General features: G+C 70.7%; 51 protein-coding genes (2 of these 51 cut by a window edge). 26 read left to right on the top strand and 25 right to left on the bottom strand.

The genetic code is table 11. The annotated features are described in order from the left end of the window. On the top strand, positions 1-1185 hold the 3' portion of the coding sequence (locus tag LXT12_RS15420) for a potassium/proton antiporter (RefSeq protein ID WP_233393086.1). 96 nt of this gene lie to the left of the window's left edge; the window shows 1185 of its 1281 coding nt (coding positions 97-1281); the start codon falls outside the window, past its left edge; it ends in the stop codon at positions 1183-1185. Positions 1186-1253: 68 nt separating this feature from the next. On the opposite strand, the gene pgm is transcribed toward LXT12_RS15420, so the two are convergent. The 4 genes from pgm to LXT12_RS15400 all read right to left on the bottom strand — a co-directional run bounded on the left by pgm (position 1254) and on the right by LXT12_RS15400 (position 6302). Then, positions 1254-2909, bottom strand: a complete 1656-nt coding sequence (gene pgm / locus LXT12_RS15415) for a phosphoglucomutase (alpha-D-glucose-1,6-bisphosphate-dependent) (protein WP_233393085.1) — start codon at positions 2907-2909, stop codon at positions 1254-1256. Between the two features lie 106 nt (positions 2910-3015). Further along, a complete protein-coding gene (locus tag LXT12_RS15410; protein WP_233393084.1) occupies positions 3016-3984 on the bottom strand; it encodes a peptidoglycan-binding domain-containing protein in 969 nt (322 codons plus the stop codon). Between the two features lie 3 nt (positions 3985-3987). Next, positions 3988-4590, bottom strand: coding sequence for a hypothetical protein (locus tag LXT12_RS15405; protein ID WP_233393083.1), 603 nt, complete (start codon positions 4588-4590; stop codon positions 3988-3990). A gap of 83 nt (positions 4591-4673) precedes the next feature. Beyond that, positions 4674-6302, bottom strand: coding sequence for a hypothetical protein (locus LXT12_RS15400; RefSeq protein ID WP_233393082.1), 1629 nt, complete (start codon positions 6300-6302; stop codon positions 4674-4676). A gap of 194 nt (positions 6303-6496) precedes the next feature. Between LXT12_RS15400 and LXT12_RS15395 the strand changes: the two genes are divergently transcribed. Beyond that, a complete protein-coding gene (locus LXT12_RS15395; protein WP_233393081.1) occupies positions 6497-7429 on the top strand; it encodes a BON domain-containing protein in 933 nt (310 codons plus the stop codon). A gap of 66 nt (positions 7430-7495) precedes the next feature. On the opposite strand, the gene LXT12_RS15390 is transcribed toward LXT12_RS15395, so the two are convergent. After that, complete coding sequence (locus LXT12_RS15390; protein ID WP_233393080.1) at positions 7496-8041, bottom strand: hypothetical protein; 546 nt, start codon at positions 8039-8041, stop codon at positions 7496-7498. 229 nt (positions 8042-8270) lie between these two features. Here LXT12_RS15390 and LXT12_RS15385 point away from each other — a divergent pair, with 229 nt between their 5' ends. Next, on the top strand, positions 8271-9266 hold the full coding sequence (locus LXT12_RS15385; protein ID WP_233393079.1) for a sulfate ABC transporter substrate-binding protein: 996 nt from the start codon (positions 8271-8273) through the stop codon (positions 9264-9266). 19 nt (positions 9267-9285) lie between these two features. On the opposite strand, the gene epsC is transcribed toward LXT12_RS15385, so the two are convergent. Next, positions 9286-10206, bottom strand: a complete 921-nt coding sequence (gene epsC, locus LXT12_RS15380; RefSeq protein WP_233393078.1) for a serine O-acetyltransferase EpsC — start codon at positions 10204-10206, stop codon at positions 9286-9288. Positions 10207-10373: 167 nt separating this feature from the next. Between epsC and LXT12_RS15375 the strand changes: the two genes are divergently transcribed. Beyond that, positions 10374-11174, top strand: a complete 801-nt coding sequence (locus tag LXT12_RS15375; protein WP_233393077.1) for a class II glutamine amidotransferase — start codon at positions 10374-10376, stop codon at positions 11172-11174. Positions 11175-11181: 7 nt separating this feature from the next. Here the strand turns inward: LXT12_RS15375 and LXT12_RS15370 are convergent, their stop codons facing one another. From LXT12_RS15370 to LXT12_RS15355, 4 genes are all read right to left on the bottom strand, one after another. Beyond that, entirely contained in the window at positions 11182-12378 is a 1197-nt protein-coding gene (locus tag LXT12_RS15370; protein ID WP_233393076.1) for an acyltransferase family protein, read from the bottom strand. Between the two features lie 60 nt (positions 12379-12438). After that, positions 12439-13140, bottom strand: coding sequence for a LytR/AlgR family response regulator transcription factor (locus tag LXT12_RS15365; protein ID WP_233393075.1), 702 nt, complete (start codon positions 13138-13140; stop codon positions 12439-12441). Beyond that, a complete protein-coding gene (locus tag LXT12_RS15360; protein ID WP_233393074.1) occupies positions 13128-14204 on the bottom strand; it encodes a sensor histidine kinase in 1077 nt (358 codons plus the stop codon). The genes LXT12_RS15365 and LXT12_RS15360 overlap by 13 nt, the downstream gene beginning before the upstream one ends. 73 nt (positions 14205-14277) lie before the next feature. Then, a complete protein-coding gene (locus tag LXT12_RS15355; RefSeq protein WP_233393073.1) occupies positions 14278-14556 on the bottom strand; it encodes a hypothetical protein in 279 nt (92 codons plus the stop codon). A gap of 183 nt (positions 14557-14739) precedes the next feature. On the opposite strand from LXT12_RS15355, the gene LXT12_RS15350 reads away from it, so the two are divergent. From LXT12_RS15350 to LXT12_RS15335, 4 genes are read left to right on the top strand one after another with little or no spacing between them, the layout of a single operon-like run. Further along, positions 14740-15885: an MlaE family ABC transporter permease gene (locus LXT12_RS15350; RefSeq protein ID WP_233393072.1), complete on the top strand. Its 1146-nt coding sequence runs from the start codon at positions 14740-14742 to the stop codon at positions 15883-15885. After that, a complete protein-coding gene (locus LXT12_RS15345; RefSeq protein ID WP_233393071.1) occupies positions 15885-16670 on the top strand; it encodes an ABC transporter ATP-binding protein in 786 nt (261 codons plus the stop codon). Before LXT12_RS15350 ends, LXT12_RS15345 begins: the two co-directional genes overlap by 1 nt. After that, positions 16667-17707 carry an MlaD family protein gene (locus LXT12_RS15340; protein WP_233393070.1) on the top strand — a complete coding sequence of 347 codons (1041 nt, stop codon included), beginning with the start codon at positions 16667-16669 and terminating at the stop codon, positions 17705-17707. The genes LXT12_RS15345 and LXT12_RS15340 overlap by 4 nt, the downstream gene beginning before the upstream one ends. Then, complete coding sequence (locus tag LXT12_RS15335; protein WP_233393069.1) at positions 17704-18348, top strand: PqiC family protein; 645 nt, start codon at positions 17704-17706, stop codon at positions 18346-18348. Before LXT12_RS15340 ends, LXT12_RS15335 begins: the two co-directional genes overlap by 4 nt. Here the strand turns inward: LXT12_RS15335 and LXT12_RS15330 are convergent. The 10 genes from LXT12_RS15330 to LXT12_RS15285 all read right to left on the bottom strand — a co-directional run bounded on the left by LXT12_RS15330 (position 18311) and on the right by LXT12_RS15285 (position 30252). Further along, positions 18311-18754: a hypothetical protein gene (locus LXT12_RS15330; RefSeq protein WP_233393068.1), complete on the bottom strand. Its 444-nt coding sequence runs from the start codon at positions 18752-18754 to the stop codon at positions 18311-18313. The genes LXT12_RS15335 and LXT12_RS15330 overlap by 38 nt on opposite strands. Beyond that, a complete protein-coding gene (locus tag LXT12_RS15325) occupies positions 18738-19337 on the bottom strand; it encodes a transcriptional regulator (protein ID WP_233393067.1) in 600 nt (199 codons plus the stop codon). The genes LXT12_RS15330 and LXT12_RS15325 overlap by 17 nt, the downstream gene beginning before the upstream one ends. Before the next feature lie 62 nt (positions 19338-19399). Next, entirely contained in the window at positions 19400-20791 is a 1392-nt protein-coding gene (locus LXT12_RS15320) for an efflux transporter outer membrane subunit (protein WP_233393066.1), read from the bottom strand. A gap of 1 nt (position 20792) precedes the next feature. Next, a complete protein-coding gene (locus LXT12_RS15315; RefSeq protein ID WP_233393065.1) occupies positions 20793-24071 on the bottom strand; it encodes an efflux RND transporter permease subunit in 3279 nt (1092 codons plus the stop codon). A gap of 17 nt (positions 24072-24088) precedes the next feature. Beyond that, positions 24089-25303 (bottom strand): efflux RND transporter periplasmic adaptor subunit, encoded by a 1215-nt coding sequence (locus LXT12_RS15310; RefSeq protein ID WP_233393064.1) that lies wholly within the window; start codon positions 25301-25303, stop codon positions 24089-24091. Between the two features lie 170 nt (positions 25304-25473). Next, positions 25474-27048, bottom strand: a complete 1575-nt coding sequence (locus LXT12_RS15305) for a peptide MFS transporter (RefSeq protein WP_233393063.1) — start codon at positions 27046-27048, stop codon at positions 25474-25476. A gap of 142 nt (positions 27049-27190) precedes the next feature. Further along, on the bottom strand, positions 27191-27703 hold the full coding sequence (locus LXT12_RS15300) for a L,D-transpeptidase (protein ID WP_233393062.1): 513 nt from the start codon (positions 27701-27703) through the stop codon (positions 27191-27193). 208 nt (positions 27704-27911) lie between these two features. Then, a complete protein-coding gene (locus LXT12_RS15295; protein WP_233393061.1) occupies positions 27912-28751 on the bottom strand; it encodes a hypothetical protein in 840 nt (279 codons plus the stop codon). A gap of 33 nt (positions 28752-28784) precedes the next feature. Beyond that, on the bottom strand, positions 28785-29252 hold the full coding sequence (locus LXT12_RS15290; RefSeq protein WP_233393060.1) for a hypothetical protein: 468 nt from the start codon (positions 29250-29252) through the stop codon (positions 28785-28787). Between the two features lie 217 nt (positions 29253-29469). Then, positions 29470-30252 carry an exodeoxyribonuclease III gene (locus tag LXT12_RS15285; RefSeq protein ID WP_233393059.1) on the bottom strand — a complete coding sequence of 261 codons (783 nt, stop codon included), beginning with the start codon at positions 30250-30252 and terminating at the stop codon, positions 29470-29472. Between the two features lie 202 nt (positions 30253-30454). Between LXT12_RS15285 and LXT12_RS15280 the strand changes: the two genes are divergently transcribed. The 3 genes from LXT12_RS15280 (at position 30455) to LXT12_RS15270 (ending at position 34236) form a co-directional block, all read left to right on the top strand. Further along, positions 30455-32755, top strand: a complete 2301-nt coding sequence (locus tag LXT12_RS15280) for a TonB-dependent receptor (protein ID WP_233393058.1) — start codon at positions 30455-30457, stop codon at positions 32753-32755. A 106-nt stretch (positions 32756-32861) separates the two neighbouring features. Beyond that, on the top strand, positions 32862-33530 hold the full coding sequence (gene pyrE / locus LXT12_RS15275) for an orotate phosphoribosyltransferase (protein WP_233393057.1): 669 nt from the start codon (positions 32862-32864) through the stop codon (positions 33528-33530). 7 nt (positions 33531-33537) lie between these two features. Continuing rightward, complete coding sequence (locus LXT12_RS15270; RefSeq protein ID WP_233393056.1) at positions 33538-34236, top strand: hypothetical protein; 699 nt, start codon at positions 33538-33540, stop codon at positions 34234-34236. A gap of 31 nt (positions 34237-34267) precedes the next feature. Here the strand turns inward: LXT12_RS15270 and gatB are convergent, their stop codons facing one another. From gatB to gatC, 3 genes are read right to left on the bottom strand one after another with little or no spacing between them, the layout of a single operon-like run. Beyond that, the gene (gatB, locus tag LXT12_RS15265; protein ID WP_233393055.1) at positions 34268-35719 is read right to left on the bottom strand and encodes an Asp-tRNA(Asn)/Glu-tRNA(Gln) amidotransferase subunit GatB; all 1452 of its coding nucleotides are present in this window, start codon (positions 35717-35719) and stop codon (positions 34268-34270) included. 2 nt (positions 35720-35721) lie between these two features. After that, positions 35722-37212, bottom strand: coding sequence for an Asp-tRNA(Asn)/Glu-tRNA(Gln) amidotransferase subunit GatA (gene gatA / locus LXT12_RS15260; RefSeq protein ID WP_233393054.1), 1491 nt, complete (start codon positions 37210-37212; stop codon positions 35722-35724). After that, positions 37209-37508, bottom strand: a complete 300-nt coding sequence (gene gatC / locus LXT12_RS15255) for an Asp-tRNA(Asn)/Glu-tRNA(Gln) amidotransferase subunit GatC (protein WP_233393053.1) — start codon at positions 37506-37508, stop codon at positions 37209-37211. The genes gatA and gatC overlap by 4 nt, the downstream gene beginning before the upstream one ends. Before the next feature lie 472 nt (positions 37509-37980). On the opposite strand from gatC, the gene LXT12_RS15250 reads away from it, so the two are divergent. The 5 genes from LXT12_RS15250 (at position 37981) to rodA (ending at position 44131) form a co-directional block, all read left to right on the top strand. Further along, entirely contained in the window at positions 37981-39024 is a 1044-nt protein-coding gene (locus LXT12_RS15250; protein WP_056191483.1) for a rod shape-determining protein, read from the top strand. A gap of 148 nt (positions 39025-39172) precedes the next feature. Beyond that, complete coding sequence (mreC, locus tag LXT12_RS15245) at positions 39173-40165, top strand: rod shape-determining protein MreC (protein ID WP_233393052.1); 993 nt, start codon at positions 39173-39175, stop codon at positions 40163-40165. 100 nt (positions 40166-40265) lie between these two features. Next, positions 40266-40787 carry a rod shape-determining protein MreD gene (gene mreD / locus LXT12_RS15240; protein WP_233393051.1) on the top strand — a complete coding sequence of 174 codons (522 nt, stop codon included), beginning with the start codon at positions 40266-40268 and terminating at the stop codon, positions 40785-40787. Positions 40788-40979: 192 nt separating this feature from the next. Beyond that, positions 40980-42980 carry a penicillin-binding protein 2 gene (mrdA, locus tag LXT12_RS15235; protein ID WP_233393050.1) on the top strand — a complete coding sequence of 667 codons (2001 nt, stop codon included), beginning with the start codon at positions 40980-40982 and terminating at the stop codon, positions 42978-42980. Continuing rightward, complete coding sequence (gene rodA, locus LXT12_RS15230) at positions 42977-44131, top strand: rod shape-determining protein RodA (protein ID WP_233393049.1); 1155 nt, start codon at positions 42977-42979, stop codon at positions 44129-44131. Before mrdA ends, rodA begins: the two co-directional genes overlap by 4 nt. Here the strand turns inward: rodA and LXT12_RS15225 are convergent. Together LXT12_RS15225 and LXT12_RS15220 are read right to left on the bottom strand one after the other, a co-directional pair. Then, the gene (locus LXT12_RS15225) at positions 44121-45635 is read right to left on the bottom strand and encodes a sensor histidine kinase (RefSeq protein ID WP_233393048.1); all 1515 of its coding nucleotides are present in this window, start codon (positions 45633-45635) and stop codon (positions 44121-44123) included. The genes rodA and LXT12_RS15225 overlap by 11 nt on opposite strands. 3 nt (positions 45636-45638) lie before the next feature. Beyond that, on the bottom strand, positions 45639-46310 hold the full coding sequence (locus LXT12_RS15220; RefSeq protein WP_233393047.1) for a response regulator: 672 nt from the start codon (positions 46308-46310) through the stop codon (positions 45639-45641). A 196-nt stretch (positions 46311-46506) separates the two neighbouring features. On the opposite strand from LXT12_RS15220, the gene recA reads away from it, so the two are divergent. The 10 genes from recA to LXT12_RS15170 form a co-directional block, all read left to right on the top strand. Next, positions 46507-47556 (top strand): recombinase RecA, encoded by a 1050-nt coding sequence (gene recA, locus LXT12_RS15215; protein WP_233393046.1) that lies wholly within the window; start codon positions 46507-46509, stop codon positions 47554-47556. A 94-nt stretch (positions 47557-47650) separates the two neighbouring features. Further along, positions 47651-48184, top strand: a complete 534-nt coding sequence (locus tag LXT12_RS15210; protein WP_233393440.1) for a regulatory protein RecX — start codon at positions 47651-47653, stop codon at positions 48182-48184. Positions 48185-48379: 195 nt separating this feature from the next. Next, complete coding sequence (locus tag LXT12_RS15205; RefSeq protein WP_233393045.1) at positions 48380-48955, top strand: DUF2889 domain-containing protein; 576 nt, start codon at positions 48380-48382, stop codon at positions 48953-48955. A 25-nt stretch (positions 48956-48980) separates the two neighbouring features. Continuing rightward, positions 48981-50141 carry an ADP-forming succinate--CoA ligase subunit beta gene (sucC, locus tag LXT12_RS15200; protein WP_233393044.1) on the top strand — a complete coding sequence of 387 codons (1161 nt, stop codon included), beginning with the start codon at positions 48981-48983 and terminating at the stop codon, positions 50139-50141. Between the two features lie 18 nt (positions 50142-50159). Beyond that, positions 50160-51053: a succinate--CoA ligase subunit alpha gene (gene sucD / locus LXT12_RS15195; RefSeq protein WP_233393043.1), complete on the top strand. Its 894-nt coding sequence runs from the start codon at positions 50160-50162 to the stop codon at positions 51051-51053. Between the two features lie 104 nt (positions 51054-51157). Further along, positions 51158-51853: a TerC family protein gene (locus LXT12_RS15190; RefSeq protein ID WP_233393042.1), complete on the top strand. Its 696-nt coding sequence runs from the start codon at positions 51158-51160 to the stop codon at positions 51851-51853. 10 nt (positions 51854-51863) lie between these two features. Next, on the top strand, positions 51864-53000 hold the full coding sequence (locus LXT12_RS15185) for a serine/threonine-protein kinase (protein ID WP_233393041.1): 1137 nt from the start codon (positions 51864-51866) through the stop codon (positions 52998-53000). Beyond that, a complete protein-coding gene (locus LXT12_RS15180) occupies positions 52997-53794 on the top strand; it encodes a Stp1/IreP family PP2C-type Ser/Thr phosphatase (RefSeq protein WP_233393040.1) in 798 nt (265 codons plus the stop codon). Before LXT12_RS15185 ends, LXT12_RS15180 begins: the two co-directional genes overlap by 4 nt. Positions 53795-53846: 52 nt before the next feature. After that, positions 53847-54509, top strand: a complete 663-nt coding sequence (locus LXT12_RS15175; RefSeq protein WP_233393039.1) for an FHA domain-containing protein — start codon at positions 53847-53849, stop codon at positions 54507-54509. 177 nt (positions 54510-54686) lie between these two features. After that, positions 54687-55358, top strand: the 5' portion of a protein-coding gene (locus tag LXT12_RS15170) for an MBL fold metallo-hydrolase (RefSeq protein WP_233393038.1). 114 nt of this gene lie beyond the right edge of the window; the window shows 672 of its 786 coding nt (coding positions 1-672); it begins with the start codon at positions 54687-54689; the stop codon falls past the right edge of the window.

The raw sequence follows: 55358 nt of genomic DNA, 5'->3' as shown, positions 1-55358 counted from the left end.
CGCTTCGGGCTGTCGCACCTGCTGGTCTTCATGGCCGTGGGCATGCTGACCGGCGTGGATGGGCCGCTCGGCCTGCCCTTCGACAACCACAAGCTGGCCGTCACGGTGGGCAACCTCGCGGTCGCCCTCATCCTCTTCGATGGCGGGCTGCGCACGCGCTGGCCCGAGGTGCGCCGCGGCCTGCTGCCGGCCGCCCTGCTGGCCACCCTGGGCGTAGCGGCCACGGCCTGCATCGTCGCGGGCATCGCGCATCTCGCCCTCGACGTGAGCTGGTCCGAAGGCCTGCTGCTCGGCGCCGCGGTGTCGTCCACCGACGCCTCGGCCGTGTTCGCCCAGTTCACGGCCAGTCAGCTGAAGCTGCAGCCCCGCATCGCCGCCACCATCGAGGTCGAATCGGCGATGAACGACCCGATGGCCGTGGTGCTGACCCTGGGCCTGATCGCCTGGCTCTCACCCTTCGGGCAGGCCAACGAACCGGCCGCCGACGGCATGGCCACCCTGCTCAGGCTGCTGGCCGAGCAGCTCGGCTACGGCCTGCTCACCGGCGTCGGCGGCGGGCTGCTGGCGGCCTTCTGGGTGCGCCGTCTGCCGGTCACCGACGACCACGACGGCCTGGCCGCGCTGCTGATGGCCGCCCTCGGGCTGCTGATGTTCGCCGGCACGACGCTGCTCGGCGGCTCCGGCTTCCTCGCGGTCTATGCGGCCGGGCTGCTGGTGCGCCACCACGCCGGCCGCGTCGCCCAGCTCGCGCTGCCGGGCCTGAACGGCTACACCTGGCTGGCCGAGGCGGTGCTGTTCCTGCTGCTCGGCCTGCTCGTCACGCCGCACGAGGCCTGGCGCCTGGCGGGCCCGGCCTTGGCCGTCGCCCTCGGCCTGATGCTGGTCGCCCGCCCGGCGGCGGTGCTGCTGTGCCTGGCGCCGCTGGGCTTCGGCTGGCGCCAGCAGGCCTTCGTGGCCTGGTCGGGCCTGCGCGGCGCCGTGCCCATCGTGCTGGCCACCTATCCCGTGCTCGCCGGCATGCCCGACGGCTGGCGCTTCTTCGACGTGGCCTTCGTCGTGGTGCTGCTGTCGCTGCTCATCCAGGGGCCGACGCTGGCGCCGCTGGCGCGGCGGCTGGGGGTGGAACACGCCGATGACAAAGACCAGGAACAAAGCCACAGAGGCACAGAGACACAGAGGGAATAGCCTCCCGCCCTCTCTGTGCCTCCGTGCCTCTGTGGCCTTGTCTGGAAATTGCCCTTCGCGACGGCCGCTCAGCTCGCAGCCAGCGCCCCGTCCACCAGCCCCTGCGCCTCCTGCAGCAGGGCCCGCAGGTGGCCCTCGTCGCGGAAGCTCTCGGCGTAGATCTTGTAGATGTCCTCGGTGCCCGAGGGCCGGGCCGCGAACCAGCCGCTGGCCGTGCAGACCTTGATGCCGCCGATGGGCTCGCCGTTGCCGGGGGCGCGGCTCTGCACCGCCTCCACCGGCTCGCCGGCCAGCGAGGTCGCCTTGACGCTGTCCGGCGTGAGCGCGGCCAGGCGTTGCTTCTGCTCGCGGGTGGCATGGGCCTCGACGCGGTCGGCGAGCGGCGTGCCGAGGGCGGCGGTGAGCGCGCGGTAGCAGGCGCCCGGGTCCACCCCCGCGCGGGCCGTGATCTCGGCGGCCAGCAGCGCGGCGGCGATGCCGTCCTTGTCGGTCGTCCAGGTGCGGCCGTCGCGGCGCAGCAGCGAGGCGCCGGCGCTCTCCTCGCAGCCCATGCCGAGCGAGCCGTCGAGCAGGCCCTGCGCGAACCACTTGAAGCCCACCGGCGTCTCGAACACGCGCGTGCCCAGCCGCTGCGCGACGCGGTGGATGAGGGCCGTGGTCACCACCGTCTTGCCGATGGCGGTGTCGGCCCGCCAGCCGGGTCGGTGGCGCAGCAGGTAGTCCACGCAGACGCTGAGGTAGTGGTTGGGCGGCATGAGGCCGCTGCTGGGCGTGACGATGCCGTGGCGGTCATGGTCGGTGTCGCAGGCGAAGGCGACGTCGAAGCGGTCCTGCAGCGCGGTGAGGCGGCGCATGGCATACGGGGAGGACGGGTCCATGCGGATCTTGCCGTCCCAGTCCAGCGTCATGAAGGCGAAGCGCGGGTCGACCGCGTCGCTGACGACGGTCAGCGGCAGCCGGTAGCGCTCGGCGATGGCCGGCCAGTAGTCGACGCCCGCGCCGCCCAGCGGGTCCACGCCCATGCGCACGCCGGCCGCACGGATGAGATCGAAATCCACCACCTCGGCCAGGGCGGCGACGTACTGCGCGAGGTAGTCGTGCTCGTGGCAGCTGCCGCGGGCGAAGGCGCGCTCGGCGTCCAGGCGCTGCACGCCGGCCAGGTCGTGGCGCAGATAGGCATTGGCATCGGCCTGGATGCCCGCCGTGGTGGCGCCGTCGGCCGGGCCGCCGTGCGGCGGGTTGTACTTGAAGCCGCCGTCGCGCGGCGGGTTGTGCGAGGGCGTCATGACGATGCCGTCGCCGCGGGCGCTGCCCTCCTTGCCGCGGTTGTATTCGAGGATGGCGAGGGAGACGGCCGGTGTCGGCGTGAACTGCCCCGGCGGCGCCAGCATCACCTCCACGCCGTTGGCCGCCAGCACCTCCAGGGCGCTGGCCGTGGCGGGCTCGGACAGGGCATGGGTGTCGGCCCCCAGGAAGAGCGGACCGGCGATGCCCTGGCGGCGGCGGTGGTCGCAGATGGCCTGGGCGATGGCCAGCACATGCCACTCGTTGAAGGAGCCGTCCAGGGCCGAGCCGCGGTGGCCGGAGGTGCCGAAGACGACCTGCTGCTCGGGGCTCGCCGGGTCGGGGCGCCGCCAGAAGTAGGCCTCCCGCAGCGCTTCGACGTCGACGAGGGCGTCGGGCGGCGCCGGCTGGCCCGCCAGGGGATGGACTTGCGAACTCATGGACCTCTGCTGCGTGGCGCTAACGCACTGTCGCGGCGGCCCCGCCGGCACGTCATCGGCGCAGCGGCCGTGCCGGCGTAGGACGGCACGCCGCCGCCCGGGCGGTTCAGTGGGGCGGCGTGAACGGTGCCGCCTTGAGCCAGCCGTACATGAACATCACATGCTCGCGGTATTGCTCGGCCTTGGGGCCACTGCCGTTGTAGCGGCGCACGGCGTCGGGCAGGTCGCCGTGGGCGTCGGCGAGCTTGGTGCGCATCTCGCGCATGAAGCGGTCGATGCAGGCGCCGAAATCGCCCCACTGGCGGTTGCGGAAGAAGTCGGGGTCGGTCTTGAAGTGCTGCAGGTCGTACTGGAAGAGGCCGTAGCCCTTGTAGAGCCAGCGCTGCGGTCCGAAGCCGCGCAGCTTGCGGGTCTCGTTGGCCTCGTCGATCAGGGCGTCGGTCAGCGCGTCGCCGACGGCCGCGCGGAAGTCCGCCGCGTTGCGCGGGAAGGCGCTGCGCGAGGTGCCCGGCACGTCGCCACTGCCGTCGAAGACGCAGCGCGCCAGCACCTCGGCGGGGCTGAGCCGGTCGATCCAGTGCAGCCAGACGTTGGCCGTCTCCTTGCAGGCGATGGCGGCGACGAGGTCGGCATCCAGCGGCGTGCCTTGCACGGCCTGCTCGATCTGCGCGGCGAAGTTGCGCAGCAGCCAGTCGCGCGTGCGCAGGGCCTGGGGCCGCGAGACCGGCAGGTCGGCCGGCGCGGGGCCGGCATCGGCGGGCGCGGCGGCCGGCGCCGTCCCGGCCAGCGCCGCCTTCACGAGGGCGGAGGCCGACTTCTCGGGCACGTCCTTCTGGCGCACCGCCGCCGCCGCGAACAGCGAGGCCCAGGTGGCGGCGTCGACGACGCCCGTGGCATCGAGGTGATTGCGCCGCTGGTACTCGGCCACGGCCTGCCGGGTGGCACCGCCGAAGATGCCGTCCACCGTGCCGCAGGGCGGTTCGTTCTGCAGGATGGTCAGGGCCTGCTGGATGGCGCGCACGTCCTCGCCGCGGCACAGCGGGAAGCGGAAGGCGACTTCGCGGGTGAACTGCATCGCTCAGACCCCCGTGCAGCCGGCCAGGCCCGAGGCTTCCTGGCGCGCGGCGTTGCGCGTGGCGGTGGCGGCGTCGGCCACGCTCGGTGGCGGGGATGCGCCCAGGGCGCGGGCCGCCAGGCGCGAGGCTTCGCGGGCAGCGCCGCAGCGCTCCTCGGCCGTGACGCCGTTGCGCTGGGCCAGGGCCAGGGCGGCCGAGGCGCCGAGCAGGTCGTGCTCGGGCGAAGCGGGCAGCGAGGCGATGCCGGCACGGGCCTGGCGCAACAGGGCCAGGCCCTCGGCCGGCGGCTTGAAACCCGAGGCGCAGTACTGGGCGCGTGCGGCGTTCTCGGCGAGGTTGAGGGCGTCGGTGCTGCCGGCGGGCGCCGCGCCGCGCGCCTTGGCATAGGCATCGACGGCACAGTCGAGGTGGCGCTTGACCGTGGCGCTGGGTGGCGGGCAGGCCGCGCCGGGGGCCGCCTCGGCCCGGGCGAGGGCGAGGCAGGCCCGGCCGCGGATGGCCTGGATGCGCAGGCAGGCGGGGTCGTCGGGCTTGGCGGCGCAGTCGCCGTCGGGCGTCTCGGCGGCGTTGGCGGCGTCCTGGCCCGCGGCCTGGGCTTTCGTCATGCGTTCGAGCTGGGCCGTCGGGCCCGAGACGGCCGCACAGGCGCTCAACAGGACAGCTAGGGGAACGGTCAACAGGCTGCGCATCACTTCACCTCCGCAAGGGCACGAACGAGGTCGACGTTGTCGCGGCGGGCGCTGTCGGTCAGCATGACGAGGGCGTCGAAGGCCGCCGCCTGGTCCCAGGGCACGCCCGGCTGCGCCGAGATGCCCGACGCCGCGTCGATGAGGCGGTTGGCGTCGCGCGCCGTGAGGCTTTGCACCGCCGTCGCCGCGAGTTCCGGATTGGCCGCGCCGGCCAGCGCCGCCTTGACCTGGTTGAGCGTCGAGTCCTGCACGTCGCCCGCGCCGTAGAGGGCCAGCAGGGACTGGCGCAGCTCGGCCAGGCCGGCGTCCACGTCGGCCTCCGTCAGCAGGCCGGCGGCCAGGGTGCCGGCCGGGCCGTAGGCGGCCAGCAGGCGCTGCGGGCCGTCATCTCGCAGCACGGCGTCGAGCAAGGCGGCGTTGACGTCGCCGGGCGGCTGCTCGGCGAGCTTGTCGCGCAGCAGCGGCGAGCGGTTCAGCGCGCTGCGCACCAGCTCGGGCGAGAGGGCGCCGAACTCGATCAGCCCTTGCGCCAGCGGCGCGGCCAGCACGCGCGCCCGCCAGCGCTGGAACTGGCTGGAGCCGAGCTTCACGCCCAGGCCGATCAGCGTGGCCAGGCCCGCCGCCGCGCCCAGGCCGGGGATGGCCGGCAGCACGTTCTGCAGCAGGGGCGCCGCCTTGCCGAGCAAGGCGCCGAGCGGGGACTTGCCGGAGCCGGTCAGGGACTCGAAGGCGTCGGTCAGCGCGGACAGCTGGTCAGCCGAGGCGGTGGCGGCGGTCACGCCCTGCACGGCGGTGACGGCCCGGTCGGCGGCGTCGATGGTCTTGTCGAGGTCGTCGGGCAGCAGGCCCTTGGGCAGCAGCGGCCCCAGCGTGACGAGCACGGTCTTGGCCACGCCGAGGTGGCGCTTGACGGTGGACAGCGTGGTGTCGAACTTGCTGGCGCGGTCGAGCTGGCCGCTGTTCTCGTCCGCGCGCTGCTGGGCCTCGCCGAGTTCCTGGCGGGCCGATTGGGCGGCGCTCTGGGCCTGGCTGGCCGTCTCCTTGGCGCTGGCGGCGGCCTTGGTCTGCTGCATGGCCTCGCGGTTGGCCTCGGCGATCTTGTCGACGGCCTGGGCCGGCACGCCGGTCGTGCGGGTGCCGAAGTAGAAGCCGAACACGCCCGTGACGATGCCGTTGATGTAGCCGGCGATGGCCGGGTCCATGCCCACGACGTTGCTGAACAGCAGCAGCGGCAGCCCGACGACGGCCACCACCAGCGCCAGCACCGCCCGCACCGTGCCCTCGGGCAGGCCCAGGGGCAGGTCCTTGACCGCCGCGAGGCCCGCGGCGTCGAGCGACTTGCCCTCGATGAGGCCGAAGAAGCGCGACGACAGCCACCACAGGAAGACGGCCGCCGCGATGCCGACGGCGAAGATCAGCACGGCCACCACCAGCCGCAGGCCGCTGGCGGTCTTGTCGTCGAACTGCAGGGCCGACAGCGACGGCATGCCGATGCCGTGCTGCAGCAGCATGCCCACCAGGGTGACGGCGCCGCCCACGAGCACGATCTGCAGGGGCAGCCTCAGCAGGTCTTCCCAAAAGGCGCGGCCGGTGCCGCGTGGCTTGTGCGGGGGGTCGGCAGGGCTCATGCGGGCACGCTCCGGGGTTGCGGCTGCCGTGTATTTGGCCCGGCAGCGGCGCCGCGCGCATCAACAAGCGGAAGGACGCGGCCCCCGCACCGGCCGCAGGCGGCGGTCCTACACCCCGGGTCTGCGCCCGCTGACGGGCAGGTCGGGCGGCACCGCCCAGACTTGGGGTGCAGCCAAGACCGCAGGAGACCGCCATGAGAGATGCAGACCGCACCGCGGACCCCCACTGGCGCCCGCCCGTCCCGGGCGCCGAACCGGCGGCGCCGACCGCCCTGCCCCGCCCCCGGCGCCGCTGGCGCCGCGATGCCCGCCCGCCGTCACGGGCCAGCGGCTGGCTGCTGGCCCTGGGGCTGGGCGCCGCGCTGGCCCTGGTGACGGTGGCCAGCCTGAGCGACCCGCGCAGCCTCGGCACCCAGCTCGACGAAGCCGTGGCCGGCCTGCGCGGCCTGGGCGACCGCGCCGGACAAGGGCTGGCCGAGTCCCGCGACGCCGCGGCCCAGGCCTCGCGCGGCGCGGCCGAAGGCCTGGGCACGGCGTTCAGCGATGCCGCGACCAGCGCCCGCATCAAGGCGGCCCTGGCGGCCGACCCGGCGCTGAGCGCCTCGCGCATCGTCGTGACGACGCGCAACGGCGTCGTGCGTCTGGAAGGCCCGGCGCCGGACGAAAAGTCCCGCCAGCGCGCCACGGTGCTGGCCAGCGCGCGCGACGGCGTCAAGGCGGTCGACAACCGCCTGGTGCTGCCGCAGCCGGGCCAGGTGGTGGCGGTGGTGGACGGAGTGCCGCAGCAGCCCCGGGCCGCCGCATCCGCCGCCGCTTCGGCCCCGGCGGTGGCGGCCTCGCAGGCCCGGGCGGCTGTGCCGGTCGACGATGGCGCCATCACCCGCAGCGTCCTTCAGGCGCTCGCCACCGACCCGCTGATCGCCCAGGCCGGCGTCGACGTGAAGACCGTCGCCGGCATCGTCCTGATGGAAGGCACGGTGCCCGACGAGGCGACCCGCAACCATGCCCTGGCCCTGGCCAGCACCCAGGCGGGCGTGCGCGCGGTGGACAACCGCCTGCTGCTGGACCCGCCCACGCAGGAAGCCTTGCTGACGCCGCGCGCCTCCGGCGGGGCGTCGCTGCCCTGAGCGGGCTCGAAAGAAAGCCGCCGGCCCGAGGGGCTGGCGGCTGACCTGCCGGCGGCGCCGGGGCGCTTACTGGAAGTAGCGCGCCTTGGCGCTGGCCTGGCAGCTGTCCTTGGCGTCGCCCGAAAGACTGTCGCAGCGCTCCTTGGCGACCTTGTAGTCGGCCTTCAGGCGGGCCTCGGCGGCGTCGGACTCGGCCGCGACGACGGCCTTGTTGGCCTTGAGGTCGGCCTTGGCCTTGTCATGCTGGGCCTTGGCCTCGGCGACGCAGACGTCCTTGGCATTGCCAGACTTGTCGTCGCACATCTCCTTGGCGACCTTGTAGGTGGCCTCGTAGCGGGCCTCCAGGTAGTCGTTGCGGTCCTTTTCCTTGCCGGTGTGCTGGTACTCGAGGTTGGCCAGCGCCACCTTCTCATGGCCCTTGGCGCGCTCGACGCAGACGTCCTTGGCATTGCCCGAGAGGGCGTCGCACTTGTCGCGCTCGGCCTTGAACATGGCCTTCACCTCGTCCTTGGCCTGGCTGTAGACGGGCTTGCTGAGGTTGGCCGAGGCCACGCCGGCCCAGGCGGCCAGGGCCAGGCACAGCAAGCGGGGTGCGCGGGTTCTCGTCGTCATGGGGTCTCCTTCATGGGTCAGGGCTTGGCAAGGGACATGCCAAGTCAAACGCAGCTTAGGAAGAGCCGCGACGCGGCCGTGTCGGCGCCACGGCGATGCCCGCGTCGGACAAGCACTCAACGGCCCCAAGCGCGGGATGCGCATGAGCATGTGCGAACTTCTTCTTTGCGCGGCCCCGGGGCGCTTCCTAGAGTGCGGCTCCCGACCTTCGAGACCGTTCAAGACCGCCATGCGCCGCCTGCTCACTGCCTTCGCCCTCGCCGCCGCCCCGCTCGGGGCCCTGGCCCAGACCTCCCTGCTCAACGTCTCCTACGACCCCACCCGCGAGCTCTACCAGGACTTCAACAAGGCCTTCGCCGCGCAGTGGAAGGCCAAGACGGGCGAGACGCTGACGATCAAGGCCTCCCACGGCGGCTCGGGCAAGCAGGCCCGCTCGGTCATCGACGGCCTGGAGGCCGACGTCGTCACGCTGGCCCTGGCCTACGACATCGACGCCCTGGCCGACCGCAAGCTGCTCAGCCCCGACTGGCAGAAGAAGCTGCCGAACAACGCCAGCCCCTACACCTCCACCATCGTCTTCCTGGTGCGCAAGGGCAACCCCAAGCACATCGCCAACTGGCCGGACCTGGCGCGCAGCGGCGTCGACGTCATCACCCCCAACCCCAAGACCAGCGGCGGAGCCCGCTGGAACTACCTCGCGGCCTGGGGCTTCGCGCTCAAATCACCGGGCGGCAATGCCGACTCGGCCAAGGCCTTCGTCAAGCGCATCTATGCCAACACCAAGGTGCTGGACTCCGGCGCCCGCGGCGCGACCACGACCTTCGTCGAGCGCGGCATCGGCGACGTGCTGATCGCCTGGGAGAACGAGGCCTACCTGGCCGTGAAGGAGCTGGGGCCGGACAAGTTCGAGATCGTGACGCCGGCCGTGTCGGTGCTGGCCGAGCCGCCGGTGGCCGTGGTGGACAAGGTCGTCGACCGGCGCGGCACCCGCAAGCAGGCCGAGGCTTATCTGAACTACCTCTACAGCCCCGAGGGCCAGGAGATCGCGGCGCGCAACTTCTACCGCCCGCGTGACGCCAAGGTGGCGGCCAAGTACGCCAGGCAGTTCGCCAAGGTGGACCTCTTCACCGTGGACGAGCTCTTCGGCGGCTGGCGCAACGCCCAGAAGACGCACTTCGACGACGGCGGGGTGTTCGACCAGATCTACACGCCCGGCGCACGCTGAGCCGGCACGGCAGCCGGCCTCACGCCGCGCCGGACTGCGTGTCCGCCTGCGTGACCACGCTGCCCGGCGCCACGCTGCGCGTCAGCCAGACGTTGCCGCCGATGACGGCGCCGCGGCCGATGGTGACGCGCCCGAGCACCGTGGCGCCGGCGTAGATGACGACCTCGTCCTCCACGATGGGATGCCGCGGCTCGCCCTTGACGGCCTGGCCCTCGCCGTCGGTGGGGATGCTCTTGGCCCCGAGGGTGACGTTCTGGTAGATGCGCACGCCGCGCCCCAGCACGGCCGTCTCGCCGATGACGACGCCGGTGCCATGGTCGATGAAGCAGCCCGGGCCGATGGTGGCGCCCGGGTGGATGTCGATGCCGGTCTCGGCATGCGCCAGCTCGGCGACGACGCGGGCGATCAGCGGCAGGCCCAGGCGGTAGAGCTCATGGGCGATGCGGTGGCTGATCAGCGCCCGCACGCCGGGGTAGCAGATCAGCACCTCGTCGACGCTGCGTGCCGCCGGGTCGCCCCGGTAGGCGGCCAGCACGTCGCGGTCGAGCAGCTCGCGCAGGCTGGGAAGGGTGGCGAGAAAGCGGCGGGCCAGGGCGTCGGCCTCGGCCGCCGGCGGCGGCGCCTCGCCACGCTGGCGGGCATCGTGGCGCAGCTCCATGGCCGCCTGTTCGCGCAGCGTCGCCAGGGCGGCGCCCAGGGTGTGGCCGACGTAGTAGTCCTCGCTGTCGGCCTGCAGGGTGGGCGGACCCAGGCGCATCGGAAAGAGCGCCCCCGACAGGCCCTGCACCATCTCGGCCAGGAGCTCGCGCGAAGGCAGGTCGCGCCCGTCGCCGCGGCGGTGGGCGTCGCGCCAGCGCTGGCGGGCGCCGCGCAGGGCGTCGACCACGCGCTGCAGCTCGGTGGCGGTGTCGTTGGGCGGAGGTGCGGCTTGGTCGGTCATGGCGGTCCTGGGCTGGCGGGCGACCCGCGAAAAGCGAGCACTCTGTCGCAGAAATGTCGCTTAACGCCAATATGCATGAAGACATGACGGAAGATTCCTTGGCGTCGGCGTCATCCATCGTCAGACTTGCGGCGTTCAGGACTCATCCGCACTGCTCCGACCCCCCGATGTGTGAGCTTTTCGCCCTCAACAGCCGCCTGCCGGCCGCCGCCAACTTCTCGCTGCGCGGCTTCGCCGCCCGCGGCGGGCGCACCGCGGACCACGTCGATGGCTGGGGCGTCGCCTTCCACGAGGGCGAGCGCTGCGAGGTCGTCGTCGAGGACCGGCCGGCTGCCGAGTCCGACCTGGCCTCGCACTACGGCCAGCATCCGGTGCAGGCGCGCAACATCATTGCCCACATCCGCAAGGCCACGCAGGGGGCCCGCGCCGTCGAGAACTGCCACCCCTTCCGCCGCGAATGGGCCGGCCGCACCTGGGTCTTCGCCCATAACGGCGACCTGAAGGACTTCCACCCCGCGCTGGACGGCAGCTTCCTCCCCACGGGCCAGACCGACAGCGAGCGTGCCTTCTGCTGGCTGATGCAGCGGCTGCAGCAGCGCTTCGGCGCCCAACTGCCCACCTGGGCGGACCTGGCCGCCACCCTCACTCCCTGGGTGCACGAGATCGCCGAGCATGGCCGCTTCAACCTGCTGCTGACCGACGGCCGCGCCCTGCTGGCCCACGCCTCCACGCGGCTGCACTGGCTGCGCCGCGAGCCCCCCTTCGGCCATGTGCGCCTGCGCGACGGCGACCTGAGCGTCGACCTGGCCACGCTGAACGGCCCGCGCGACCGCATGACCCTGGTCGCCACCGAGCCCCTGACGCACGACGAGGCCTGGCAGGCCTTCGCTCCCGGCGAGGTGCGCGTCTTCGAGCAAGGCGACTGCATCTGGGTGAGCGAGGGCGTGGCCGAGCTGGCCGCCGCCTGAGGCCCGTTCACGCCAGGGCCGCGGACGCAACCCGCCCTTCCAGCCGCCCGCGCGGGCGCTGGATGCCGACGAGCAGCGCAAGGCCCGGCACCCGGCGCAGAGCGAGGTAGGCCAGCGCGCACAGCCCGAAGGTGAGCCCGACCAGCGCCACGGCCTCCACACCCCACGGCAGGCCCAGCGGCCTGAGCCCCTGGCTGAGCGCGACGATGACGCTCTGGTGCAGCACGTAGAGGCAGAACACCGCGGCGCTGGCCTGGCGCAGCAGCGGCGACTCGCGGGGGAAGGCGCGCTGCGCCCAGCCACAGGCGGCGACGATGGCCCACCAGGTTTCCGAGCCGCGCAGCGCGCGGGCGGCCACCAGCAGTCCGGCGGGCGGCGCCACCTGGTCGTAGGCGATGGCGAAGGCGAGCAGCAGCGCCCAGCTGGCCAGGAAGACCGCGAGGGCCACCCAGCGCAGCCGCAGCGCCGCGGCCCACAGTTGCGCCGCGAGCGGCGTTCGGCTGGCCCAGCCCAGGGCGAACAGCCAGCCGTATTCGAGGTGCTCGTAGAGGTCGTGGACGAGGTCGTGCGTGGTCGGGAAGTGCGGCATCACGAAGATGCGGGCCAGCGCCAGTGGCAGGGCCGGCAGCAGCAGCCAGGCCCAGGCAGGCATGCGCAGGGCCGGCGGCTTCAGGCGCAGCAGGCCCGCAGCCACGGCGCCCACGACGGCGTACAGCCACAGATAGGGCAGGAACCACAGGTGGTTCCAGGTCGGCACCGTCATGCAGTCGCTGCCGCGGCAGTAGCGCCCGCCATGCAGATAGGCCCACCAGAAGTCGAGGTAGCCGCCGTCGCCGGGCAGCAGGGCCGGCGCCTTGGTGAGGACCTCGAAGTAGGCCTGCGGCGGCACGACGACGGCCATGCCGAAGAACAGCGGCAGCAGCAGGCGCAGCGTGCGGTCCTTGAGCGTGCCGGCCACCCCGCGCCGCGCCATCAGCCCCCGGCAGGCGGCGCCGGCGATCAGGAAGAGCAGCCCGAGCCGCCAGGGCGAGCTGAGCATCATGAAGGGCTCGAGGGTGTCGCTGGCGGCCGGGCTCTTCACATGCCAGTCCCAGGTCACGTAGTACATGCCGACGTGATAGGGAATGAGCAGCGCGAAGGCCGCGACGCGCAACCCGTCCAGGAAGGGCAGGCGGGAACCGGAGGTGGGGAGGGCGGTGTTCATGGCCGGCAGCTTCGCGGGCCGCGCGCCGCCTCGCGAGGGCGCCGGGGCGAACGGCGCGACCTACGGGGCGGATGGGGCCAGAGCCTCCAGCGCATCGCGGTAGCCGCGCGACACCCGCAGCCGCTCGCCGCAGGCCAGCGTCAGCATCGCCTCGCCGCTGCCCAGGCGCTCGATGCGCTGTACGTGGGACGGGTTGACTGCATGGCTGCGGTGCACGCGCAGGAAGCGCGCCGCCCAGCCGGGGCGCGCCAGGGCCTCGGCCAGCGGCACGCGCTCCAGCCAGCTGCGCGGCGGCAGGTGCAGCTCGACGTAGTTGTCGGCGGCCGAGATCCACTGCACCTCGGCCAGCAGCAGGCGCTGCCCGTCCACCCAGTGGATGCCGGGCGGCGCGGCGGGGCGGGCGAGCTGTTCGCGCACGCGGGCCAGCGCCGCGGACAGGCGCTCGGCGGTGTAGGGCTTGAGCAGGTAGTCCAGCGCCGCCAGCTCGAAGGCCTGCAGCGCATGCTCGGCGTGCGCCGTCGAGAAGACGATGCAGCGCACCCCCATCTCGCGCAGCGCCGCGGCCAGCTGCACGCCGTTGCCGCCGGGCATCTCGATGTCCAGCAGTGCGAGGTCGGGCGGCGCCGGCAGGCCCTGCACCAGGGCCAGGGCGGCGGGGGCATCCGCCGCCTCGAGCAGCCCCGCCACGTCGGCCTCGGCAGCCAGCAGGCGGCGCAGCTTGGCGCGCGCGGCAGGCTCGTCGTCGACGATCAGGACGTGCACGGCAGCTCCATCGCCAGGCGCATGCCGCCGGCCTGCGGCCCGAAGTCGACCCGGGCAGCACTGCCGTAGCGGGCCTGCAGCCGTTCGCGCAGGTTGCGCAGGCCCAGGCCGCCGTCGCGCTCCGGCGGCAGCGGCGGCGTGGCGGGCAGGGGCTGGTCGGCGTGGTTGCTGACCGTCAGCCGCAGCCGCTCGCCGTCGCGTTCGGCGCGCACGCTCACCGTCACCCGCCCGCGATGCCGGGCCACGTCGTGCTTGATGGCGTTCTCCACGGGCGCCAGCAGCAGCAGGGCCGGCAGCCTGCAGGCGCGGGCGTCGGCATCGGCCTGGATCTCGACGACGAGGCGCTCGCGGCCGAAGCGGGCCTGCATCAGCGCGAGAAAGGGCTGCACCAGGGCCAGTTCGTCTGCGAGGCTGTGCTCGGCGCGCTGCTGGGCCGCGAGGGTCTGGCGCAGCAGCGCGGCCAGCTCGCACAGCAGCCGGTCGGCGCGGGCGACGTCCTCGTACATCACCGATGAAATCAGGTTGAGGGTGTTGAAGAGGAAGTGCGGCTGCACCTGGTCGGCCAGCCGCGCCAGGCGCTCCTCGGCCAGCTCGCGGCGGGCACGGTCCAGCTCCCGGGCGCGGGCGGCGGCGGCACCGGCCATCCAGACGCCACGCGAGATCAGGCAGAAGCTCAGGTAGCTCACCGCGTCCTTGCCGCCTTCGAAGACGAGCAGCGTGGGCAGGTCGTCCGGGTGGTAGCCCACGCCGACGAGGCCGTAGACGAGCAGGCGGATGCCGAACATGCCGGCGATGTGCAGGCCGCTGAACAGGGGCAGGGCCAGGGCGTGGGCCGCGAGCTGCTGCGGCCAGGGCCGGCCACGCAGCGCGCCCATCAGCGCATGCACGCCCAGCACCAGCAGGCCGATGACGGCGACCGAGCTGAACTCCCACAGGAAGGGCTCCCAGGGCCGCCGCCCGCCCGACAGGCGGTAGGCCTGCAGGGCCGAGGCGCTCAGCAGCAGGCCGACGACGGTCAGCAGGGCGACGTAGGGCAGGCGCCAGCGCGGCGGCAGCAGGGACATGCCCCGAGGTTAACGGCGCCGTCGGGCGGCGGGCGCGCGGTTCGCCCCCGCAGGGCCGCCGTTCGGCCCAGCGTCAGTGGCGCCCCGGACCGGCCTTGGGGTTGCTCGCCCCGCGCTCGCCTCCTTGCACCATGCGACCGCGGCGTTCGGCGTCCAGGCCGGGCGAGCTGCGCAGGTCGGTGTCCACCTGGCCTTCGGCGAGGTCGCGCGCGGCCCGCTCGATGTGGGGGTTGGGCTCGGCATCGGTCGAGGCGGCCTGCTGGTCGCGGTCGTGCGGCAGGGAAGGCCCCTGGGGGCGGGAGGCGTCGCCAAGCGTGCGCGGCTGATCCTTGTGGGCGGGTGCGGGCTTCATCGAGGCCTCCGAGGTGGGGGATGGAGACACTGTCCTCGCCGCTTCGCGGCCACGGCATCGTCCGGCCCGCCATCGGGCTGTCGGTCGACGCCGACAGCCGGGCGCGCGGCGGCGCGCCGTCCTACAACGGGCGCAGGCGACGGCCGGGCCGCGGATGCGCTGCCGCGGCTGAGCATCGCTGCCATGTCCCATGCCCTGCCCGCTGCGCTAACGCCGTCCGACCACGCCGGGCCGGCCGCTGCCGCCTCGAGCGCGCGCTGGGAAGGCGAAGGCCGCCAGTGGCGACTGGTGCTGGCCGGCGACTGGAGCGGGGCCGCGGCCGAGATTCCGCCTGCGCCCGAGGCGCTGCGGGCAGGCCAGGGGCTTCGGCTGGATTTCGACACCACGGCGCTGTCGCACTGGCAGCCGCCTTTGGCGGCCATGCTTTGGCAGGCCCTGGCTCCGCTGGCGCGCGCTGGCGCCGAGCTGGACCTCGCCGGGCTGCCCCGCGGCCTGCAACCGCTGCTGGGCCTGAGCCTGCCCGAGGCCGACGCGCCGCCCCGCCGACCGCGCGAGGCCGAGGCCGCCGCGCCCGCCGAGCCCGAATGGCGCAAGACCCTCGTCTTCATCGGCCAGCTGCTCGCCGCGCTGGGCCGGCTGGCGCGTGGCCGCACGGCGATGCGGCGCTCGGACTGGCTCTGGCAGATCGAGCAGACCGGCCCGCGCAGCCTGCCCATCGTGCTGCTGGTGAGCACCCTGGTCGGCCTCATCGTGGCCTACATGGGGGCCGAGCAGCTGCAGCGCTTCGCGGCGGAGAGCTTCATCGCCAACCTCGTCACCATCGGCGTGGTGCGCGAGATCGCGGCCCTCGTCGTGGGCATCGTGCTGGCCGGCCGCGTCGGCGCGGCCTTCGCCGCCCAGATCGGCAGCATGCGGGCCGGCGAGGAGATCGATGCGCTGACGACGCTGGGCGTGGACCCGGTCGAGCACCTCGTGCTGCCGCGCATGCTGGCCCTGCTCGTCACCGGCCCGCTGCTGACGCTGTGCGCCGGCATGGCGGGCCTGGCCGTCGGCTGCGCCGTCGCCGTGCTGCTCTACGACGTGCCGGCCCTGGCCTATCTGTCGACCACACGCGGGGCGCTGCAGGGGCCGGACATCGCCATCGGCCTGCTCAAGGGCAGCGTCTACGCGGTGCTGGTGGCCCTGGCCGGCTGCCGCCAGGGGCTGAACGCCGGGCGCAGCGCCCAGGCGGTGGGCGAGGCGACGACGGCGGCGGTCGTGCAGGCCATCGTCTGGATGGTGGTCGCTGCTTCGACGCTGACCGTCATCTTCCAGCGGCTGGGGGTGTGATGGCCGGCGAGGTGCTGATGCGCGTCGATGACCTCAGCCTGCATGCCGGCGGACGCGAGCTGCAGCATGGCCTTGGCTTCGACGTGCGCGCGGGCGAGGTGCTGGCCATCGTCGGCGCCAGCGGCTGCGGCAAGAGCACGCTGCTGCGCCACATGATCGGCCTGCAGGCGCCGCAGGCGGGCCGCGTGCTCTGGACGGCCGGCGGCGCCGAACGCGACGTTCATGGTGACGACCCGCCCCACCGCGAGATCGGCGTGGCCTTCCAGGCCGGCGCGCTGTGGAGCAGCATGACGGTGGGCGAGAACCTGATGCTGCCGCTGGAGCTCTACACCGACCTCGACGCCGGCCAGCGCGAGCGCCAGGCCCGCTACAAGCTCGCGCTGGCCGGCCTGTCCGACCCGGCCACCTTCGACGCCGAGCCCGCGTCGCTCTCGGGCGGCATGCGAAAGCGCGCCGCCATCGCCCGCGCCCTGGTGCTGGACCCGCCCATGCTCTGCCTGGACGAGCCCTCGGCCGGGCTGGACCCGCTGACTTCGGCACGGCTGGACGACCTCATCCTGCGCCTCAAGCGCGACCTGGGCACCGGCGTCGTCCTCGTCACCCACGAGCTGGACAGCCTGTTCGCGGTGGCCGACCGCATGCTCTTCCTCGACGTCGAGGCGCACACGGCCACGGCCCTCGGCCCGCCGAAGGAACTGCGCGAGCACGGCCCCGAGCCGGTGCGCGAGTTCCTGAACCGCGGCCGGCCGGCCCGCACGACTGCAGCCGAGGAGGCGGCGGCATGACGCGCCGCCGCGCGAATCCCCTGGTCATCGGCGCCTTCGTGGCCGCGTCGCTGGCGCTGCTGGCCGCGGCCCTGATCGCCTTGCCGGGCAACCACTGGTTCAAGCGTCCGCAGCGCGCCGTGATGTTCTTCTCGGGCTCGGTCTACGGGCTGCAGAAGGGCGCGCCGGTCGTCTTCCGCGGCGTGCACGTGGGCGACGTGACGGAGATCCGCGTCTACTACGACAGCAAGACGGACGGTTATGCCATCCCCGTCATCGCCGAGCTGGACGACGACGCCATCCGCGACCTCGAAGGCGAGCGCACCCACGGCGACATCGGCCATGCGCTGCCGACGCTGATCGCGCGCGGCCTGACCGCCCAGCTTGGCACCCAGAGCCTGGTGACGGGACAGCTCTACGTCGACCTGGACCTGCGCCCCAAGCAGCGCGGCGCGCTGCGCGGCGGCTACCAGGGCGACGCGACCGAGATCCCGACGACCGCCACCGTCTTCCAGGCCCTCAAGAGCCAGCTCGACGGCATCGACCTGCGCCGCATCCTCGACGACCTCAGCCAGATCTCCAGCGCGGCGCATGCCTTCGTGACGGGTCCGGAGCTCAAGCAGGGGCTCAAGGACTTCGCCGAGATGGCCGCGCACGCCAGGCGGCTCGCCGCCCAGCTCGACCAGCGCGCCGCGCCGCTGAGCAACGGCGCCCAGCGCGCATTGGCCAGCGTCGACCGGGCGGGCAACCGCGTCTCCGACGCCGCCGACCGCCTCGGCCGCGGCGCCGACCGCGCCAGCGAGCTGCTGGACCCGAACGGCACCGTCGTGCGGGACCTGCGGCGCGCGCTGGACGAACTGGGTCGGGCCAGCGCCTCGCTGCGCGAGACCGCCGACAGCGACGGGCCGCTGCTGCAGCAGACCGAGCGGACGATGCGCGACCTCTCCAGCGCCGCACGTGCGCTGCGCCAACTGGCCGACTCGCTGGAGGCCCAGCCCGAATCGCTGCTGCGCGGGCGCCGGCCCGACCCCCGGCCCGCCGAGGAGACCGCACGATGACGCCCGCCCCGACCCTCGCCCCGCCTTCGCCCGGCGCCACGCGCCGCGCGGCCCTGCTCTGGCTCGCCGCCGCGACGCTGGCCGGCTGCGCCACGCGCGATGCACCGCCGCGCCGCCTCTACGGCCTCACCGGCACGCCGCCCCTGCCGCCCGAGGCCCGGCCGGGCCGCGATGGCCGCGCCTGGGTGCTGAGCCCCGACATCGGCCTGCCCGACCTGCTGGACCGCGAGGAGATCCTCGTCGCCGAAGGCAGCGCCGGCCTGCGGCCCTGGCCCGAGGCGCGCTGGGCCGAACCGCTGCGCGACGCCCTGCCCCGCGTGCTCGCCGAGGACCTGTGGCGGCTGCGCCAGCCCTACCCCGTCGCCCTCGGCGGGACGCCGCGGGTGGACGAGAGCCTGGAGTCGCTGCGCCTCATCGTGCGCGTGGACGAGTGGCTGGCCCGCCCCGAAGGCGCCGGCCTGGCGCTGCACCTGCGCGCCCACTGGCACTGGACGCCCCTGCACGCCCCGGCCGGCACGGCGCTGCCGCCCCCGGGGCGGGCCGAGCTGACCGTGCCGTGCGCGGCACAGGCCGATGCGCTGGCGGACGCCTACCGCCGCAGCGTCACGGCGCTGGCGGCGAGGATCGTGGCGGGGTCGTAAGACCATCGACCTGCGCTGCGACCTGCTGGCAGGCGGAGATCAGATCCTTGACGATGCGGTCATCGACGTTCAGGTCGCCTTCGTATTCGCCAAGGTTGCGAACGTCGTGGCACTTGGACAGCACACGCCAGACCGCCGGGCCGAGGCCGAGGGTTTGCGGCAGGAGTTGGAAGACGATGTATCGATGGCTCGACCGGTAGCCGTGCCATCGAAGGGCCGCGAGGCACAAGGCGTGGGCGGCGTTGTAGGCAAGGTCGAACCTGCTTTCCAGCGACAGGGTCGCGTTGAGCGCGTCCTTCAGGCGGGCGTGGCCGGAGCGCTTCAGGCCGGCGAACTCCTTCGCATCGGGGGGCTCGGCCTTGAGCGGCTTCCCCGGTCCGCACAGGGCGTCAAACGCTGAGGTCATCTTCTGCTCCGACGATCCACACCTTCGGCTGTTCCATGACTCGGCCCAGGAATGCTTCACCGCCGACCAGACGGCGGTTGAATTCCTCACGGGTCAGGAGGGTCGGATTGATGGTACGGCCCAGTGCCTGGCTCGCGGGCTCGAGCATGCCGAAGACGTCGCCATAGGTCAGGGTGTCGCTGACGATCATCAGGTCGATATCGCTGGTGGCGCTGTCGGTCCTCTTGGCCACCGAGCCGTAGACGAAGGCCGCGACGATCTGGCCTGCCACGACGGACAGCGCTTCGCGCAAAGGCTCGGCCAGGCCCACGGTCTTCTGCACGATGCCGCAAACCTCGGCAAAGATCGGCGACGCCGGGTTGGCCTGATAGTGCTTGCGATTGCCGGACCGCGTGACCCGCACGAGGCCGCTATCGGCAAGGCTCTGAAGTTCCCTGTGCACGGCGCCCACGCCGCTGCCGGCGAGTTCGATCAGCTCGGTCGCGTAGAAGCTGCGGGACGGCTGACCGAAGAGCAAGGCCAGGACACGCTGCTGCGTCCGCGAGAACAGGGCGTCGGCAAGGCTTCGAGACTCGCCTGTCATGGAGAGATTCCCATATTGGGTGGAAATATACCCAATATGGGAACTTTCGTGCCGCAGCGCCCTCAGCGCTGGGCCGTCAACCGGGCCGCGAAGGCCTTGTGCACCGACAGCAGTGCCGTCGCGCGCGCGGCCTGGACCTGGATGAGGGCGTCCTGGGCCTGCAGGCGGTCCTGCTCGGCGGTCAGCAGCGAGTAGAAGTCGGCGACGCCGGCTTCGTAGCGCTTGAGGGCCAGCTCGCGGGCGCGGGCCGTGGCGTCGGCCGCGGCGGCCTGGGCGGCGGCCTGCAGCTCGGTCTCGCGCAGGGTCGAGAGGCTGCCCTGGGCATCCTGCAGGGCCGTCAGCTGGGCCTGTTCGGCGGTGGCGACGGCGGCCTCGTAGCCGGCTCGGGCGGCCGTTTCTTCGGCCTTGCGGGCACCGAAGTCCAGGAACTGCCAGTTCAGGGCGCCGGCGACGCTGTGGATCTGGGTGCCGCTCTTGAAGAGGTCGCCCGCACGGCCGGCGCTCCAGCCGATCTGGCCGGTGAGGCCGAGGCTGGGCCAGCGCGCCGCCCAGGCCACATGGGCACGTGCCGCCGCCGCCTGGGCGCGCGCGGCGGCGGCCTTGACGTCGGGCCGCGCGGCCAGCAGGCCGGCGGGATCGGGCAGGGTGCCGAGGCTGACCAGGCGCGGCTCGGGCATGGCGGGCAGGGGGTCGCTGTCGGCCTTGTCGCAGTCGGCCGGCGGCTGGCCGCGCAGCAGGTCGAGCTGCAGGCGCGTGAGGCAGGCGGCGTTGCGCAGGGCCGGCACGGTGGCCGAGGTCTGCGCGACCAGGGCCTCGGCGCGGGCCTGGTCGACGGCCGTGCCGCGGCCGGCGCCGACGCGCGCCTTGACGAGGTCGAGCAGCTGGTTCTGCACCGTCAGCGCGTCCTTGGCCAGGGCCAGGCGGTGGCCCAGGCCGATGAGCTGAGCCTGCAGGTTGAGGGCCGTGCCGGCCAGGCTGAGCTGGGCGGCGTCGCGGTCCAGGGCCGCGCTCTCGGCGTCGTAGCCGGCCGCGCGGGCGTTGGCGGCGGCGCGGCCCCAGAGGTCGATCTCCCAGGCTGCCGTGGCGTTGACGTTGTAGCTGTTGAAGTTGTTGAACTGTCCCTGGTCGTTGGGAGCGCGCTGGCGGCTGGCGCTGGCGCCGACACCCACGGTCGGCAGGCGCTGGGCGCCGGCCGCGTCGGCCAGCGCCTGGGCCTGCTTCAGGCGGGCGGCGGCGGCGCGCAGGTCGCGGTTGTTGGCCAGCACCTCGTCGACGACGCGCTGCAGCTGGGCATCGTCGACGAAGGCTGCCGTCATGGTGGCCGCACCTGGGCTGGGGGCGGGCAGCTGGGCGAACTGCGCCGGGGCGAGGTTCTTCGGGCCGGGCGACAGCCCGGGCGCGGCGCAGGCCGCCAGCAGTGCGGCCAGGGCGAGGGGGGTCAGGCGGACGAGCATGTCAGTGACCCTCCTTTTCGTCGTCAATGCCGGGATGGAAGGCATGCGCCGAGGCGTCGATCTGGGCCTTGAGGGCCGCCGCGCGAGCGCGGCGCTTCTCGGTGCTGGCGCGCAACAGGCTGTAGAACACCGGCGTCAGGAAGATGCCGAAGAAGGTCACGCCCAGCATGCCGGCGAACACGGCAATGCCCATGGCGCGGCGCATCTCGCTGCCCGCGCCGCTGCCGAGGATGAGCGGGATGACGCCGGCGCAGAAGGCGATGGAGGTCATCAGGATGGGGCGCAGCCGCAGGCGGCAGGCCTCGATGACGGCGTCGCGGATGCTGCGGCCGCGTTCCTCCAGCTCCTTGGCGAACTCGACGATCAGGATGGCGTTCTTGCAGGCCAGGCCCACGAGCACGACCAGCGCCACCTGCGTGAAGATGTTGAGGTCGCCGGCCTGCATGAAGGGCGGGAAGTGCGACAGCCACACGCCGAACAGCGCCGACAGGATGCACATCGGCACGATCAGGATGATGGCCAGGGGCAGGCTCCAGCTCTCGTACTGCGCCGCGAGCACGAGGATGACGAGCAGCACCGAGAACATCAGCACGGCGGCGAGCGTCGGCACCTCGACGTTGAGCACGGGCACGGTGACGTTGCGGGTCAGCCTGTCCTGGTAGCTCAGGTCGGTGAACTCGTAGCCGAAGCCGCGCGGCAGGGTCTTGAGCAGGCGCTCGATCTCGGCCTCGGCCTGGCCCGAGGAGAAGCCGGGCTTGGGCGCGCCGTTGATGTCGGCGCTGGGGAAGCCGTTGTAGCGCGTGACGCGCGTCGGGCCGAAGGTGGGCTCCACGCTCATCAGCGAACCCAGCGGCACCATCTCGCCCGCGTCGTTGCGGGTCTTGAGCTGGACGATGTCCTCGGCCTTGGCGCGGAAGGGCGCGTCGGCCTGCACGATGACCTGGTAGGTCTTGCCGAACTTGGTGAAGTCGTTGACGTAGAGCGAGCCGAGGTTGATCTGCAGGGTGTCGTAGATGGAGCCCAGCGGGACGCCCATCTGCTTGGCCTTGACGCGGTCCACGTTGGCGAAGAGCTGCGGCACGTTGATGTCGTAGTTGGAGTACGGCGTGCCGATGGACGTGTTGGGGTTGCCGTAGATCTGTCCGAGCGTGCCCCAGGTGGCGCCGTACAGGGCCTGCTCGCCCTGGCTGCTGCGGTCCTGCACCTGCACCTTGAAGCCCCCGGCGATGCCCAGGCCGTCCACCGGCGGCGGCGGCACGACGAACATGCGCGCGCCCTGGATCTGCTGGATGGCGCCGTTGACCTGGCCGAGGATGGCCTCCTTGCTCTTCTCGCGCGAGGTGCGCTTGTCGAAGCCCTCCAGGCCGAAGAAGACGATGCCTTCATTGGGCGAGGCGGAGAAGCCGGCGACCGAGAGGCCCGGGAAGGCCACCGAGTCGACGATGCCCGGCACCTTGAGCGCGATGGCGCTCATGCGGCGGATGACTTCTTCGGTGCGGTCCAGGCTGGAGCCCGCCGGCAGCTGGGCCACGCCGATCAGGTACTGCTTGTCCGGCGCCGGCACGAAGCCGCTGGGGATGCGCGTGAACAGCAGGCCCGTCAGGCCGAGCAGGATGGCATAGACGAGCACGGCCGCGGACTTGCGCTTCAGGATGCCCGTGACGCCGCGGCCATAGTCCTCCGAGCGGCGGTGGAAGAAGCGGTTGAACCAGTGGAAGAAGGGGCCGAAGACCTTGTCCATGCCGCGCATCAGCGCGTCCTTGGGCGCGTCGTGCGGGCGCAGCAGGATGGCCGCGAGGGCGGGCGACAGCGTCAGCGAGTTGAAGGCCGAGATCACCGTGGAGATGGCGATCGTGACCGCGAACTGCTTGTAGAACTGGCCCGACAGGCCCGGCACCAGCGTGAGCGGGATGAACACCGCGCACAGCACCAGGGCGATGGCGATGATGGGGCCCGAGACCTCCTGCATGGCCTTGACCGTCGCGTTATGCGGCGTGAGCCCGTCCTGGATGTTGCGCTCGACGTTCTCGACCACCACGATGGCGTCGTCCACCACGATGCCGATGGCCAGCACCAGGCCGAACAGCGTCAGCGTGTTGATGGAGAAGCCCAGCAGCAGCAGCACGGCGAAGGTGCCGACGATGGACACCGGCACGGCCACCAGCGGAATGATGGAGGCGCGCCAGGTCTGCAGGAAGATGATGACGACGAGCACCACCAGGCCCACGGCCTCGAACAGCGTGTGCACGACCTTCTCGATGGAGGTCTGCACGAAGCGGGTCGGGTCGTAGACGATGGCGTAGTCCACGCCCTTGGGGAAGCTGGGCTTGAGCCTCTCCATCGTCTTGCGGACGTTGTCGGAGATGGCCAGGGCGTTGGAGCCCGGCGCCTGGAAGACGGCGATGGCCGCGGCCTCCTTGTTGTTCAGCAGGCTGCGCAGGGCATACGTGTTGGCGCTGATCTCGACGCGGCCGACGTCGCGCACGCGCACCATGGCACCGGTCTTGGTGTCGCTGCGCACGATGATGTTGCCGAACTCCTCCTCGCTGGCCAGCCGCCCCTGGGCGTTGATGGCGAGCTGGAAGTCGGTGCCCTTGGGCGACGGCGAGGCGCCCACGACGCCGGCGGCGACCTGGGTGTTCTGCTCGCGGATGGCGCCGACCACCTCGGAGGCCGTCATGCTGCGCGCGGCGAGCTTCTGCGGGTCCAGCCAGATGCGCATGGCGTAGTCGCCGGCGCCGAACATCAGCACCGAGCCCATGCCGGGCACGCGCAGCAGGTCGTCGCGGACGTTGAGCTGCCCGTAGTTGCGCAGGTAGAGGGCGTCGCGCGAGTTGTCCGGGCTGACGAGGTGGACCACCATGGTCAGGTTGGGCGCCGACTTCTCCGTCGTCACGCCGATCTGGCGCACGATGTCGGGCAGGCGCGGCAGGGCGCGGTTGATGCGGTTCTGCACCGCCGTCTCGGCCGCCTCGGGGTGGGTGCCGATCTTGAAGGTGACGGTCAGCGTCATGCCACCGTCGCCGGTGGCCTGGCTCTCGAAGTACAGGACGTTCTCGAGGCCGTTGATCTGCTCCTCGAGCGGCGTGGCCACCGTCTCGGCGATGACGCGGGGATTGGCGCCGGGGTACTGGGCGCGCACCACCACCTGCGGCGGCGCGACCTCGGGGTATTCCGAGACCGGCAGCAGCGGGATGGCCAGGGCGCCGATCAGGAAGATGAAGAGGGACAGCACGGTCGCGAAGCGCGGCCGGTCGATGAAGAAGCGTGAGATGTCCATGGGCTACCGCCTTGGGATTACTTCGAGGCGGCGGACGCCGGTGCGGCGGGCGCGGCGCCCGGCGGGCCTTGCGGCGGCGCGGGCAGGGGCATGCCCTTGTCGTCCACCTTCAGCACCTGGGGCGTGACGGGGGCGCCGGGGAAGGCGCGCAACAGGCCGTCGACGACGACCAGCTCGCCGGGCTTGACGCCGTCGACCACGCGCATGCCGTCCACCAGCGCGCCCGGCGTGACGGGGCGGGGCTGCACGATGTTGTTGGGGCCGACGATGAGGATGATCTTGCGGGTCTGGTCGGTGGTGATGGCGCGGTCCGGCACGACGACGCCGGTGTAGCTGGCGCCGCCGCCGAGCTTGATGCGCGCATACAGCCCCGGCGTGAACTCGCCGCCCTTGTTGTCGAACACCGCGCGGGCGCGGATGGAGGCCGTCGCCGGGTTGAGGCGGTTGTCGACGAAATCGAGCTTGCCCGTGTGCGGATAGCCCTGCTCGTTGGACAGCCCCATCTGCACCGCGACCGCGTCACGCGCCGGCAGCTTGCCCTCGCGGGCCGCGCGCATGTACTTGAGGTAGGTCGCCTCGCTGGCGTCGAAGTAGGCGAAGACCTTGTCGCTGGAGACCAGCGTCGTCAGCACCGGGTCGCCCACGCCGACGAGGTTGCCGGGCGTGACGTTGGCGCGCGACGTGCGCCCGCTGACCGGCGCGGTCACGTTCGCGTACTCCACGTTCAGGCGGGCCTGCACGAGGGCCGCCTCGGCCGCTTTCTGGTTGGCTTCGGCCGAGCGCACGGCGGCGCGCAGCTGGTCGATCTCCTGCTGGCTGACGGCATTGACGCTGACCAGCTTCTCGGAGCGGGCGAGGTCGGCGCGGGCCAGCTCGGCCTGGGTCTTGAGCGCGGCGATCTGGGCCTCCGCGCGGGCGACCTCGGCCTTGAAGCCCCGGGCGTCGATGGTGAACAGCGGGTCGCCCTTCCTGACGAGCTGCCCTTCGCGGAAGCGCACCGCCTCGACCGTGCCGGCCACGCGGGCGCGCACGTCGACGGTGTCGGGCGCCTCCAGGCGCGCGGTGAACTCGTCGAACTCCTGGATCTGGCGCTGGGTGGCCGGAGCGACGGAGACGGGCGGCGGGCCGCCGTGCCCGCCCGGGCCGCCGGCTCCGTCCTGTTGTTGGCCGCAGGCGGCGAGCAGGACGGCGACGAGCGGGGTCAGGGTCAGCGCCAGGTTTTTCTTCGTCATGGAGGGCTCCGATTTGCCAAGCGGGCGACTGTAATCAGATCACCCCCGCGCTGACTACCACTCGCCCGAAAGCCCTTGAAGTTGCTGACATCCCTTGTCAACAGCCCCCACGAAGTACAAAAAAAGCCGCCCGGAGGCGGCCTGGCGGCGTAATTCAGTAACGCGTCGATTCAGTGGACGCCGTGCATCTTCTTCTTCATCCACGGCGTCAGCAGCATCAGCACGACGCCGGCACCGATGGGGATGGCGGTGAAGATCAGGAAGAAGACGGACATCGAATAGTGGTTGGAGATGTCGTCGATGTAGGAACCCGTGAAGCCGGCGAGCTTGTTGGCGATGGCCGTGTTGAGGAACCAGACGCCGAACATCAGGCCCAGCAGCCGGGTGGGCGCGAGCTTGGAGATGTAGGACAGGCCCACGGGGGACAGGCAGAGTTCGCCCATGGTGTGCAGCAGGTAGGCCAGGCACAGGAAGACCATGCTGACCTGGGCCGTCTTGGCGCCCTGCGGGATGCCGGAGGAGCCGTAGGACAGGGCGGCGAATCCGAGGCCGAGCAGCACCAGGCCCACGCCGAACTTGACCGGGCCGGCCGGGTTCCAGTGCTTCTCCCACATCTTGGAGAACATCGGCGCCAGGATGACGAGGAAAAAGGAGTTCAGCACGCCGAACCAGCTGGCCGGCACCTCGGACTGCTCCAGCGCGAACTCCCGGCCCAGCATCCACAGCACCAGGCCCCAGATGACGGCGAAGGCCAGGGCCAGCATGGCGTTGGCCAGCAGGTAGCGGCTGCCGGTGCTGCGGTTGAGCTTCCACAGCAGCCAGGTCAGGATGATGGCCGGCAGCACCGTCATCAGCGAGTTGACGACCTTGAAGACGAAGCCGCTGGTGCCGACCAGGGCGCGGTCGGTGTAGTCGGCCGCGAAGATGGTCATGGAGCCGCCGGCCTGCTCGAAGGCGAACCAGAAGAAGATGGTGAAGAAGGAGAAGACGAAGATGGCCTTGAGGCGGTCGGCTACGACGTGGGCGGGGGCCTCGTCCGCCGCGCTGGCGCTGGCCTTGGCGCGGTCGGCGGCGGTCGGCGGGTTGCCGATGTCGCCGAAGATGCCCTGGCTGAACCAGAACTGCAGCGCGCCCAGGATCATGAACAGGCCCGCCAGGCCGAAGCCGAGGTGCCAGGACACCTTCTCGCCGATGTAGCCGCACAGCAGGATGCCGAAGAAGGCGCCGGCGTTCACGCCCATGTAGAAGAGGGTGTAGCCGCCGTCGCGGGCGTTGTCTTCCTTGGGTCCGTAGAGCTGGCCGACGATGGCCGAGACGTTGGGCTTGAAGAGGCCGGTGCCCAGCACGACGAGCCCAAGGCCGGCGTAGAAGCTCGGCACCGTGTTCAGGAACATCGAGATATGGCCGGCGGCGATGACGAAGCCGCCGATGAGGACCGAGCGGCGCGTGCCCAGGTAGCGGTCGGCGATGTAGCCGCCCAGGATGGGCAGCAGGTAGGCCAGGCCCGTGTACCAGCCGTAGAGCGACGTGGCCTCGGCGCGCGTCCAGCCCCAGCCGCCCTTGGCCGCCTCGGTGACCAGGAAGAGCACGAGCAGGCCGCGCATGCCGTAGTAGGAGAAGCGCTCCCACATCTCCGTGAAGAAGAGGACGAAGAGCTGGTTGGGCTGGCCGAGGATGGCCTGGGACCGCGGGGTCGCCGCGCGGCCAGAGGCGGCCGGGTCGGCCACGGGGGAGGTTGTCGTCACGTCAGTCGTTCCAGGTGAGCCCCGCGGGGTGCGCGGGCAGGAGGCGGGCGGTGGCCCGCGGCAAGGTCCGGAATTGTCCAGCCTGCAACGACGTTTGCACGGAGCGCCGGCCCCGGGATTGCCCGGGTGGACCGGCGTCGGGTCAGGGGGCCGCGGCGTGCGGCGTGCCGCCGGCCGCGGCGATCAGCGGCTGGCTCTCGGGGAGGATGTAGACCAGGCCGCCGCGGTCGCTGCCCAGCGTGGCCAGCACGACGCGCTCGAAGAATTCGGGGTCGACGACGATGCAACCCAGGGTGATGCGGTGGTCCTGCGGGTTGGCGGAGGCCAGCCGTTCGGGCCGCCGCTCCCGGGCCGGCGCGGGTCGCAGGCGGTGGATGGCCAGGCTGGCGTCGTAGTCGATCCAGACGATGCGCTCACCGTGGAGGTTATGGCCCGGCTGGGCTTCGAAACGACCCGCGGGGGTGGTGCGCTCCTGCGGGGTCAGCGAGGCCGGCAGCTTGCCGCGGGAGCCCGGCACTTCGCCGTCGCCCGGCGTCAGGCCCAGCAGTGCGGGGGCGCGGCCGAGCAGGCGGCCCTCGGCGTCGTAGACGGCCAGCGTCGCGGCGCGCTTGTCGACGATGGCGAACGGCCTGCCGTCGCGCGCGTCGGCCGCCACCGGCCGCGCTGTCCTGGAAATCCCCTGGGCGGCCGCGCTGCCCGCGGCGACCATCCCCAACGCGACGACGACGCCGCAAATCCCGGCCTTGAACCGGCCCGCCCAACTGCTGCCCACCCGATGCCCCACTCACGACTGGCAGGCGCAACCCCGCGCCTGCCTTGGGGGCAGTCTAGGAATCCGGGCCTGTAACACCCAGACAAGAACTTCACGGTTTGGCGGTGTTACTTTTCCGTGGCAGCGAGGCCTGGGCGAGCACCTGGGGCTGGCCGCCCGCGGCGGCAGGGAAGAACGCCGTCAGCGTGTGCTGCTCGGGCAGCACGTAGACGATGGCGCGGCCATGGCCGAAGTTGGGCCAGACGATCCTGTCGAAGAAGGGCACCGGCACGTTGATGCAGCCCCAGCTGATGCGGTTGTCGGCCGGCGTGGGCGTGGCCAGGCGCTCCAGGCGCCGCTCCTTGGGGTTGGTGGCCCTCACGCGGTGCATGGACACGGCTGCCTCGTAGTCCACCCAGACGACGTCGTGGCCGAGCGAATTGCGTCCCGGCGCGGACTCGAAACGGCCGGCCGGCGTGGTGCGTTCCTGGGGCCGGATGTCCTCGATGGCCTTCTGGCCGATGCCGGCGACGGACAGGTCGCCGGCGGCGTAGCCAAGCAGCACCGGGCTGGTGCCCAGCAGCTTGCCGCCCGGGGAAAAGACGTAGACCTGGGCACGGCGCTTGTCGACGATGGCGAAGGGGCGGTCGCCGTTGTCGGCCTCGCGCACGGCCCAGGCCGCCACGCGGTTCACGTCGCTGGGCGGGCGGACGTGGCCGAAGTCGAGCTGGCGCTCGATGGGGGGTTGTGCGGCGACGGCCGCTGGCGCCGGCTGTGCGGCCACCGGGCGGGCCGCCGGCGGATGTGCCGGGGAGCGCCAGAGCCGGTGGCTGAGAAAGGGATAGAGAACGGCAAGCGCCACGGCGGCGATCAGCACGCCGTTGCGCAGGCCGATGAGGACGTCGCGCCACCCGGGGGTGGCGTCGCCGTCAGGAGGGTCTCCGAACCTCATGATTCAGCGGTGCGGAGACGGGCTCGCGCTCGATCAGTTGCGGTCGGAGCGGGGGGCGCGCTCGGGCGCGGACGGGTAGGACGAGTTGTTGGACGAACCGGTGTCGGTGGACGTCGTGGTCGACGAGTTCATCGACGAATCCGACGGCGTGGTGGTGGCCGTGGAGTTCGTGGAGTTCATCGAGTTGGTGGCCGGCGCGGTGGAAGGCGTCGCGGCGGTGCTGTCCTGGGGCAGCGGGGCCGTCGTGCCATCGGCCGGCGGCGTCGTGCGGCTGGGGTCGTAAGCGGGCTGCTGCTGTTGCTGGGCCTGGGCCGCCATGGTGGCGTCGGTGGCCGGTGCGTTCGGGTCGGCAGGGGTCTGCTCGCTGGTCGGCTTCGCCGTGGCGGCGGCCATCGGGTCGGTCGGCTGGTTCTGGGTGTCGGTCTGGGCAACGGCCAGGCCGATGCCGGTGACGAGGACGGCGGCGGTCATGGCGCTGGTGACGGTCTTGAGCGTGGGCATCGTGGAACTCCTTTCAGTGCGGTGGCCGACCCGGGAGGCCGACCGGCGAGGCCGGGCATTTCCACCGGCTGGGTTCCACTCTAGGAGGGTGACTTCACGCCCGGGGTCGGCCCTGGGCCAGACCCGCTGTAGGAGCCTCCCGACAGCGGTAGCGCGTGGTTACCTCGTCGCAAGGTTCTGAGACGACCCGCGCCGACATGGGGCGCGCATGACCGCCTCAGATCGAAAAGTCGTAGTCAATGGTCAGCGGCGCGTGGTCGCTGAAAAGCTGGCCCGTGTAGATGGCCTCGCGCCGCGCGTGGGCGGCGAGGCCCGGCGTGGCGAGGTGGTAGTCCAGCCGCCACCCGACGTTGTTGGCCCGCGCGGCGCCGCGTGCGCTCCACCAGGTGTATTGCTCGGGCTTGTCGTTGAGCGTGCGGAAGACGTCCACCACGCCGCCCTCGTCGAACAGCCGCGTCAGCCAGGCCCGCTCCTCGGGCAGGAAGCCGCTGTTCTTCTGGTTGCTGCGCCAATTCTTGAGGTCGATTTCCTTGTGGGCGATGTTGACGTCGGCCACGAGGATGAACTCGCGCTCGGCCTTGAGCGCCATCAGGTGCGGATAGAGGGCGGCCAGGAAGCGGTACTTGACCTGCTGGCGCTCCTCGCCGCTGGTGCCGCTGGGGAAATAGACGCTGATCAGGCTGAGCTTGCGGCCGGGCTTGTCGAAGCGCTTCTCGACCCAGCGGCCCTCGCTGTCGAACTCGTCGATGCCCAGGCCGACGACGAGGTCGCTGGGCTCCTCCTTGGTGTACAGGCCTACGCCCGAATAGCCCTTCTTCTGGGCGTAGTGGAAGTGGCCGTTGAGGTGGTTGCAGCTGCGGAACTGGCTCTCGACGACGTCGGCCTGGGCCTTGAGTTCCTGCACGCCGACGGCATCAGCTTCCTGACGGTCGAGCCAGTCGAAGAAACCCTTACTGGCGGCGGAGCGGACGCCGTTGAGGTTGGCGGTGATGAAGCGCATCTTTCTATGAGGAGGGCTGCGTCGCGTCAGTATCGCAGTGCGGCGAACGCACAACACCACGGGCGCTTTCATCACGAAACCGTCACGTGATCCTTACTATTCCGTAGCAATCAAGAGGCACTGGGGAAGTGCCCGGTCTTTCGCTGTATCCCCCCGATCGTCCCCCCGAACAACCCGAGGATTTCCCATGCCGAAACTCCGCATGTCTCCGACCCTGCTCGCACTGGCGCTGGGCGCGGCCTTCCCGATGTCGACGGCCTTCGCGCAGACGGCCGCGGCCCCCGAGGCCAAGAAAGACGTCAACCAGCTCGAAGCGGTCATCGTCACCGGCAGCCGCCGGGCCGAGAACCTCAAGGAAGTGCCGCTGTCGATCTCGGCCATCAAGTCGGAGGAGCTGGACACCTACAACGCCAGCGGCCAGGACATCCGCGCGCTGTCCGGCAAGGTGCCCAGCCTGAACATCGAATCCGACTACGGCCGCACCTTCCCGCGCTTCTACGTGCGCGGGCTGGGCAACACCGACTTCGACATGAACGCCTCGCAGCCGGTCGGCCTGGTCTACGACGACGTGGTGCAGGAAAGCATCGCGCTCAAGGGCTTCCCGGTGTTCGACATGGAGCAGGTGGAGCTGCTGCGCGGCCCGCAGGGCACGCTCTTCGGCCGCAACTCGCCGGCCGGCGTCATGAAGTTCGACTCGGCCAAGCCCGGCAAGCGGCTGGAGGGCTATGCCAACTTCAGCTATGGCCGCTGGAACTCCGCCAATCTGGAGGCCGCCGTCAACGTGCCGCTGAATGCCGACTGGGGCCTGCGCGTGGCCGGCATCGTGCAGCGCCAGGACGACCGCGTGCACAACCCCCTGCCCAACGCCACCTCCGACCTCGAGGGCTACAACGACAAGGCCCTGCGCCTGCAGGCCCAGTACAAGAACGGCGGCTTCACGGGTCTTTTCAAGGTCCAGGCCCGCGACTACAAGGGCACGGCCACCACCTTCCGCGCCAACATCATGAAGCGCGGCACCAACGACCTCGTCGACGGCTACGACGACAGCTACTACCCGACCGACGGCTACAACTCGCAGACGCTCAAGTCCAGCGAAGTCAGTGCCCGCCTGCGCTGGGATTTCGATGGCGTGTCGCTCTACTCCATCACCGCCTACGACCGCGCCAAGTTCTACAGCCGCGGCGACGTGGACGGCGGCTTCGGCTGCCGCTTCTGCAGCATCCCGGACGGCCCGAGCTACCCCGGCCAGCCGGCGCTGATTCCCTTCGATGCCCAGACCGCCGACGGCATTCCCTACCTGCGCCAGATGACGCAGGAGTTCCGCCTTCAGTCCAATACCACGGCGCCGCTGCAGTGGATCGGCGGCCTCTACTACTTCAACGAGAAGCTGCAGGTGGACAGCTTCAACTTCGACAGCTTCACCGTCGGCGACCCGCAGAACGGCTATGCCGTGCAGCACCAGGAAGCCAAGTCCTGGGCGGCCTTCGGCAACGTGAAGTACGCCGTCACGCCCGATCTCAAGCTGACCGCCGGCCTGCGCTACACCGATGACAAGAAGGACTTCGACGCCCAGCGCACCCAGCATCCGAGCCTGCCGAACATCGCCCTGGTGACGGCCAATCCCAAGTCCACCAACTGGAGCTGGGACCTGGGCGCCAACTACAACCTCGACAAGGCCACCAGCGTCTACACGCGCATCGCCACGGGCTACCGCGCGCCCAGCATCCAAGGCCGCATCCTGTTCTTCGACGCCTCGGCCGTGCCGGCCGGCACGTCGCCGATCTCGATCGCCAATTCCGAGAAGGTGCTGTCGGCCGAGGTCGGCTTCAAGGCCGACCTGCTGGACAACACCGCCCGCATCAGCGGCTCGTTGTTCAAGTACCGCGTCAAGGGCATGCAGCTGACGGCCGGTTCGGGCTCGATCAACCAGAACCGCCTCGTCAACGCGGCCAAGGCCGAGGGCCAGGGCTTCGAGCTCGACGCCCAGGCCATCGTCGCGCGCGACTGGCGCACGACGCTGGGCGTGTCGTACAACGACACCAAGATCAAGGACCCCAACCTCTTCGTCTCACCCTGCGGCAATGCGAACTTCCAGTTCCTGCAGGCCAACACGGGCTGCACCGTGACCGACCCGGCCGGCCCGAACGGCACCGTCAGCATCAACGGCAACCCGCTGCCGCGCGCGCCGAAGTGGGTGTGGAACTGGACGCTGAAGTACAGCACCGAGATCGGCAATGGCGAACTCACCGTGCTGACCGACTGGGCCTACAAGGACAAGTACAACATGTTCCTGTACGAGGCCGTCGAGTACAAGGCCAAGGCGGCGCTGGAAGGCGGCCTGCGTGTCGGCTACGGCTGGGCGGGCGGCAAGTACGAGGTGGCGGCCTACTCGCGCAACATCACCAACCACCGCCAGGTCGTCGCCGCCATCGACTTCGACAACCTGACCGGCATCGTCAACGAGCCGCGCAGCTACGGCGTGCAGTTCAAGGCCAGCTTCTGACGCCTGACGACAAACCGGTCGCGGCAGCGACTCGGTGAAACCACCGCCCGGCCCGGCTCCTTCTAGGGGTCGGGCCGGTTTTCCTGCCCCCTAGAATCGCGCGGACATGTCCGCCGCACCCACCGACTCCCTCGCCCAGTCCTTCGTCGCCTTCGCCGTCGAGGCGGGCGTGCTGCGTTTCGGCGAGTTCAAGACCAAAGCGGGGCGGCTGAGCCCCTACTTCTTCAACGCCGGCCTGTTCGACGACGGCGCCAAGCTCGGCCGCCTGGCCGGCTTCTACGCCGAGCGGCTGATCGCCTCGGGCCTGGCCTTCGACATGATCTTCGGCCCCGCCTACAAGGGCATCACCCTGGCCGCCGCGGTGGCGATGGAGCTGGCGCGCCGCGGCCACAACCTGCCCTTCGCCTACAACCGCAAGGAAGCCAAGGACCACGGCGAGGGCGGCACCCTGGTCGGCGCGCCGGTCAAGGGCCGCGTGCTCATCATCGACGACGTCATATCCGCCGGCACCTCGGTGCGCGAGTCCATCCAGATGATCGAAGCCGCCGGGGCCAGGCCCTGCGGCGTCGCCATCGCGCTGGACCGCCAGGAAAAGGCCGCCGAGAACGGTGTCGACAGCCCGCTGTCCGCCGTCCAGCAGGTGCAGCAGCGCTACGGCCTGCCGGTGGTGGCCGTGGCCGGCCTGGCCGACCTGCTGGCCTACCTGGAGGGCGCGCCCGAGCTGGCCGCCCATCGCCCGGCGGTGCTGGCCTATCGCGAACGCTACGGGGTCTGAGCCACCGATGCGCCTGCTGCCCTTCGTCGCCGCACTGCTGATTGCCACCGCCGCCCAGGCCCAGGACGGCGTGCCGGGCAGGGGCATCTACACCTGCACAACGGCCGACGGGCGCAAGCTGACGAGCGACCGGCCCATCCCGGAATGCACCTCGCGCGAGCAGCGCGTGCTCAACCCCGATGGCTCGCAGCGCGCCACGCTGCCGCCCTTCCTGAGCCCGGAGGAGCGTGCCGCCAAGGAGGCCGCCGACCGCCGCGCCGCCGCCGAGCGCGTCGCCCAGCTCGACGCCATCCGCCGCGACCGCACGCTGATCCAGCGCTACCCCAACGAGGCCGCCCACCAGCGCGCCCGCAACGTGGCGCTGGACGATGCCAACAAGGCCACCCGGATCTCCGAGCGCCGCATCAAGGACCTGAACCAGGAGCGCAAGCCGCTGCTGGACGAGGCCGAGTTCTACAAGGGCAAGCCGCTGCCGCCCAAGCTCAAGCAGGCCCTGGACGCCAACGACGCCAGCATCGAGGCGCAGCAGGTGCTCATCGAGAACCAGAAGGCCGAGATCGTGCGCATCAACACGCGCTTCGACGCCGAGCTGGCGCGGCTGCGCAAGCTCTGGGCCGGCGCCGCGCCAGGCACGCTGCCGCCCTTGAACGAGCTGCCCCGGTCGGCACCGCCGCCCACGCCCAAGCCGTCCACCGCCTCGAAGTAGCGGCCGGCGACCCGGCCTGCCCGGGGCGGCCTCAGCCGAGCTTCTTCTTCAGCAGCTCGTTGACCAGGGCCGGATTGGCCTTGCCCTTGGTCGCCTTCATGGCCTGGCCGACGAGGGCGTTGAAGGCCTTGTCCTTGCCGGCGCGGTATTCGTCGACGGACTTCGGGTTGGCCGCCAGCACCTCGTCGAGGATGGCCTCGATGGCGCCGGTGTCGCTGACCTGCTTGAGGCCCTTGGCGTCGATGACGGCGTCCACGTCGGTGGATTCACCGCTCCACAGTGACTCGAACACCTGCTTGGCGGCGTTGTTGGAGATGGTGCCATCGGCGATGCGGCCGATGAGCCGTGCCAGCAGCGCCGGCCCGACCGGTGCCGCGTCGATCTCGATGTCCGCGGCGTTGAGCCGTTTGCTGATCTCGCCCATCACCCAGTTCGCCACCAGCTTGGGCGGCGCGCCGGCCGCCTTGGCGGCCTCGTAGTAGCGGGCCGTGGCCAGGCTCTGCGTCATCATGGTCGCGTCGTAGGCCGGCAGGCCGTCCTGCTCCACGAAGCGCGCGGCCATCACGGCCGGCAGCTCGGGCATCTCGCCCTTCACCCGCTCCACCCACTCCGGCGCGATCACCAGCGGCGGCAGGTCGGGGTCGGGGAAATAGCGGTAGTCGGCCGAGTCCTCCTTGCTGCGCATGGCGCGGGTCTCGCCGGTGTCGGGGTTGTAGAGCACCGTGGCCTGCTGGATCTTGCGGCCATCTTCGATCTCGTCGATCTGCCAGTTGACCTCGTAGTTCACCGCGTCGACGAGGAAGCGGAAGCTGTTGAGGTTCTTGATCTCGCGCCGCGTGCCGAAGGGCTCGCCGGGCTTGCGCACCGACACGTTGACGTCGCAACGGAAGCTGCCTTCCTGCATGTTGCCGTCGCAGATGCCCAGCCACATCACCAGCGCGTGCAGGGTCTTGGCGTACTCGGCCGCCTCCTGGGCGGAGCGCATGTCGGGCTCGGAGACGATCTCCAGCAGCGGCGTGCCGGCGCGGTTGAGGTCAATGCCGGACTGGCCGTGGTAGTCCTCGTGCAGGCTCTTGCCCGCGTCTTCCTCGAGGTGGGCTCGGGTCAGGTTGACCTTGTGCTTCACGTCGCCGACGAAGAACTCGACCGAACCACCCTGCACCACCGGGATCTCGAACTGGCTGATCTGGTAGCCCTTGGGCAGGTCGGGGTAGAAATAGTTCTTGCGGGCGAAGATGGACAGCGGCGCCACCTTCGCGCCCACGGCCAGGCCGAAGCGGATGGCGCGCTCCACCGCGGCACGGTTGAGCACCGGCAGGGTGCCGGGCAGGGCCAGGTCCACGGGCGAGGCCTGGGTGTTGGGCGCCGCGCCGAAGGCGGTCGAGCTGCCGCTGAAGATCTTGCTCTGCGTGGAGAGCTGGACGTGGTTCTCGAGGCCGATGACGACCTCGTAGCCGCGGATGAGTTTGGGCGTTGTAGGCATGTTCAGAGTCCCGAAGGCGCGGCGCGGTGCCAGTCGGTGGCCTGCTGCAGGGCGTGGGCCGCGTGCAGCAGCTGGCCTTCCTTGAAGTAGTTGCCGATGAGCTGCAGGCCCACCGGCATGCCGCCCTCGCCCGTGCCGACGGGCACGCTCATGCCGGGCAGGCCGGCGAGCGACCCGGGCAGGGTGAAGATGTCGGCGAGGTAGGCCTGGGTCGGGTCGTCGGCGCCGGTGCCGGCCTTCCAGGCGACCGTGGGCGCCACCGGGCCGGCGATCAGGTCGCACTGCGCGAAGCACTGCTGGAAGTCGTCCGCGATCATGCGGCGCAGCTTCTGGGCCTGGAGGTAGTAGGCGTCGTAATAGCCGTGGCTGAGCACGTAGGTGCCGATCATGATGCGGCGCTTGACCTCGGGGCCGAAGCCCTCGGCGCGCGTCTTCTTGTACATGTCGAGCAGGTCGTCGTAGTGCGCGGCGCGGTGGCCGAACTTGACGCCGTCGAAGCGGCTGAGGTTGGAGCTCGCCTCGGCCGGGGCAATGATGTAGTACACCGGAATGGCCAGCTCGGTGCGCGGCAGGCTCACGTCCACCAGCGTGGCGCCGAGCTTCTCCAGCTCGGCCAGGCCGGCGCGCACGGCGGTGTTCACGTCGGCACTCAGGCCCGCCGGGAAGAACTCCCTGGGCAGACCGATGCGCAGGCCGGCCAGCGGCTTGGCCGCCGAGGCGCCTTCCCTGGCCGACAGCATCTGGGCATGGAAGTCCTGCGGCGGCTGGTTGACGCTGGTGGCGTCGCGTTCGTCGAAGCCGCTCATGGCCGACAGCAGCAGGGCGCAGTCCTCGGCCGAGCGGGCCATGGGGCCGGCCTGGTCCAGGCTGGAGGCGAAGGCGATCATGCCGTAGCGGCTGCACACGCCATAGGTGGGCTTGATGCCGGTGATGCCGCAGAAGCTGGCCGGCTGGCGGATGGAGCCGCCGGTGTCGGTGCCGGTCGTGCCGGGCACGAGGCGGGCCGCCACGGCAACGGCCGAGCCGCCCGAGGAGCCGCCCGGCACTCGGCTGGCGTCCCAGGGGTTGTGGGCGGCGAAGTAGGCGCTGTTCTCGTTGGCCGAGCCCATGGCGAACTCGTCGCAGTTGAGCTTGCCGAGCGCAACGGTGCCGGCCGCATTCAGCCGGGCGACGACGGTGGCGTCGAAGGGGCTGCGGTAGCCCTGCAGGATGCGGGAGCCGGCCGTGGTGGGCATGTCGGCCGTGACGTAGATGTCCTTGTGGGCGATGGGCACGCCGGCCAGCGGCCCGGCGCTGCCCGCCGCCAGGGCGGCGTCGGCGGCGGCGGCGCGGGCCAGCGCGCCCTCGGCGTCCACGTGCAGGAAGGCGCCGAGCGCCGGGTCGCGCTCGGCGATGCGCGCCAGCAGCGCCTGGGTGGCCTCGCGGCTGGAGAGGGCGCGGCTTTTCAGGGCGGCGGCCAGCTCGGCGACGCCCATGTCGTGAACGGGCTTCATTCGATGACCTTGGGAACGAGGAAGAGGCCGTCCTCGACGGCCGGGGCGCTTTTCTGGTTGAGCTCGCGCTGGTTGCTCTCGGTAACCACGTCGTCGCGCAGGCGCAGCTGCACCTGCTGCACGGCCGACAGCGGCGTGTACAGCGGCTCGATGCCGGCCGTGTCGACGGCGCTCATCTGGTCCACGATCTTGAAGAAGCCGTTGAGCTGCCCGAGCAAGGCGTCGGACTCGGCCGGCTGCAGCTCCAGCCGCGCCAGATGGGCGATGCGGCTCACGTCGTCAGGGGTGAGGCTCATGAAGGGTTTTCAGATGTAAGCCCGAGGCCAGAAACCGGGGACTGGTAACACGATGGCAAAGGGTCGCGTTGTGGCCAGAACGGCCGGGAACAAGGCGCGAACCGCAGCCGGGTGCATACCCGGCGAGGATTCGCAACGCAGTATCCGGCCGTTCTGGCCACAACCCTCCGGGAAGGCCATCCGCAAAGCGCCACTCTGCGTTGCACCGCTTGCCCGCACATGGGTGCGGGCGGCGCGTCGCGCCTTGATTGGCACTTTGCGGATGGCCTTCGCGGCCCTTTGCCATCGTGTTACCAGTCCCAACTGGCGGGCCTCGGAAGGGGGTGATCGGTTATTATCGCCGCCCATCTCCAAGGCCTTCGGGGCTGCCCATCCCGCGACGGAATCCGTTGTCGAGAGGGCGGCCTCGCTGCTTATTCAGCCCCCCCGATTCCGAGCCCCGCCCCGGGCGTGGCTCCTCCCCGCGCCCATCATGTTCGCCTCCCTGCGCCGCTATTTCTCCACCGACCTGGCCATCGACCTCGGTACCGCCAACACCCTGATCTACGTGCGCGGCAAGGGCATCGTCCTGGACGAGCCGTCGGTGGTGTCCATCCGCCACGAGGGCGGTCCCAACGGCAAGAAGACCATCCAGGCCGTCGGCCGCGAGGCCAAGGCCATGCTGGGCAAGGTGCCCGGCAACATCGAGGCCATCCGGCCCATGAAGGACGGCGTCATCGCCGACTTCACGGTGACCGAGCAGATGCTCAAGCAGTTCATCAAGATGGTCCACGACAGCAAGACCTTCAAGCCGTCGCCGAGGATCATCATCTGCGTGCCCTGCGGCTCCACCCAGGTCGAGCGCCGCGCCATCCGCGAGTCGGCGCTCGGCGCGGGCGCCAGCGAGGTCTACCTGATCGAGGAACCCATGGCCGCCGCCATCGGCGCCGGCCTGCCCGTGGCCGAAGCCTCGGGCTCCATGGTGGTGGACATCGGCGGCGGCACGACGGAAGTCGGCGTCATCTCGCTGGGCGGCATGGTCTACAAGGGCAGCGTGCGCGTCGGCGGCGACAAGTTCGACGAAGCCATCATCAACTACATCCGCCGCAACTACGGCATGCTCATCGGCGAGCCCACCGCCGAGGCCATCAAGAAGAACATCGGCAGCGCCTTCCCTGGCAGCGAGGTCAAGGAGATGGAGGTCAAGGGCCGCAACCTCTCCGAAGGCGTGCCGCGCAGCTTCACCATCTCGTCCAACGAGATCCTCGAAGCCCTGACCGACCCGCTCAACCAGATCGTCTCCGCCGTCAAGAACGCGCTCGAGCAGACGCCGCCCGAGCTGGGCGCCGACATCGCCGAGCGCGGCATGATGCTGACCGGCGGTGGCGCCCTGCTGCGCGACCTGGACCGCCTGCTGGGCGAGGAGACCGGTCTGCCCGTACTGGTGGCCGAGGACCCGCTGACCTGCGTCGTGCGCGGCTGCGGCATGGCCCTGGAGCGCATGGAGCGCCTGGGCAGCATCTTCACGTCGGAATGAAGGCAGGCTCGATCCCGTCCTGAGAAAAATGCAACCACAGAGGCACAGAGCCACGGAGAAGAAAGCTTCGGATTTCCTCTGTGGCTCCGTGCCTCTGTGGTTGCCTTTCGTGCGCCCCCCGCACTTCACCGCCTGATTCCGCGGCGCCATGCCCTTCGGCACCCTCGACCGCACCCCACCGCCGTTCTTCCGCCAGGGTCCGTCGGCGCTGACCAAGCTCGCGCTGTGTTCGGCGCTGGCCCTGCTGCTGATGGTGGCCGACGCCCGTTTCCACGTCATGCAGCCCGCCCGCGCCGCCCTGGCCCTCGTGCTGCAGCCGGTCCAGCGCCTGCTGCTCGCCCCCGTGGATGCCTGGGAGACGGCCGGCGACTACCTGCGCGGCACCAAGCGCGCCATGGCGGCCGAAGACCTGGCCCGGCGTCAGTTGGCCCAGCAGGCCGAGCGCCTGTCGCGCGCCGAGGCCCTGCAGGCCGAGAACGACCGCCTGCGCAAGCTGCTGGTGCTGCAGCCGGCGCTGAGCGTGGCGTCCATCGCGGCCGAGGTGCTCTTCGAGGCACCCGACCCCTTCTCCCGCCGCGTGGTCATCGACCGCGGCGCCACCCAGGGCGTGTCGGCCGGCTCGCCCGTCATCAACGAGGCCGGCGTCCTGGGCCAGGTGACGCGGGTCTACCCGCTGTCCAGCGAGGTGACGCTGCTGACCGACAAGGATGCGGCCATCCCGCTGCTGAACGCCCGCACCCAGATGCGCAATGTCGCCATCGGGCGCGCCGACGGCAGCGGCATGGAGCTGCGCTTCCTGGCCGCCAATGCCGACGTGAAGGTGGGCGACCTGATGACGACCTCGGGGCTGGACGGCGTCTACCCGCCGGGGCTGCCTGTGGCCAAGGTGGCCGTCGTGGAGCGCCGCGGCGACTCCAGCTTCGCCCAGGTGCTGCTGGCCCCCATCGCCCAGCCCGACAGCGCCCGCCACGTGCTGGTGCTGCAGCCGCTGGACCGCCACGTCGCGGCCAAGAGGGAGGCCGAGGTCGCCGCCGCCGCAGAAGCCGCTTCGGCCGCCGAGACCAAGGCCGCCGTGCGCGCCGCCAAGAAGGCCGAGCGCGCCGAGAAGGCCGCCGCCAAGGCCTCGGGAGCCGCGCCATGATCATGCGGGCATGTCAGCCCCCCGCCGCTCTGCGGCGCCCCCCCGCGGGGGCCGGGCCTTGCTTGGGGCGGCCCGGCGCGCGGCCCGAGGGGAGCGCGCCATGATCATGCCGCGCGCAGCCGAAAAGCTGCTCCTTCCCGCCAACCCCTGGTTCATCGTCTTCACGCTGGTCGTCGCGCTGATGATCGACATGGTGCCCATGGGGCGCCTGGCCGCCATGCCCGACGTGCTGGCCGTGGTGCTGGTGTTCTGGGGCGTGCACCAGCCGCGCCGCGTCGGCGTGCTGTGGGCCTTCGTCTTCGGCCTGCTCATCGACGTGCACGACGGCGCCCTGCTCGGCCAGCATGCCCTGGCCTACAGCGGCCTGAGCTTCGGCGCCATCTCGCTGCACCGCCGCCTGCCGTGGTTCTCGCTGGGTGCGCAGTCCATCCAGGTGCTGCCGCTGTTCTTCGCCGCCCATGTGCTGGCGCTGGTCGTGCGGATGATCGTCGGCGGCATGTGGCCGGGCTGGAGCGTGCTGCTGGCGCCGGTCTTCGAGGCGCTGCTGTGGCCGGTGGCCAGCGTGCTGCTGCTGGCGCCGCAGCGGCGCGCACCGGACCGCGACGCCCATCGCCCGTTGTGATGCATAGGCCCCTCGTCCAACCTCGCCGCGCTGAACGCGGGCGAGTCTGGCCGGTCCCCCGAGGGGACGAGGCTGTTCGCGGCATGGTGCCGCGAACAACCTCTGGCGGGCCGGCTTGGGGCGGCCCGGCGCTCGGCCCGAGATGCTTGGTCCGCCGCCGCTGGCGGCTCCACGCTGCGTTGGGCAACTGACGTGGTCGTCCTCAAGAACCTCCACCAGGAGCTGTCGCGCTTCCGCCTGCGGGTGCTGGCGGCGGGCGCCTTCGTGCTGTTCTGCTTCGGGCTGCTGGTGGCGCGCCTGGTGTGGCTGCAGGTGGTGCAGTACGACAGCTTCGCCGAGCGGGCCGAGTCCAACCGCATCGCCGTCGTGCCCATCGTGCCCAACCGCGGCCTCATCAAGGACCGCAACGGCGTCGTGCTGGCGAGCAACTACTCGGCCTATACGCTCGAAATCAACCCCGAGAAGGTCGGCGACCTCGACGCCACCATCGAGGCCCTCGGCCAGGTCATCGAGATCCAGGCCCGTGACAAGCGCCGCTTCAAGCGCCTGCTGGAGGAGGCCAAGCACACCGACTCCCTGCCCATACGCACCAAGCTGAGCGACGAGGAGGTCGCCCGCTTCACGGCCCAGCGCTTCCGCTTCCCCGGCGTCGAGATCAAGGCGCGGCTGTTCCGCTCCTACCCGCTCGGCGAGGTGGGTTCCCACCTCATCGGCTACATCGGGCGCATCAACCAGGCCGAGAAGAAGCAGATGGACGAGTGGGACGAGGAGGACCTCGCCAACTATCGCGGCACCGAGTACATCGGCAAGCTGGGCCTGGAGCAGGCCTATGAGAAAGAGTTGCACGGCACGACGGGCTTCGAGCAGGTCGAAACCAGCGCCGGCGGCCGTGCGGTGCGGCGCCTGGCGCACCGCCCGCCCACGCCGGGCAACACGCTCAACCTCTCCGTCGACATCAAGCTGCAGGCCCTGGTGGAGCGCCTGTTCGGCGACCGGCGCGGCGCACTGGTCGCCATCGACCCGCGCAACGGCGAAGTGCTGGCCTTCGTCTCCAAGCCGACCTTCGACCCCAATCTCTTCGTCGACGGCATCGACGCCGACTCCTGGCGCGACCTCAACGAGGACATCGACAAGCCGCTGCTGAACCGCGCGCTGCGGGGCACCTACCCGCCTGGCTCCACCTTCAAGCCGCTGATGGCCATGGCCGCACTCAACAGCGGCAAGCGCTCGCCCAGCTTGGTCATCCAGGACAACCTGACCTACAGCTTCGGCGGGCGTACCTTCGGCAGCCCCGAGACCGACCGCGCCGGCCCGAAGGACATGCGGCTGGCCATCGTCACCTCCTCCAACGTCTACTTCTACAGCCTGGCCAACGAGATGGGGGTGGACCTCATCCACGACCAGCTCGAGCCCTTCGGCCTGGGCCGCAGGACGGACATCGACGTGCAGGGCGAGGTGACGGGGGTGTTGCCGTCCACCGACTGGAAGTACCGCAGGTTCAAGCAGAAGTGGTTCCCTGGCGAGACCATCTCCCTGGGCATCGGGCAGGGCTACAACAACTTCACGATGCTGCAGATGGCCACCGCCTACGCCACCATCGCCTCGGGCGGCCAGCGCTTCAAGCCACGGCTGGTGCGCGAGATCGAGGACGTCGTCCACCACGAGCAGCGCCGCATCGCCAGCGACGCGCTGGAGCCGCTCAAGCTCAGGCCGGCCGACGTCGCCGTCATCCATAACGCCATGAACGGCGTGACACTGGAAGGCACCTCGCGCCAGGTCTTCATGGGCGCGCCCTACCAGAGCGCCGGCAAGACCGGCACGGCCCAGGCCGTCGGCCTGAAGGCGGGCGAGAAGTACAGCGCCATCAAGGCCGACGAGAGGAAGCGCGACCACTCCCTCTATGTCGCCTTCGCGCCGGTGGACCACCCGACCGTGGCCCTGGCCCTCATCGTCGAGAACGCCGGCTGGGGCTCGTCGTCGGCGGCCCCCATCGCGCGCCGCGTGTTCGACTACCTGCTGCTGGGCCAGTACCCGAGCGAGGAGGACATCGCCAAGACGCAGCTGGGCCAGACCTTCGCCCCCATCGGCACGCCGCGCCGCGCGGCCGACGTGCCCCTGCCCGGCCAGGCGGCGTCCGCCCCTGACGCGGCAGCCTCTGCCGCCTCCGCACCCGCCTCGGGAGCCACCCAATGACCGTCATCGAACGCCCGCCGCTGCTGAGCCGGCTCAAGCCCTGGCTCAGCGGCTTCGACATCCCGCTGCTGCTGGCCGTGTTCTGGCTGTGCGGCTGGGGCCTCGTGTGCATGTACTCCGCCGGTTACGACCACGGCACCCGCTTCGTCGACCACGCCCGCAACATGGCCCTGGGCCTCGGCCTGATGTTCATCGTCGCCCGCGTACCGCCGCAGAAGCTGATGGCCATCGCCATCCCGCTCTACACGGTGGGCGTGCTGCTGCTGGTGGCCACCGCCCTTTTCGGCGTCACCAAGAAGGGCGCCACGCGCTGGTTGAGCATCGGCGTCACGCAGATCCAGCCGTCCGAGCTGCTCAAGCTGGCCACCCCGCTGATGTTGGCCTGGTGGTTCCAGAAGCGCGAGGGCCTGCTGCGCTGGCCCGACTTCATCGCCGCCTTCGGCCTGCTGGGGGTGCCCTTCCTGCTGATCGCCAAGCAGCCCGACCTGGGCACCGGCATCCTCGTGCTGGCCGCGGGCCTGTATGTGATCTTCTTCGCCGGCCTGCCGTGGCGTCTGATCGTGCCGGCCCTGGTGCTCGGCGCCGCAGCCGCGACGGCCCTGGTGCTGAGCGAAGACAAGATCTGCGATCCCGACCTGAAATGGCCGGTGCTCAAGGAGTACCAGAAGCACCGCATCTGCACCCTGCTCGACCCCAGCAAGGACCCGCTGGGCAAGGGCTTCCACATCATCCAGGGCGAGATCGCCATCGGCTCGGGCGGCATGACGGGCAAGGGCTTCATGCAGGGCACGCAGACCCACCTGGAGTTCATCCCGGAGCGCACGACGGACTTCATCTTCGCCGCCTTCGGCGAGGAGTTCGGGCTGACGGGCGCGCTGGCCCTGCTGGTTGGCTTCACGGCCCTGATCCTGCGCGGGCTGATGATCGCCTCCGACGCGCCGACGCTCTTCACGCGGCTGATGGCCGGTGCGGTGACGCTGTCCTTCTTCACCTACGTCTTCGTCAACATGGGCATGGTCAGCGGTATCCTGCCCGTCGTGGGCGTGCCCCTGCCCTTCGTCAGCTACGGCGGCACGGCCATGGTGACCCTGGGCCTGTCGCTCGGGCTGCTGCTGTCGATCGCGCGGGTCAGGAAGCTGGTCAAGACCTGAGCGCCGCGGCGGCGGGGAAGCGGATCGTGAAGCGCGCGCCGGGCCCCTGGCCGTCGGGCGACTCGCCACCCGCCGCACGCCGCACGCGCGTGTCGTCCAGCGTCAGCTCCGCCTCGTGCTGCTGCACGATCTCCTGCACGATGGCCAGGCCGAGGCCCGAGCCCTCGACGCCGCTGCCCAGGGACCGGTAGAAAGGCTGGAAGACCTTCTCCCGCTCCGGCGGCGGGATGCCCGGGCCGGTGTCCTCGACCTGCAGCACCACCACCTGGCCGAAGGGGTCCTCCACGACGCGCACCGTCACGACGCCGCCGGCCGGCGTGTAGAGCAGCGCGTTGTCCACGAGGTTGCGGACCAGCTCGCCGATCAGCACCGGCTGCCCTTGCACGCGCAGGCGCGCCTCGTCCGGCGCGACGCCGTCATAGCCGAGGTCGATGCGCCTCTCCAGCGCGCGGGGGACGAAGTCGCGCACCGTGTCGATGGCGATCTCCGCCAGGTTGACCGGTTCGCGCCGCATGGCCTGCTCGGCGTCCTCGGCGCGCGCCATGGACAGCAGCTGGTTGACCATGTGGGCCGCCCGCTCGCTGGCCCGCGCGATCTGCGCCAGCGAGCGCTTGAGCTCGTCGGGCGTGGAGCGGCCGGCATCGATCTCGCGCTCCACCAGCTCCGCCTGCGTGCGCAGGCCGGCCAGCGGCGTCTTCAGCTGGTGGGCCGCGTCGGCGAGGAAATGCTTCTGCCGGCTCATGGACGAATCCAGCCGGGCGAGCAGGTCGTTGATGGCCCGCACCAGGGGCGCCACCTCATCGGGCACGCGCCGCTCGTCGATGGGCGAAAGGTCGGAGCTTTCCCGCGAACGGATGCGGCGCTGCAGCTCGTTGAGCGGCGAGATGCCGCGCGCCAGCGCCAGCCACACCAGCAGCACCGCCAGCGGCAGGATGACAAACTGCGGCAGGATGACGCCCTTGATGATCTCGTTGGTGAGGCGCGCCCGCTTGCCCAGGGTCTCCGCCACCTGCACGAGCATGGTCCGCGACGTGCCGGCCTGGCCTTCGGGTGCCACCCAGAGGTAGGCCACGCGCACGGCGTCGGCCCCGGCCTCGTCGTCGCGGAAGTGCAGCTCCCACGGCACGATGGGCCCGTCGTCGGTGGGCACCGGCAGCGTGGCGTCGCCGCTGAGCAGCTCGCCCCGCAGCCCGAGCACCTGGTAGAAGACCGTGTCCGAAGCGTCCGCCCGCAGCAGCGCCGCCGCCTCCGGCACGAGGGCATAACGGTCCCGTCCCTTGGACGCTCCGGCGCCAGAGGCTTCCGTCGCCGCCACCTGCTGCCCCAGGCTGCGCGCCACCTCGCCGAGTTCGCGGTCGTAGGGGCGGCTGGCGATGCCCTGCGCCACCAGCCAGGTCAGGGCCACGCTGATCGGCCAGATCAGCAGCAGCGGCGCGAGCATCCAGTCCAGGATCTCGCCGAACAGCGAGCCCTGCTGGGGGCTGGCGCCGCCTTTATTCGGCATCGATCACGAGGGGATCTTCTCGAGGCAGTAGCCGAGACCGCGCACCGTCGCGATGCGGATGGGGCCTTGCTCGATCTTCTTGCGCAGCCGGTGGATGTAGACCTCGATGGCGTTGTTCGAGACCTCTTCGCCCCATTCGCACAGGCGCTCGACGAGCTGGTCCTTGCTGACCAGGCGCCCGGCGCGCTGCAGCAGCACCTCCAGCAGCGACAGCTCGCGCGCCGACAGCTCCAGCATCTGCTCGTTGATGTAGGCCACGCGGCCGGTGGCGTCGAAGCTCAGCGGCCCGTGCTTGATGACGCTGCTGGCCGTGCCCAGCCCGCGCCGGGTGAGGGCCCGCACCCGCGCCTCCAGCTCCTGCAGCGAGAAGGGCTTGGCCATGTAGTCGTCGGCGCCCAGGTCCAGGCCCTTGACGCGCTGCTCGACGCTGTCCGCGGCCGTCAGGATGAGGACCGGCATGGTCGAACCGCGGGCCCGCAGCTTGCGCAGCACCTCCAGGCCGTGCAGGCGTGGCAGGCCGAGGTCGAGGATGACGAGGTCGAACTCATGCGTCGCCAGCGCCGTGTCGGCCTCGGTGCCGGTGCTGACCCGGTCCACCGCATAGCCAGAGGCGCGCAGGGCGCGCAAAAGGCCATCGGCCAGCACTTGGTCGTCTTCCGCGATGAGGATGCGCATGTCGTTTGTCTCCTGCGCCGATGTTATGTGCGACCACCCTACGGGCGGCTTGCGCGGGCGCAAGCTGGCTCACGCCATGAGCCACCAAGCGCCTAGGATGCCGTTCAACCCTGGCGCCACGCCCGGAAACTGGGGAATAACCACTGTACAAACATACAGATTGCCCCATAATTGACGCATTCACCTGGAGATTCGCATGGACGCCCCCGTCAAAGCCCTGAACACGGAAAAAGCCAAGGCCCTGCAGGCCGCCCTCGCCCAGATCGAGAAGCAGTTCGGCAAGGGTTCCATCATGCGCCTGGGCGAAGGCGAGGTCATCGAGGACATCCAGGTCGTCTCCACCGGCTCGCTGGGCCTGGACATCGCCCTGGGCGTCGGCGGCCTCCCCCGCGGCCGGGTCATCGAGATCTACGGCCCCGAGTCATCCGGCAAGACGACGCTGACGCTGCAAGTCATCGCCGAGATGCAGAAGATCCAGGGCACCTGCGCCTTCATCGATGCCGAGCACGCCCTCGACATCCAGTACGCCCAGAAGCTCGGCGTCAACCTGCAGGACCTCCTGATCAGCCAGCCCGACACCGGCGAACAGGCCCTCGAGATCGTCGACGCCCTGGTGCGTTCGGGCTCGGTGGACCTGATCGTCGTCGACTCGGTCGCCGCGCTGACGCCCAAGGCCGAAATCGAAGGTGAGATGGGCGACCAGCTTCCCGGCCTGCAGGCCCGCCTGATGAGCCAGGCCCTGCGCAAGCTGACGGCCACCATCAAGAAGACCAACTGCACGGTCATCTTCATCAACCAGATCCGCATGAAGATCGGCGTCATGTTCGGCTCGCCCGAAACGACCACGGGCGGCAACGCGCTGAAGTTCTACGCCTCGGTGCGCCTGGACATCCGCCGCATCGGCTCCATCAAGAAGGGCGAGGAGGTCATCGGCTCCGAGACCAAGGTCAAGGTCGTCAAGAACAAGGTCAGCCCCCCCTTCAAGACGGCCGAGTTCGACATCCTCTACGGCGAAGGCATCAGCCGCGAGGGCGAGATCGTCGACATGGGCGTCGTCCACAAGATCGTCGACAAGTCCGGCGCCTGGTATGCCTACCAAGGCGAGAAGATCGGCCAGGGCAAGGACAACGCCCGCGAGTACCTCCGCGAAAACCCCGACATCGCCCGCGAGATCGAAAACAAGATCCGCGAAGCAGTCGGCGTCGCCCCGCTGGGCGAAGCCGAAGGCACGACTGGCAAGGAGTGACCCATGCGGTTTCGTCAAAACAAGATCCGCGAAGCGGTCGGCGTCGCCCCGCTGGGCGAGGCCGAAGGCGGCCAGGAGTAATCCGGCTGCGGCGATCCCGGTGACCCGTGCCCCACTGTCCCTGAAGGCCCGAGCCATCGGGCTTCTCGCCCAGCGCGAGCACAGCCGTGCCGAGCTGCGGCGCAAGCTGCTGCGCATCGAGCAGGAACAGAAGCGCCGCGCGAGGCTGGCCGACGCCGCAGCGGCCGAGAGTGCGCCGGGGGACGAACCGCCCGACGACGACACGGCGTGCGCGGAAGCTGCCGAGTCCGCCGTCGATGCCTTGCTCGACACCCTTGCCGCCGAGGGTTACCTCGACGAAACCCGCTTCGTCGAATCTCGGCTCCACCTCCGGTCGGGCCGGTTCGGCGCCCAGCGCATCCAGCAGGAGCTGGCCCAGCACGGCCTGCGCCTGGACGCCGAGCAGCAGGCGCAGCTCCGCGCCACCGAACTGGAGCGCGCCCGCGAGGTCTGGCTGCGGCGTTTCGGGCCCGAGCCGGCCGCTGAACCCGTCGAGCGGGCCCGCCAGACACGCTTCCTGCTGGCCCGGGGCTTTGCGGCCGACGTGGTGCGGCGGCTGCTCCGCTGAGGCCCCCGCAGGGCCCGTCGACCGCCCCCGCGTAAGGCCCGCTCAAGCCCCGCGTGCTACATTGCCGCCTGCTCAAAACGGCGGCGAACCGCTGGGCAACCGGTTTCCGCCTCCGGGAATCGGCTCGTGTCCAGGCGCTTTCGACCGCCCCGTCCCGGCTCGGTTGGAGCCGGGTTGCGTCTCCAGTTCCCGCCCATGCCCGTCGCTCCATCCACCGCACAGCGCCGCTTGCTGCACCGCCGCGCCCTCGATGTGCAGGTTTTCGCGCGCGATGACGGCCTGTTCGACGTCGAAGCCAGCCTGACGGACACCAAGACGCATGACGTGTCCCTGGCCGGCGAGGCACGCAGGGCCGGCGATCCCATCCATGAGATGCGGCTGCTCCTGACGGTGGACACCCAGCTGACTATCACCGCGGCGACCTCCGAGACGCGGTGGATGCCCTATCCCGGTGCCTGTGACGACCACGCCGATGCCTATGCCCGCCTCGTCGGCCTCAGCCTGATGAAGGGCTTCCGGCAGGCCGTGCAGGAGCGCTTGGCCGGCACCCGCGGCTGCACCCACCTGACCGAGCTCTGCCAGGTGCTGCCGACCGCCGTGATCCAGGCCTTCGCCGGCTCGGTGATCGACACACGGGAGGGTGACGCCGCCGGCAACCCGCCCTTCCAGCTCGACCGCTGCCACGCCCTGCGCCGCGACGGCGCGGTGGTCGCCAAGTTCTATCCGCGTTGGCACCTGAGCGCCTCAGAGCCGGCCGCGACCGCTTCCTGACTTCCCCGACCCGAAAGACCCAGCCATGAAAATCCACGAATACCAGGGCAAAGAAATCCTGCGCCAGTTCGGCGTGCCCGTGCCGCGCGGCATCCCCGCATTCACCGTGCAGGAAGCCGTCGAAGCCGCGCAGAAGCTGGGTGGCCCGGTCTGGGTCGTCAAGGCCCAGATCCACGCCGGCGGCCGCGGCAAAGGTGGCGGCGTCAAGGTGGCCAAGAGCATCGAGGACGTGAAGGCCAAGGCCGAAGGCATCCTCGGCATGCAGCTGGTGACGCACCAGACCGGCCCCGAGGGCCAGAAGGTCCGCCGCCTCTACATCGAGGACGGCGCCGACATCGGCAAGGAGTTCTACGTCTCGCTCGTGACCGACCGCGCCACGCAGAAGGTGGCCCTGATCGCCTCCAGCGAAGGCGGCATGGACATCGAAGAGGTCGCCCACAGCACGCCCGAGAAGATCATCACCGAGATGATCGACCCGCTGACCGGCATCACGCCCGAGCAGTCGAAGAAGGTGGCCACGGCCATTGGCATGGAAGGCCACACCGTGGAGCAGGCCGTCGACCTGTTCGCCAAGCTCTACAAGTGCTACATGGACACGGACGCGTCCCTGGTCGAGATCAACCCGCTCAACCGTGACAGCAAGGGCAACCTGATGGCCCTGGACGCGAAGTTCAACTTCGACGCCAACGCCCTGTTCCGTCATCCCGAGATCGTTGCCTACCGCGACCTCGACGAAGAAGACCCGGCCGAGATCGAGGCCAGCAAGTTCGACCTCGCCTACATCTCGCTGGACGGCAACATCGGCTGCCTCGTGAACGGCGCGGGCCTGGCCATGGCCACCATGGACACCATCAAGCTGTTCGGCGGCGAGCCGGCCAACTTCCTGGACGTGGGCGGCGGCGCCACGGCCGAGAAGGTCACCGAGGCCTTCAAGATCATGCTCAAGAACAAGAGCGTGAAGGGCATCCTCGTGAACATCTTCGGCGGCATCATGAAGTGCGACACCATCGCCGAGGGCGTCATCACCGCCTGCAAGGCCGTGAACCTGCAAGTGCCGCTCGTCGTGCGCATGAAGGGCACCAACGAAGAACTGGGCAAGAAGATGCTGGCCGAGAGCGGCCTGCCGATCATCGCCGCCGACACCATGGCCGAAGCGGCCACCAAGATTGTTGCGGCTGTGGCCTAACGCCCGAAGGAATCAGAAATGTCGATCTACATCAACAAAGACACCAAGGTCATCACCCAGGGCATCACCGGCAAGACCGGCCAGTTCCACACCCTGGGCTGCCAGGCCTACGCCAACGGCAAGAACGCCTTCGTCGCCGGCGTGAACCCCAAGAAGGCCGGCGAGAAGTTCTCCGAGATCCCCATCTACGCCACCGTCAAGGAAGCCGCCGCCCAGACCGGCGCGACCGTCTCGGTCATCTACGTGCCGCCCGCGGGCGCTGCCGCCGCCATCTGGGAAGCCGTCGAGGCCGACCTGGACCTGGCCATCTGCATCACCGAAGGCATCCCCGTGCGGGACATGCTGGAAGTGCGCAACAAGATGAAGGCCAAGGAAGCTGCCGGCGGCAAGAAGACGCTGCTGCTCGGCCCCAACTGCCCGGGCCTGATCACACCCGAGGAAATCAAGATCGGCATCATGCCCGGCCACATCCACCGCAAGGGCCGCATCGGCGTCGTCTCGCGCTCCGGCACGCTGACGTATGAAGCCGTGGCCCAGTTGACCGAAATCGGCCTGGGCCAGTCCAGCGCGGTCGGCATCGGCGGCGACCCGATCAACGGCCTCAAGCACATCGACGTGATGAAGGCCTTCAACGACGACCCCGACACCGACGCCGTCATCATGATCGGCGAGATCGGCGGCCCGGACGAGGCGGAAGCCGCCCGCTGGTGCAAGGCCAACATGAAGAAGCCCATCGTCGGCTTCATCGCCGGCGTCACCGCCCCTCCGGGCAAGCGCATGGGCCATGCCGGCGCGCTGATCTCGGGCGGCGCCGACACGGCCGATGCCAAGCTCGCCATCATGGAGGAGTGCGGCTTCACCGTGACGCGCAACCCCTCGGAAATGGGCAAGCTGCTGAAAGCCCTGCTGTAATCCAGCAATCGACCCCCTGACGAAGCCGCCGGGTTCGACACCGGCGGCTTTTTCTTTGCCGTTTGTCATTCGCCCGCGCCGATCGCACCGGCCACGCCGACTCCATGGACCTGCTGAACGCCGCCTTCTTCATCGCGCTGCTCAAGATCATCTGGGTCAACGTCCTGCTGTCCGGCGACAACGCCGTGGTCATCGCCCTGGCGGCGCGCAACCTGCCGGCCTCGCAGCAAAAGCGCGCCATCGTCTTCGGCAGCGGCGCGGCCATCGTGCTGCGCGTGGTGCTCACCCTCTTCGCCGTGCGGCTGCTGCAACTGCCATGGCTCAAGCTCATCGGCGCCGTGCTGCTGCTGTGGATAGGCATCCAGCTGCTCGCGGACGATGAAGGCGAAGCCGACGTGCACGCCCACTCCAGCCTCTGGAGTGCGGTGCGTACCATCCTCGTCGCCGACCTCGTCATGAGCCTGGACAACGTCATCGCCGTCGCCGCCGCCGCCAACAGCGCGCCGGAGAACCTGCGGGTCATCCTCCTCGTCATCGGCCTGGGGCTGTCCATCCCGCTCATCATCTTCGGCAGCACGCTGCTGCTGAAGCTGATGGAGCGCTTCCCCGCCATCATCACCCTCGGCGCGGCCCTGCTCGGCTTCGTGGCCGGCGAGATGGCGACCACGGACGCCGCGGTGCACGAGTGGTTCGAGACCCACCTGCACGGGCTGGACTACGCGGTCAGCCTCAGCGGTGCCGTCTTCGTCGTCGCGGTCGGCTGGCTGCTGAGCCGGCGCGGCAGGCGCCAGTCGACCTAAGATCGGCCGCATGGCAAGCGGCGGCAAATCGAGCAAGTCCGGCGGCTTCTGGCGACGGCTGATCGGCCGCGTCGCCGAGCCGGCCGAGGCGCCGCCCAGCGAACTCTCGACGCTGCCGGCCGTGCAGCAGACGCAGGCCCCCGGCGCCTCGGCCCCCCAGGCCAGGTCCGCGACGCCGCCGCACGACCTGCGGGATTTCGAACTCGGAGCCGAGATCGGCCGCGGCGCCATGGCCATCGTCTACAAAGCCACCCAGCGCTCCACCGGCCGCCAGGTGGCCGTCAAGCGCCTGTCGCTGAGCCGCGAGTTCTCCGCCGAGGACCTGGCCGACGTGCGCGAGCGCTTCATGCGCGAGGCGCGTGCCGCCGGCCAACTCGAGCACCCGGACATCCTGCAGGTCATCGATGCCGGCCAGGAGGGCACCGACGCCTGGATCGCCCTCGAATACGTGCTGGGCCGCGACCTCAGCCTCTTCACCAAGGCCAACCAGCTGCTGCCCGTGCGCGAGGTCGTGCAGATCGGGGTGCGGCTGGCGCGGGCGCTGGACTATGCGCACAGTCATGGCGTCATCCACCGGGACATCAAGCCCGCCAACGTCATGCTCGACCGCGTCAACGGCAGCCTCAAGCTGATGGACTTCGGCATCGCCCGGGTCGGCGACGGCAGCCGCACCCGCACCGGCCTGGTGTTGGGCACGCCGTCCTTCATGTCGCCCGAACAGCTGGCCGGCCTGACGGTGGACGGCCGCAGCGACCTCTACTCCCTCGCCGTACTGCTCTACCAGCTGCTGACCGGGGCCCTGCCCCACCACAGCGAATCCATGGCCCGCCTCATGCAGCAGATCGCCACGGAGCCCGCGCCCGACGTGCGGACCTACCGGCGCAGCCTGCCGGAGTCCCTCGCGCTGGTGCTCGCGGTGGCCTTGGAGAAGCGGCCCGAGCTGCGCTATTCCTCCGGGGAACAGATGGCCCGCGACCTGGAGGCCGTCCTCGTGATGGACCTGCACGCCGAGCCCGCCCCCCCCGAGGCGGCCCAGGCCCAGGACCAGGCCTTCGCGCAAACACTGCGCTTGCCGCCCGAGGAAGCAGGGCAGAATCGCCGCTCCCCCTCCGACGCACAACCGCCCGAGTCCCCGCAAGCCTCATGATCCTGGAGTTCTTCAGCGCCACCGACGTCGGCCGTGCGCGCGACAACAACGAGGACTCGGTGGCCCTGGACGAGGCGGCCGGGCTGGCGGTGCTGGCCGACGGCATGGGCGGCTACAACGCCGGTGAAGTGGCCAGCCAGATGCTGACCAGCTTCGTCGCCACCGAACTGGGCCGCTGGCTCAAGGACGCCGGCCGCGAGGCGCGGGCCGGCGAGGTGCGCCGCGCCATGGACATCTGCGTCGACAACGCCAACCGCGCCATCTTCAACGCCGCCAACACCAACCCGCGCTACGCCGGCATGGGCACGACCCTGGTGCTGGGCGTCTTCCGCCCCGAGGGGCTGCTGCTTGGCCACGTCGGCGACTCGCGCGGCTACCGCCTGCGGGCCGGCCGCCTCACCCAGATCACCCGCGACCACTCCCTGCTGCAGGAGCAGATCGACGCCGGCCTCCTCACTGTTGAGGAGGCCGCGTTCTCCAGCAACAAGAACCTCGTCACCCGCGCCGTCGGCGTCGAGGACACGGTGCTGATGGAGCTGCACCTGCACGAGGTGCAGGCCGGCGACACCTATCTCTTCTGCTCGGACGGGCTGTCAGACATGCTGGATGACGACAGCCTGGCCAACCTGCTCAACGGCAATCCGGCCTTGCCCGAGGCTGCGCGGGCGCTGATCAACGCGGCCAATGACAGCGGCGGGCGCGATAACATCGCACTTATCCTGGCCCGCGCCGAGGGCCGTCAACGTACCGAAGGACGGGGCTGGTGGCCCTTCGGTCGGCGTGGCGGCAACTGACAAACTCTTGCCTGCAGAGTGTCGGCGCTAACAACAGAACTTGAGGTCATTCATGGGCAAACTGGTGGTTTCGCTCGACGGCGTCGTGATCAAGGAGGTCCAGATCACCAAGGACAAGACCACGCTGGGTCGGCGTCCCTACAACGACATCGTCATCGACAACCTCGCGGTGTCGGGCGAGCACGCCGTCCTGCAGATGGTCGGTAACGACGTCTTCATCGAAGACCTCAACTCCACCAACGGCACCTACATCAACGGCAAGGCCATCAAGAAGCAGCTGCTCGCCGACAACGACACCGTCGAGATCGGCAAGTACAAGATCAAGTTCCTGCTCAACGACGGCGGGGACTACGAAAAGACCATGATCCTCAAGCCGGGCGCCGGGGCCGGCATGGCTCCCCCGGCCTCCGCCGGCGTGGGTTCCTCCTTCGGCGGCCTGGGCGGTGCCAGCGTCGGCCCGGCCTCCATCAAGGTACTGACCGGCGCCGCGGCTGGCCGCGAGGTTGCGCTGACCAAGGTCGTCACGACGCTGGGCAAGCCCGGCGTGCAGGTGGCCTCCATCACCAAGCGCCCCACCGGCTACGTCTTCGCCCATGTCGAAGGCGGGCAGCGGCCCAGCGTCAACGGCATCCCCCTGACGGGCGAATCGATCGCACTGCGCAGCGGCGACCTCATCGAGCTCGCCGGCACGCAGATGCAATTCGTCCAGGGCTGACGGCCCTAGCGGCACGGTCGGGCGGCACGCCCGTCGGGCCCAGCCACCGCGTGTGATTTCCTCACGATAGCGATGCCCCCAAGTCGGTAATCCGACCGTCCCCCGCCCGTGAGGGGTGCGTACATTCTTGGCTCCGCCTCGCCCGACGCGAGGTCCTGAATCCGAGCCACGCACCGCATGAACATCCGCGTCCTGGGCTGCTCCGGCGCCATTGCCGCCGGCTACAAGACCACCGCCTTCCTGCTCGACGCCGATGTCCTCATCGACGCGGGCACCGGCGTGGGGGACCTGCCACTGGACGCGCTGGCGGCCGTCGACCACATCCTGCTCAGCCACTCCCACCTCGACCACGTGCTGGGCATCCCGCTTCTGGCCGACGCGGTGCTGCGCCTGCGCGCGGCAGCCGGCCGCCCGCCCATCCAGGTCCACGCCCTGCCCGAGACTCTGCAGGCGCTGCGCCAGCACATCTTCAACGGCGCCATCTGGCCCGATTTCACCGCCCTGCCCACCCGCGAAGCGCCGGTGCTGAGCCTGCATCCTTTTGCCATCGGCGACCGGCTGGACCTCGGTGGCCGGTTCATCGAGGTGCTGCCGGCCATCCATACCGTGCCGGCCGTCGGCTTCGCCGTCGACGGCGGCGCCGCGGCAGGCCATGCGCACTGGGTCTTCACCGGCGATACCGGCCCCAATCCCGCGCTGTGGCGGCGGCTGTCCCAGCTGCGCCTGTCCCACCTCGTCATCGAGACGGCCTTCAGCGACGACGAGGCCGAACTCGCCCACGTCAGCCAGCACCTCTGCCCGGCCGACCTCGGCCAGGAGCTCGCCCAGCTCGGCGGCAGCGTGAACGTG

Origin of the sequence: Pelomonas caseinilytica (genome assembly GCF_021353235.1) — a bacterium.
In the GTDB taxonomy this organism is placed as follows: Bacteria; Pseudomonadota; Gammaproteobacteria; order Burkholderiales; family Burkholderiaceae_C; genus Pelomonas; species Pelomonas caseinilytica.
This window is presented reverse-complemented; position numbering and strand designations above follow the sequence as displayed.

What these genes read in the sequence shown, in the direction of transcription:
- pgm (WP_233393085.1), bottom strand. Translation starts at nt 2,909, where the DNA reads ATGAGTTCGCAAGTCCATCCCCTGGCGGGCCAGCCGGCGCCGCCCGAC.
- LXT12_RS15410 (WP_233393084.1), bottom strand. Translation starts at nt 3,984, where the DNA reads ATGCAGTTCACCCGCGAAGTCGCCTTCCGCTTCCCGCTGTGCCGCGGC.
- LXT12_RS15405 (WP_233393083.1), bottom strand. Translation starts at nt 4,590, where the DNA reads ATGACGAAAGCCCAGGCCGCGGGCCAGGACGCCGCCAACGCCGCCGAG.
- LXT12_RS15400 (WP_233393082.1), bottom strand. Translation starts at nt 6,302, where the DNA reads ATGAGCCCTGCCGACCCCCCGCACAAGCCACGCGGCACCGGCCGCGCC.
- LXT12_RS15395 (WP_233393081.1), top strand. Translation starts at nt 6,497, where the DNA reads ATGAGAGATGCAGACCGCACCGCGGACCCCCACTGGCGCCCGCCCGTC.
- LXT12_RS15390 (WP_233393080.1), bottom strand. Translation starts at nt 8,041, where the DNA reads ATGACGACGAGAACCCGCGCACCCCGCTTGCTGTGCCTGGCCCTGGCC.
- LXT12_RS15385 (WP_233393079.1), top strand. Translation starts at nt 8,271, where the DNA reads ATGCGCCGCCTGCTCACTGCCTTCGCCCTCGCCGCCGCCCCGCTCGGG.
- epsC (WP_233393078.1), bottom strand. Translation starts at nt 10,206, where the DNA reads ATGACCGACCAAGCCGCACCTCCGCCCAACGACACCGCCACCGAGCTG.
- LXT12_RS15375 (WP_233393077.1), top strand. Translation starts at nt 10,374, where the DNA reads ATGTGTGAGCTTTTCGCCCTCAACAGCCGCCTGCCGGCCGCCGCCAAC.
- LXT12_RS15370 (WP_233393076.1), bottom strand. Translation starts at nt 12,378, where the DNA reads ATGAACACCGCCCTCCCCACCTCCGGTTCCCGCCTGCCCTTCCTGGAC.
- LXT12_RS15360 (WP_233393074.1), bottom strand. Translation starts at nt 14,204, where the DNA reads ATGTCCCTGCTGCCGCCGCGCTGGCGCCTGCCCTACGTCGCCCTGCTG.
- LXT12_RS15355 (WP_233393073.1), bottom strand. Translation starts at nt 14,556, where the DNA reads ATGAAGCCCGCACCCGCCCACAAGGATCAGCCGCGCACGCTTGGCGAC.
- LXT12_RS15350 (WP_233393072.1), top strand. Translation starts at nt 14,740, where the DNA reads ATGTCCCATGCCCTGCCCGCTGCGCTAACGCCGTCCGACCACGCCGGG.
- LXT12_RS15345 (WP_233393071.1), top strand. Translation starts at nt 15,885, where the DNA reads ATGGCCGGCGAGGTGCTGATGCGCGTCGATGACCTCAGCCTGCATGCC.
- LXT12_RS15340 (WP_233393070.1), top strand. Translation starts at nt 16,667, where the DNA reads ATGACGCGCCGCCGCGCGAATCCCCTGGTCATCGGCGCCTTCGTGGCC.
- LXT12_RS15335 (WP_233393069.1), top strand. Translation starts at nt 17,704, where the DNA reads ATGACGCCCGCCCCGACCCTCGCCCCGCCTTCGCCCGGCGCCACGCGC.
- LXT12_RS15330 (WP_233393068.1), bottom strand. Translation starts at nt 18,754, where the DNA reads ATGACCTCAGCGTTTGACGCCCTGTGCGGACCGGGGAAGCCGCTCAAG.
- LXT12_RS15325 (WP_233393067.1), bottom strand. Translation starts at nt 19,337, where the DNA reads ATGACAGGCGAGTCTCGAAGCCTTGCCGACGCCCTGTTCTCGCGGACG.
- LXT12_RS15320 (WP_233393066.1), bottom strand. Translation starts at nt 20,791, where the DNA reads ATGCTCGTCCGCCTGACCCCCCTCGCCCTGGCCGCACTGCTGGCGGCC.
- LXT12_RS15315 (WP_233393065.1), bottom strand. Translation starts at nt 24,071, where the DNA reads ATGGACATCTCACGCTTCTTCATCGACCGGCCGCGCTTCGCGACCGTG.
- LXT12_RS15310 (WP_233393064.1), bottom strand. Translation starts at nt 25,303, where the DNA reads ATGACGAAGAAAAACCTGGCGCTGACCCTGACCCCGCTCGTCGCCGTC.
- LXT12_RS15295 (WP_233393061.1), bottom strand. Translation starts at nt 28,751, where the DNA reads ATGAGGTTCGGAGACCCTCCTGACGGCGACGCCACCCCCGGGTGGCGC.
- LXT12_RS15290 (WP_233393060.1), bottom strand. Translation starts at nt 29,252, where the DNA reads ATGCCCACGCTCAAGACCGTCACCAGCGCCATGACCGCCGCCGTCCTC.
- LXT12_RS15285 (WP_233393059.1), bottom strand. Translation starts at nt 30,252, where the DNA reads ATGCGCTTCATCACCGCCAACCTCAACGGCGTCCGCTCCGCCGCCAGT.
- LXT12_RS15280 (WP_233393058.1), top strand. Translation starts at nt 30,455, where the DNA reads ATGTCTCCGACCCTGCTCGCACTGGCGCTGGGCGCGGCCTTCCCGATG.
- pyrE (WP_233393057.1), top strand. Translation starts at nt 32,862, where the DNA reads ATGTCCGCCGCACCCACCGACTCCCTCGCCCAGTCCTTCGTCGCCTTC.
- LXT12_RS15270 (WP_233393056.1), top strand. Translation starts at nt 33,538, where the DNA reads ATGCGCCTGCTGCCCTTCGTCGCCGCACTGCTGATTGCCACCGCCGCC.
- gatB (WP_233393055.1), bottom strand. Translation starts at nt 35,719, where the DNA reads ATGCCTACAACGCCCAAACTCATCCGCGGCTACGAGGTCGTCATCGGC.
- gatA (WP_233393054.1), bottom strand. Translation starts at nt 37,212, where the DNA reads ATGAAGCCCGTTCACGACATGGGCGTCGCCGAGCTGGCCGCCGCCCTG.
- gatC (WP_233393053.1), bottom strand. Translation starts at nt 37,508, where the DNA reads ATGAGCCTCACCCCTGACGACGTGAGCCGCATCGCCCATCTGGCGCGG.
- LXT12_RS15250 (WP_056191483.1), top strand. Translation starts at nt 37,981, where the DNA reads ATGTTCGCCTCCCTGCGCCGCTATTTCTCCACCGACCTGGCCATCGAC.
- mreC (WP_233393052.1), top strand. Translation starts at nt 39,173, where the DNA reads ATGCCCTTCGGCACCCTCGACCGCACCCCACCGCCGTTCTTCCGCCAG.
- mreD (WP_233393051.1), top strand. Translation starts at nt 40,266, where the DNA reads ATGATCATGCCGCGCGCAGCCGAAAAGCTGCTCCTTCCCGCCAACCCC.
- rodA (WP_233393049.1), top strand. Translation starts at nt 42,977, where the DNA reads ATGACCGTCATCGAACGCCCGCCGCTGCTGAGCCGGCTCAAGCCCTGG.
- LXT12_RS15225 (WP_233393048.1), bottom strand. Translation starts at nt 45,635, where the DNA reads ATGCCGAATAAAGGCGGCGCCAGCCCCCAGCAGGGCTCGCTGTTCGGC.
- LXT12_RS15220 (WP_233393047.1), bottom strand. Translation starts at nt 46,310, where the DNA reads ATGCGCATCCTCATCGCGGAAGACGACCAAGTGCTGGCCGATGGCCTT.
- recA (WP_233393046.1), top strand. Translation starts at nt 46,507, where the DNA reads ATGGACGCCCCCGTCAAAGCCCTGAACACGGAAAAAGCCAAGGCCCTG.
- LXT12_RS15205 (WP_233393045.1), top strand. Translation starts at nt 48,380, where the DNA reads ATGCCCGTCGCTCCATCCACCGCACAGCGCCGCTTGCTGCACCGCCGC.
- sucC (WP_233393044.1), top strand. Translation starts at nt 48,981, where the DNA reads ATGAAAATCCACGAATACCAGGGCAAAGAAATCCTGCGCCAGTTCGGC.
- sucD (WP_233393043.1), top strand. Translation starts at nt 50,160, where the DNA reads ATGTCGATCTACATCAACAAAGACACCAAGGTCATCACCCAGGGCATC.
- LXT12_RS15190 (WP_233393042.1), top strand. Translation starts at nt 51,158, where the DNA reads ATGGACCTGCTGAACGCCGCCTTCTTCATCGCGCTGCTCAAGATCATC.
- LXT12_RS15185 (WP_233393041.1), top strand. Translation starts at nt 51,864, where the DNA reads ATGGCAAGCGGCGGCAAATCGAGCAAGTCCGGCGGCTTCTGGCGACGG.
- LXT12_RS15180 (WP_233393040.1), top strand. Translation starts at nt 52,997, where the DNA reads ATGATCCTGGAGTTCTTCAGCGCCACCGACGTCGGCCGTGCGCGCGAC.
- LXT12_RS15175 (WP_233393039.1), top strand. Translation starts at nt 53,847, where the DNA reads ATGGGCAAACTGGTGGTTTCGCTCGACGGCGTCGTGATCAAGGAGGTC.